This is a genomic window from Peribacillus loiseleuriae, assembly GCF_001183985.1.
Lineage (GTDB): Bacteria > Bacillota > Bacilli > Bacillales > DSM-1321 > Peribacillus > Peribacillus loiseleuriae.
The window spans coordinates 4,303,292-4,360,962 of sequence record NZ_LFZW01000001.1 but is presented as its reverse complement, the minus strand read 5'-3'; the positions used below and the strand labels follow the sequence as shown (position 1 = coordinate 4,360,962).

The window sequence follows — 57,671 nt, the reverse complement described above, 5'->3', positions numbered from 1 at the left end:
ATTGAAAAAGGGAAGGTGCATATGGACATTCAAGTTCCGCTGCCTCGTCCTCGTAATCGTTCCAGTGCTGCCTTTGCTGAATTGGAAGAAAAAGTTCTGGCAGAAGTTTTAGGTAAGAAGGTGGGTAAACAAGATTCCGTACAATTAAAAAGAGTCGCCAATGAATAAAGAATGAATAAAGGAGGGAATTTTTATGGTTGAATTTATTACAATGGCTCCGACTTCAGGAGACGGACAGTATGTTGGCAATTCAAATGTTAATTCGCAAAGAATAGACAATTGGACAGGAACGGATGAAAGTGCAGAACGTCTCCCTACATTGGAATATATAAAAGCGATAGCTCAGGCAGCTGAAAAAGGCGGCTTTTCATCATTACTGCTGCCCACTGGGGGAAATTGCCTTGATTCTTTAGTCGTTGCCTCCAACCTTATTGCACATACAGAACGTTTAAAATTTTTGTTTGCTATTCGCCCAGGTTTTACAGCACCGGCCACATTTGCGAAACAGTTTGCGACCGTTGATTATTGGTCAGGCGGAAGAGCTTTAATAAATATCGTAACAGGGGGTTCCCCTAAAGATTTAGCTAGTGATGGTGATTTCTTAGATCATGACACAAGATATAGACGTACAAGAGAATTCATCCAAGTCTTGAAAAAATTATTTACCGAAGATTACTTTAATTACGAAGGTGAATTTTATCAGTTGGAGAATGCCTCACTATTCCCAAAACCGGCACAAACACCACAAATATATTTTGGAGGAGCATCAGAAATCGGCAAACAAGTTGCAGCTGAAGAGTCCGATGTCTATATGATGTGGGGAGAAACATATGAAAATACGAAGGATCGGATTGATGAAATAAAGGAATTAACAAAAAGAAAACAGCGAGACTTAAGTTACAGTGTATCCTTTCAAGTTGTTCTCGGTAACACAGAAGAAGAAGCGTGGGAAAACGCAAATAAACTGATTAGCAAAGTAGCGCCTAAAGTTTTGAAACATAAAAACGAACAAAGTGTGAGCGGAGATTCTGAAGGCGTTAAACGGCTTCATCAATTGATGAAAAGCGGAAAAGAAAATCAATTCAAAATTGGTCCGAATTTGTGGGCGGGGTTAACTCAAGTTCTTTCTGGTAATTCGATTGCACTAGTTGGGACCCCTGACCAAGTAGCGGATCGAATCGTCGAATTTGTTGATCTTGGCTTTGATAAAGTTCTTTTAAGAGGATTTCCTCATCTTGAAACGATTGAACAAGTGGGAGAATTAGTCATACCGAGAGTACATGCAAGATTAGCTCAAAAACAGCCAATATAATATAAAACTGTTCAAAAGAGAAAAGTAAAAAATTGATAGAATCCTAACGTATGATTGGAGAATTTAAATGGAATATATAAAAAAAGGGAAAAAACCTTATTTGTTCATCAGCCTTATTATCGCCATGCTGTTATTAACGGCATGCGGAAAAGCTACTGGATCAAATGTAACGAGTAAGGAACTTCGAATTGGGTACCAAAAGAACGGTACTTCTTTATTGTTGAAAAATAAAGGATTACTGGAAAAGGATTTGAAGGAGTCTGGTTATAAAGTGGAATGGTCTGAATTTAACACAGGATCTTCTATTTTAGAAGCATTAAATGCGGGAAGTATCGACATTGCAGGTGCAGGGGATATCCCTTCGATCTTTGCCCTTTCTAAAGGCAGTGATTTCAAATATATTGCCAGTGAACCTTCTTCTCCTAAGACGGAGGGGATTTTGGTTAGTAAGGACTCTTCGATTAAATCGTTAAAGGATCTAAAAGGAAAAAAGATTGCTTTTAATAAAGCTTCAATTGCTCAGTATTTGTTAAATCAAGCTCTAGCATCTGTTGAACTAACTCTTAATGATATTGAGCCGATGTATCTTAATCCACCTGATGCTAGTATTGCATTTGAACAAGGTCAAGTAGATGCTTGGGTCGTATGGGATCCTTATATGACCGTCTCTGAAAGTAAAGGCAATGTTATTTTACAAGATGCCCAAGGGATCGTTCCTTTGAGATCGTTTTATTTTAGCAGTTCAAAGCTAGCTGAAAAACATCCAGAAATCATTAAGAAAATCGTCCATCATATTGCGGATACAGGAAAAGGGATTAATGAAAACCCGCTAGAAGCAGCTACATTATTGGAAAAAGAAACGAATATTCCCGCAGAAACGTGGGAAAAGGTGCTCGGAAGAAAAGAATCTGATGTCCATTTTATGGAGCAAGAAGCCGTTAACGATTTACAGGCTGAAGCCGATGACTTATTGAAACTAAAATTAATCGATCAAGGAGTTAAAATTGCAGATCATGTATGGTATCCGGATAAGAAGGAATGAAGTAAGCCTTACGTGGGAAGGAGTAGAAAATGAAAAAGAATAATTGGGCAAAATCGTATGATAAAGCGACTCCTTGGATCTTACCATTCTTATTATTAGTACTATGGCAATGGCTATCAACTACCGGTTGGATATCTTCAAAAGTATTGCCGTCGCCCATTGAAGTAATAGAAGCAGGAATACAACTTACTGCAAACGGAGAGCTTGTAGGAAATATTAGCGTAAGCTTTACACGTGCATTTGTTGGCTTTATGATCGGCGGAGGAATTGGCTTGTTTTTAGGGCTTTTAAATGGGATTTTTCCGGTTGCGGAAAGGTATTTAGATGCGACGATTCAGATGTTTCGAAACATTCCACACTTGGCTTTAATACCGATTGTCATTCTATGGTTTGGAGTTGGCGAAGAGGCTAAGATTTTCCTAGTGATGATTGGTGTGTTTTTCCCAATTTATATTAATACCTATCATGGGATTCGCTCTGTTGATAGAGGGTTAATTGAGATGGGGAGAGTGTACAGTCTTTCAAAGTGGAAATTATTTTCAAAGATTATTTTTCCAGGAGCATTACCTTCTATTTTGGTAGGTCTGCGCTATGCCTTAGGGGTTATGTGGTTAACTTTAATTGTTGCTGAAACGGTTGCTGCAAGTTCTGGAATTGGTTATATGGCCATGAATGCCCGCGAATTTATGCAATTAGATATTGTGGTGTTAGCCATTGTTTTGTATGCATTGCTTGGTAAACTTGCCGATTCATTGGCTAAACTACTTGAAAAGTATTTGCTTAAATGGAATCCAGTTTATCAGAAGAAATAAATAAGATGAAGGCATCACAAGTAAAGGAGAGTTGGAGATGGGGCAGAAAATAAAATTAGGCGTATTCCTTATGGGATCTGGCCATCATATTGCATCATGGAGGCATCCCCATGTTCAAGCGGATGCCAGTGAGGATTTCCGACATTATCAAGAAATTGCTAAGATTGCAGAAAAAGGAAAGTTGGATATGCTTTTCTTAAGTGATGGGCTATCCTTTAACGGTCTATCCCATCCAGCTGAACTTGTTAGATTCGAACCCCTTACTTTGTTAGCAGCGCTATCTGTGGTTACAACCCATATTGGTCTAGCTGCAACTGCCACAACGACCTATAATGAACCGTTTCATATAGCACGGAAATTTGCTTCTCTAGATCATATAAACGGCGGACGTTCTGCATGGAATGTTGTAACCTCTTATTATCAAACAGAAGCAAGCAACTTTAATCAGCAAAGTCATTTAAGCCATGGTCTTCGTTATGATCGGGCGAAAGAATTTGTCGAGGTCGTTAAAGGACTCTGGGATAGTTGGGAAGAAGACGCGCTTGTCAGAGACAAGGCATTTGGTGTCTACTTTAATCCGGATAAATTACACACTCTCCATCATCAAGGTAGTTATTTTTCTGTAAAGGGACCATTAAATGCTTCTCGATCTCCTCAAGGACGACCGATTATCATCCAGGCAGGGTCATCCGAAGAAGGAATGAACTTAGCGGCACAGACAGCTGATGTTATATTTACAGCTCAACAAACATTAGAAGAGGCACAAGCTTTTTATAAAACGGTAAAAGAAAAAGTAATCGAATACGGTAGATCACCAGACGATGTAAAAATAATGCCGGGTCTATCCCCTTTTGTCGGGCACACAGAACAGGAAGCAAGAGAAAAATATCAGAAGCTTCAGGAACTTATCGTCCCCGAAGTTGGGCTAGATCTTCTATCTGAATACTTGGGTGGATTTGATCTTTCTGGTTATCCGTTAGATCAGCCATTGCCAGAAAATATCCCAGAAACGAATGGAAATCGGAGCCGGCGAGAACTGCTCATCAATCTAGCAAGAAGAGAGAACCTTACGATTAAGGAACTCTATTTGCATGTTGCAGGTTCTAGAGGCCATCGGATCATATTTGGCGACCCGGAAGGAATCGCCGATCAGTTAGAGGAGTGGGTTGTGAATAAAGGAGCTGATGGTTTTAATCTTATGCTCCCAAGTTTTCCGGCAAGCCTCAATGATTTTGTAGAGTTAGTCGTCCCCGTATTACAGCATAGAGGTTTGTTTAGAACAGAGTATGAAGGTAAAACATTACGAGAAAATTTGGGTTTGCCTGAACCTGAAGCCCAATTTGATAAAAGGCAGATCAGAGTATAGTTATGGCGTTCATATGCTGCTGGCTATTAACGTTATAGAAGCTCTGATTCTCATTGTAGAGGATGGTGAATACAATTGAATTAAGTGTGGATGTAAAATAAAGTTTGATAATTTATAACAAAGTCTGGTTGTTAATAATAATGATTGATAATTTTGAATAGAGTTTGATCAAATCCTGTATTGATAATACAGGTTTTTTCATTCTTAAAAAAACGTGGGCTAATATTTGAACTTGACCAGCAAAAATCATTGGAAGAACAAATGCTCGCTATTTTAAAGGATTCTAAAAAAATGAATCGCTGGGAGCAGTCCATCCAACTTTATCAAAAGGAAATAGAGTTGGAAGTACCGAAAGAAATGGTGGAAGTCATGACTTGGATCCTGGACCAAAAAACGAACAATATTCCGTCACACTCATTTGAACCGTCTACTATATTTCAAGTAGCAAGGGCATAATAGTACAAAAAAGGAGGACGAACTGTGGGTAATATTACAACTTATATTGACCAGTTCGGATACATTGTATTATTTATTGCGCTCATGCTAGAAATGATTGCCTTTCCGTTACCTGGTGAAGTCTTTATGGGGTACAGTGGGTTTCTTGTATACCAAGGTCATTTAAGCTGGATGCTTAGCATATTAATTGCTGGAATTGGAGCCTCCATTGGAATGAGCCTTGCTTATTGGATAGGTTATAAGTTAGGAACTCCTTTTGTCGAGAAACACGGACATCGGTTTCATATGGGGCCGGAGCGAATCGAGAAAACATCCCGATGGTTTAGTAAGCATGGTAATAAGTTATTGATTATTGCCTATTTCATTCCTGGGGTCAGACATATTACTGGGTATTTTTCAGGAATTACCCAGATACCCTTTCGTACGTATGCACTGTTTGCGTATAGCGGGGCGTTCCTGTGGGTTACGGTGTTTATCACTCTAGGCAAGATATTGGGTCCACAATGGGAGCAGTTTCATAGTTCAGTTAAAAAGTACCTCATTATAGGAAGTATTGTGATTGCTGTTATATTAGCAACAATTTATATATACAAAAAGTATAAAGTAGAGATTAAAGATACAGCGATTAAGATAATAAATCTGACTTTGAATGTATTCCATTCTCGGAAACAAGTGGGTCTTCTTATATCAATTACAGCTATCTTAACATTGGGACTCATTATTCTTATGATTGGTATGATACAGGATTTTCTGGGGAATGAATTTCAGGATTTTAACGAGGTTGTAGATTTATTAATACCTTTAACTTTTAATAAAGACTGGACGAAAGTCATGCTACTATTCTCATTAATGGGATCTAGACAGGTTCTTTTAATGCTTATTATCCTCACTCTATTTTGGATTTTATGGAGAGGTAGAGATAAAATCTTTGAGTTATTATCCCTTGCGATTGTAGTAGGTGGCGGTGAAGTGTACGAGGAAAGTTTAAGGGGAATTTTTCATGAACTCTCACCACTTGATCATTCGTTTACGGATCAGCTATTTTACTCTTTTCCAAGTGAACAATCATTAATGACTTTTGTGATTTACGGGTTTGTTTTTTTTATTTTAGTACGTACTACAGGAAAAGTTTGGATTCATACATTTGTTCCTATAGCTGGACTCGTTATTTTATTTCTCACTGCGACCAGTCGTTTATTTTTGGAAGTTCAACTCCCTAGTGATGTTGCGGCCGGTTACGTGTTCGGTGGAGTATGGTTAGGGCTTAATATTCTTCTGCTGGAGATTTTTCGATTAATGAGAAGCGTGGGTAAAGGAGCTCATTAAACTAAAAGAATCACTCAAAAAAATGGGTTAAGGGATTACTGGCATCGATTCATCATACCCTTAATTTTTAAGTTCAGTTTCGATGGTATCCCTGCTTTTTGTGAAATATCATTCGTTTAATATGTAGATGTTTGTAGGGTCCTTTTTTCTGAGAAACTTGCTTAAATATCATAATTAATAAAATCAAATCTCATTTTCATTAAATTTAATGTGATTTTAAGTGGATTTCAGCTTGTAGGTTTATCCGACATTAACGGGCAGCCATCCATGATGCAACGCTTCACCTACAAGGATGAAAATGGTTATTCTCATGGGAGCAAAATCCCACTGATTGAAGTTTCACTTTAGGGATATAAAGTGCTGTATTTAGGAAAAAGTATCATTTACCCAGTTAACTTAGATTGAGAGAAAGTAGTTTGGAGGATGAACTATGAATATTTTTAAAATATCCATTAAGGGAGTAGAAATCCTAATTCAGAAAGGAATATTGAGGCTAGTTGATTTTGGGAACGACACAACCATTGAAGTTGCGTTGAACGTTCATCTAACCGTAGTGAACTTTATAAATACAATGAGTTATTCACAAGAAAGAGTTACACTATTTTCCAAATAAAATACTGAAATAAATGGTAATTTTGATATACACATAGGGAAATCCAGCATTTTTTTAGTAAGTAATCCAAAAGAGATAGAAGGAATTGATCATTTGTCTTCTATTTCGTATGGAAAAGGATCCTTTACAATGGAACAGGGACAAGGGATTACATTAGATGAAGAATGGAACACTAAACAAAAGTCAATACTCATAAATTTTTTAGAATCCTTGCTAGATGAAATTCAAGATGAAGGAAATCGTATGTTTATCCATTCACTTCAAGAGAAACTTAAAAAGGGGGAAACACTGAACATCTTTGATCAATTTATCAAAAATGAGGTTAGTTACTTAGTCGAAGAAGTACTGGCCAAAAAATAAAGGAAGATTATGCAGGTAGATCATTTTAATGGTTGTTTACGTATTTGAATATTTCTATTCAATGGAAATAGATGGCCAGCTATGAAACTAGTGAAAAAAATAAATATTATCTTTTTTTTCGATGAGAATTTGAACGTATGTTTGTTTATAAATTAGAAATCATTCTTTTTCAACTTCATTTTATATCAGCTTAATACAGCCTTCAGTCGATTTAGCATAAATCTTTTTTCCATGTACTAAAGCGTGTGGCCTATTTTACGAGGGTTATATTTATCCATACTGTAATCCAAATTTTATTTTTTGAATATTCCGACCTTTTTAGCAGCAATAACACATTGTAAACTAGATTGTTATATTATTCATTGAAATGGGCAATATAATTGGAGAATTTGGGACAATCGATTGTGTGCAGGTGGACTTCATTCGTGATGAGCTTATTTCAACTCCAATTTTTTAGTGGAGTTCTTAAGTAATTTTAATCGTATTTTCATTAAATTTTCATGTGAATATTGTATGATGAATTTCCTTACAGAATATGAAAAGCAGGGAGTTTGACGACATTATTTACCGGTTCTAAGTAAAAAAGGAGATGAATCCATTGGCAAAAATCCCATCTAATTCTAATGAAGCCCTGGCTTCCCATTCTAGAGGCCAACAAATGTTGAGCAAAGTTCCAGAAGTCACGATATACTTCTGGATTATCAAAATTATGGCAACCACAGTGGGGGAGACGGCTGCAGACTTTCTAAATTTTAACCTGCACTGGGGATTGACAAACACGACATTTATCATGGCTGTTCTCTTTCTGATCACGCTATTTTTTCAGTTCAGGGCGAAGAAATATGTGCCAGGGATCTACTGGCTTACAGTCGTGCTTATAAGCGTTGTCGGCACACTCGTCACAGACAATCTTGTGGATAACTATGGGGTCGCACTGATGACGACCACTATCATCTTCGGCCTCGCGATGCTAGCAACTTTTGCTGCTTGGTACGCGAGTGAAAAGACTTTGTCCATTCACTCTATCTATACGACCAAGAGGGAAGCGTTCTACTGGTTAGCCATCCTGTTTACCTTCGCTTTGGGGACTGCAGCCGGTGACTTCATTGCAGAGGGGCTCAATTTAGGGTACTTGAATTCAGCGCTAATGTTCGCTGCAATAATCGGGGTAGTGACCATTGCTTACTACGTTTTTAAGATGAATGCAGTGCTGGCCTTCTGGATTGCCTACATCTTAACCCGTCCTTTTGGCGCCTCTCTTGGCGACTACCTATCACAATCTCGCCATGCGGGTGGTCTTGGTCTGGGTACGATGGGAACTAGCGCAATCTTCCTCGTAGTCATCCTCGTTATGGTCATCTACTTGACCAAGACGAAAATCGATGAGAACTCGCGCTTGAGATCAGAAGACTAAAGAACAAGCTGATATTTTTGAAACGGTAAATAATAGGAAAAGTCTTTATAAGGAGTTGATTCAAACAAGGATCAGCCCTTTTTTTATGCGGGTCCAACATGGGTGTAGTCTATAAGGTGTAGATCTCAATCTATGAAGGCATAAATATTAGGTTTCATGCAAGTTTGTCCATGGTGACTCAGAATCTGAAGTGGCCGATCGGAAAACCACAAGCCTGAGGTACACAAACTTCATAAAAGAATAATGATCATTAAATAAGTTTGCATACAAAACGAATTTGGCGTTAATACGTCACCATTTATCCCGCATTAACGGGCAGTTAGACCCCCACCTCAAGGTACAAGTGTAAATGTGTAAATCTAGGTGGGGGATAACTGCTCGTAAAAGCCCGATTGGTGAGATACAGTGAAACTTACCTTTGTGATCTTCAAAGGTATAGTTGAACCAATTGGGTTCGCAGTATGGCCTTATCTACGTGGTAGCGGAGATTTTAGCGATACTAGAACGGGACTAACAATCAGTGGGGGATGAAGAAAACCCCCACTGATTGAAATTTCACTTTATCATGAATTTTGTCATGTAATTAAATACCTAACAAGATGCCTCATTATATCTTTATTAAAAATTCTTAAGATTTTCCCACTGTATATTCAAATTTTCTGGACACAATATACTTTGACGGGCATATAAAGAGAGGGATTTAAATGAACGCCTTTCGTTTCATTCAACAATATATCAAACATCCGCGTTTCGTGGGAGCTATGATTCCAAGTTCTAAACAACTGGCAAAACAGATGGTAGCACCTATCTGCTTTGAAGAAGCAACATGTATCATTGAGTATGGACCGGGAACGGGTGTATTTACAGAAGAGATCATAAAGAAGAAACATCCAGAAACCATCCTTTTAGTTATTGAGGTAAACGAATCATTTTATAAGATACTAAAAGAAAAATATAAACAAATGGACAAGGTGTATATTGTTCATGGATCTGCAGAAGATGTGGCACAAATCAAGGAACAGTATGCGATCTCTAAAGTGGACTATGTAGTATCAGGACTACCATTTACAAGCCTCCCCCTCATGATATCCCGCAATATTTTAAAACAGACGAATAAAGTCTTAAGGGAAGAAGGTAAATTTATCACGTTTCAATATTCAAAAATGAAACAAAACTTCTTTCGTACCTTTTTTGGTAACATTCAAATTAAAAAGGTATATTGGAATGTTCCACCGGCTTATGTATTTACTTGCAGTTTCTAGTGTATATAGAAGATTGCCGAACTAACGATTCTTTTTTTAAAAACTACATTAAGACAAGACTATCTAAAAAGGGTCTGCCCTCATATTCTATAGCTCGTTTAATATGTCATAGATAAACGGTTATAGTAAATGTGGGTCTGACCCTTTCATTATGGGCGAGCCTCTCGGTCATAACAAACAGATTTTTTAGAATTTAATTGACATTTTAAATATTAAGTTATATAGTAGAGAAAATAAAAATTATATATGGATATTTCTTATCAAGAGATGTGGAGGGACTTGGCCCTATGAAACCTCGGCAACAGGTTTTTACTTTTGTAAAAATACTGTGCTAAATCCAACGAACGAAAGTTTGAAAGATAAGAAGAAGCCTTTGCTAGATAACTAATAGAAGTATATTCTTTTAATTTGTCTAAGTAAGCCTCTTCTGTCTAATGATGGAAGAGGCTTTTTCGTATTACAGCTTTGAAAAGGAACAACATGGGGGAGAGTAGATGATTGAATTTCAAAATGTAAAAAAGAGGTATGAGTCGAAGAAACAAACGGTCGAAGCGTTGAAAGGGATCGATCTAATCGTGGAAAAAGGCGATATTTTCGGTGTTGTTGGTTATAGCGGTGCTGGGAAAAGTACATTGATTCGGTTAGTCAATTTACTAGAACGTCCATCAGAAGGGGAAATTTTGGTAAATGGTAAGGCGTTGACCTCTTTAAAGCCGAAAGATTTACGAGCGGAGAAGAAGAAAATCGGCATGATTTTCCAACATTTTAATTTACTGAACTCAAAGACCGTTTTTGATAATGTAGCGATGCCGCTCATCTTATCAGGTACACCTGTTAAAGAAATTCAGACACGAGTTAATGAACTATTGGAATTTGTGGGTCTTTTAGGAAAGGCGAAAAATTATCCAGAGCAACTGTCTGGTGGTCAAAAGCAGCGAATCGGCATTGCACGTGCTTTAGCAACCAATCCTTCGATTCTATTATGCGATGAAGCAACATCAGCGCTCGATCCACAAACGACAAGTGCTGTTTTACAGCTATTAAAGAAAGTGAACCAGGAATATAACATCACCATCTTGCTAATTACCCACGAAATGTCGGTCATTCGCGAAATTTGTAATAAGGTGGCGGTCATGGAAGGTGGCAGGATTGTTGAACAAGGTCCTGTGTTTGACGTATTTGCTAAACCGCAGACGGAGATTGCCCAAAATTTTGTCCGAACAGTAATCCATGATGAAATTCCCAAAAGTTTTAAAAGCCAGGCGGCAGGAAATCCGATTATCTGGAAAATTAATTTTATTGGAGCAAATTCAGGCAAGCCATTATTATCTACAGTTGCCAAACAATTTGATGTCGATTTAAATGTGTTGTCAGCCAATATTTCGGAAATCCAGGAAACACCTTTTGGTAATTTGATTATTGAAGTGACAGGAGAAGAAAGCGAGATTAAGAAAGCATACGATTATATTCAAGCTGAAAATATTCTTGTACAGGAGGTGAGAATACATGAATAACACATTATGGGGCATGGAAATTACGGCTGAGCAGCTGTTAACTGGTTTTGGTGATACGCTTTATATGGTTGCCTTATCCCTATTATTTTCAGTTGTGATTGGACTTCCGCTGGGAATCTTACTTGTCATAACTAGGAACGGTCATATCTTGGAGAATAAGTGGGTATTCAATGTTTTGAACCCCGTTATTAATATTTTACGGTCTGTTCCATTTATTATTTTACTAGTTGCACTTATTCCGTTTACTAGATTCGTAGTCGGTACAGCGATTGGCACAAATGCAGCAATCGTTCCCTTAATTTTTTATGCAGCGCCTTATATCGCTCGCCTTGTGGAAAATTCACTCTTGGAAGTAGATAAAGGAATTATTGAAGCGGCAGAAGCAATGGGAGCGACGACATGGCAGATTATTTTTCGCTTTTTAATTCCAGAAGGACTTAGCTCGTTGGTTCTTACGTTTACAACAGCAACAATCGGTCTTGTCGGCGCTTCAGCAATGGCCGGAGCAGTTGGAGCAGGGGGAGTGGGTGATCTTGCTTTAAGTTATGGCTATCAACGCTTCGATACGATGACCATGATTGTCACGGTTGCAGCCCTTGTCGTTATCGTTCAATTACTACAATCAACTGGAAATATCGTGTCAAAAAAAATCAGAAGAAGATAATTGGGGGAAAAACAAAATGAAGAAATTATTAATTGCAATCTTAATACTGGCACTTGCTGTCTTGTCAGCATGTGGAAAAAATGAAGTAAAAGGCAATGCAGATGGTGAAAAAACAGTGAAAGTCGGCGTTAGTAGTGGGGATACAAGAACATGGGATTATATCGTTGGTATCGCTAAAGAAGAAGGGTTGAAGATTGAGCTCGTTAAATTTAATGATTATATCCAGCCGAATCTAGCATTAGCTGAAGGGGAGATTGATGCAAATTCCTTTCAAACGGTTTCTTATTTTGACGAATTTATTAAAAAGCAAAAGTTGGATTTAGAAGCAATCGGTGCGACGGTTATTGCTCCAATGGGGTTGTATTCAAAAAAATATAAGAAGCTTGAGGAACTGCCAGAAGGTGCAACAATTGCTGTACCAAATGAAGGAACGAACTTTGGACGTGCCTTATTACTTTTACAAGAAGCGGGTTTGATTACGTTAGTTGAGGATTTTGATGGAAACGGTGCATTAAATAAAATTGCAACCAATCCGAAGAATTTGAAGTTTGAAGCAGTGGCAGCTGGCAATACACCGCGATTCTTAGATGATGTGGAAGCGTCTGTTATTAATAATAACTTTGCCGTGGAGGCAGGCTTAAAATTAGAGGATTCTTTATTCCATGAAAATGCTACAGCTAAACCATATATTAATATTATTGCTGTGAAAAAAGGGAATGCAGACCGTCCGGAATTACAGAAATTAGTGGAGCTTTATCAATCCAAAAAGGTAGAACAATTCATAGATGATACGTTTAAAGGAAGCCAGATTCCGGCATACGTTTCAGTAGACGAGCTGGTTAATTATAAAGATGCTTGGACGAAACCTGCTGCTAAATAAACTGATACAAAATAAAGTCGAAGCCAAATAGAGATAACGAAACTTTATCTGGCTTCTTTCTAATTAGAAGGGGGCAAGAAACTGTGACTATTGTTAAGGAAGTTCACTTGCAAATCATTGAAGAAGATCTTGAATTACGAGCAAATAAGTATGTTGAAACAAGTCAAAAAATTCATGCGAATCCTGAAATCGGCAACCAAGAATATTTTGCTTCTAATACGCTAACGGCTTTACTAGTTGAAGCGGGCTTTGATGTGGAACGTGATATTGCTGGCCATGAGACGGGTTTTATCGCGAGAAAAAGGTCATCAAAAGAAGGCCCAACAATCGCTTTTCTAGCCGAGTATGATGCATTGCCAGGGCTCGGCCATGCTTGCGGTCATAATATTATTGGTACAACAAGTGTCGCAGCCGGAATTTCACTTGCAAAGGTTCTCGAGGAGACAGGTGGGGAAGTGATTGTATTTGGTACCCCGGCAGAAGAAGGCGGGCCAAATGGAAGTGCAAAAGGAAGCTATGTCAAACAAGGATTGTTTGATGGCGTCGATGCAGCCATCATTATTCATCCGTCAGGACAAACAGGTGTGACGAACCCATTTCTTGCTGTCGATCCGCTTGAATTTCATTTTTACGGAAAAGCAGCCCATGCAGCGGCTTCACCGGATCAAGGAATCAATGCGCTCGATAGCGTCATTCAATTGTTTAATGGCATTGGGGCTCTCAGGCAGCAATTGCCCTCCGATGTAAAAATTCATGGCATTATTACAAACGGTGGCGATGCCCCCAATATTATCCCTGAATATGCATCAGCCCGCTTCTTTATTCGAGCTGAAACATGGAAAAAGTGCAAGAACGTATCTGAAAAAATTCAAAATATCGCTAAAGGTGCAGCCCTTTCTACTGGTAGCACCGTCAAAATTGAACGATTTCAAAATGAAATTTTTAATTTTATCATCAATCCGGTTTTAGATGACTTATTGGCAGAAGAGTTAACCCAATTGGGAGAGACGGTAATTCCTCGAAAAACAACTGGGTATGGCTCAACAGACGCTGGAAATGTCAGCCATGTTGTGCCGACTGCTCATCCGTTTATTAAAATTGGCCCGGATGATCTAATTGCTCACACCAATGAATTCCGTGAATGTGCGAAGTCAGATCAGGGGAATCATGCCATCCTTACCGGTGCTAAAGCCTTGGCATTTGCTGGGTATAAGTTACTTACTGATCAAGAATTACTGAACAAAGTAAAAATTGCTTTTCTTGAAGCAAAGCAACAAGAGCAAGCATAAATCTGAAACGGAAAGGAAGCTCAACTTTATAAGATAATAGTTGTTTTTTTAAATTCGAACTTGATTAATGGGTTTAATCGGAATAATATAAATACAAGTAGACTTTTTATTTGCGTTTACTACTAGACCACCAGAGACTTTGCTCCTTAGCTGCATATATGCAAGGAGTCAAAGTCTTTTATCATTTCAGGCGTGAAGACTCCCACTTCAAATTTTGTATGAAATTAAGTGGTGGATAGTTCACGTGTAGAGGATAGCTGGATATTCAATCGCTGTTTGCATAGATAAACGGGTATATGTACTAAAAAGCTAGAATATGAGGATTTTAGGAAATTATATGCCTAGAAAAGAACAGACGATTTAGATAGTAATGCAAAAAGGGAAGGGGTAATATGGACAATTTACCCAACCTCACTTCACCAAAAATGATGAATCCGCATTGGCTTTTCTAAACGCTATAAGAGTATGGCATCTTTTTTGTCTGTACTTCGGGGAAAGGAGCTTAGAAAATGAACATTGACCACATTGAATCTTTCATGTATGTTGTCCATTTCAGTAGTATTCATAAAGCAGCAGAGGCGTTGTTTTTGTCACAGCCAACGGTTACAGCACGGATTAAAACATTGGAGCGAGAATTAGACATCGAATTATTTGAACGACAAGGGCGAGGGATTGTGTTGACGGAAAAAGGGAAAGAATTCGTTCCGTTCGCCGAGCAGATTATCCATACATTGCAACAAGGGAAGAAGAAATTGAAAAAAGAAACGGATCAGGATGAGGTCGTTATTGGCGCTAATCTTATTACGTCCCAATATTTTATTCCATTTGCACTGCCACTCTGGAAAAAGGCTAATCCCGATATTCGCTTTAAATTCATTTCAGCGTCTAATGATGCCTTGATGGATCAGCTGCTCCGGAAACAAATTGATGTGGCGTTTATGAAAGAAATCGCACACAATGCGCTACAGCAAGAACCCCTTCTTGATAATTCCGTAAGACTCGTTGTAAAACCGGGCCATCCGCTTCAATCGGCTTCGAAATTGTCCGTACAGCAATTAGCAGGTGAACCAATGGTATTTTTTGAATGTGGTGCGTTTAACTGGAACCTTGTTCATAAAATGTTTGAAGTAGCGAATATTGAACCGCGCATCGAATTTCAGGTCGGTCATCTTGAAGTAGCAAAATCACTGATTCAATCTGGCAGTGGGATTGGTTTTTTACCTTACTTATGTATTAAAAGGGAGCTGGAGTCCGGTCAACTTGTAGAAATTAATGTTGATCACTTGCTGATGCTAAAACAACATATTCACGGAACATACTATGGGGCGGACATTCCTTTTTTGTGGGAAGACATTCTTTTATCTATCAAAAAGTTCAAAGAGAACGAATCTAAACGAGTACTTCAACCAGATTGATAGATTTTTTGAATGAATCGAATAAATCTTTCTATCACTGGAAGTATTGCCTTTTGGCTGTTTGGGGTGGTAGGATATAGTTCAGAATTGAAATTGATTATTCGTACCGGAAAAGTATGGATTGGAAATAGGAGGAAAGTGCATATGGGGTATCAGCTTGGTTTGCTAGATCAAAGTCCAATCCAAAAAGGAGCATCACCGTTTGAAGCACTCCAGCAAACTGTACATCTCGCTCAAAAAGCGGAAGAATGGGGCTACTCGCGTTTTTGGGTATCGGAGCATCATCACACGGAACAGTTGGCAGGTTCATCACCGGAAGTATTAATCTCCTATCTTCTTGCTCGAACAAATGCGATCCGTATTGGGTCAGGAGGAGTTATGCTTCAGCATTACAGCTCGTATAAAGTAGCTGAAAACTTTCATGTCCTTTCTACACTAGCTCCAGGACGGGTAGATCTCGGAATCGGAAAAGGACCAGGCGGCCTGCCGTTATCGTCAAAAGCACTTCAGTTTGGAACCGTGAATGATGGTGAAGATTTTGAAGAACGGCTCTCTTTTTTGAACCAATTGCTTGAAAATTCAGTCGACGAAAACCATTCACTTTCTGGCATTCAAGCTTTACCGGTTCCGCCGGAAAAACCGGAAAATTATTTGCTTGGTGCAAGTGTAGAGAGCGCTAAATTAGCCGCTAAATATGGTTGGAATTTTGTGTTTGCTCGCTTCATTAACAGCGACATTTCCGTTCTTGAAGAAGCTGCCAATGCGTTTCATGCTAGAAACGAACGAGGGCGTCTTCTAGTATCGGTTGCAGTTATAGCTGCCCCTTCCAAGCAAGAAGCCGAACAGCTTGCTTTGGATCACAAACTGTTTAAAGTTCATCTCAAAAGCGGCCGCACGGTAACCGTTCAGTCGGCAAAACAAGCGGAGACGTTTGGTAGTCAAGCAGGTGAGCCATATGAAGTGTCTGAACAAGAGGCTAACATCATTGCCGGAACACCGGTATTTATTAAAGAAGAGTTAGCACATCTTCATAACACATATCAAGTGGATGAGTTTATTTTGCATTCACCGGTTCAAACAAAAGAAGAACGATTCCGGACGTTTCAATTATTAAGTCCGACATATTCTGAAGAGAAAAAGAATGAAGAAGAGTATATTTTGTAACAAAGCTGTTTGATAGCCCGAAAGCTCATTTAAGAAATCAAGAATTTAAAGTTAGAGGAGGAATTTATTATGTCAAAATCATTAAATGTAGTTGTATGGTCAAAAGAAGGATGTCACTATTGTGCAGAGGTCAAACAATTTTTAGAAGAAAAACAGGTGGATTATCAAACCATTGATGTGACAAATCACGATGAACGACGCGATATTTTAGAAGCTAAATATGGTATTCGTCATGTACCTGTAGTTGAAATTGGTCAGAACGGTATGTATGAAGGGGTTACAGAAATTGGAATTAGTCATCTTGAAAAGGTGCTTGCTCCATATTTACAAACTAACTAATTTTTTTATAAATAAAACATACTAATTTCATATGAATAATCATAATTAGTGAGAGGGGAAATGAAAATGTCCGAACAAAGAAAATTGAAATTGGGAACGATCATACATGGCGTTGGTGGCAATATTTCAGGATGGAGACATCCAGAAGTTCAAGGAGATGCGAGTGTAAATTTTGAATTTTATAAGTATCAAGCACAAAAGTCAGAAGAAGCGAAATTTGATTTTGTTTTTATAGCAGATGGATTGCATATTAATGAGCAATCGATTCCCCATTTCTTAAATCGTTTTGAACCCATTTCTATTCTATCGGCTCTTGCTGCTGTTACTTCACGAATTGGTCTTGCCGGAACCCTGTCTACATCATATAGCGAACCGTTCAATGTTGCACGTCAGTTTTCTTCACTTGATCATATTAGTAAGGGACGTGCGGGATGGAATGTCGTAACATCTCCTCTTGAGAAAACGGCATTAAACTTCAGTAAATCGATTGAAGAACACCCATATCACGCAAAACGTTACAAAATCGCTGCTGAATATATTCAAGTCACGAAAGGCTTATGGGATTCATGGGAAGATGATGCATTTGTCAGAGACAAAGAAACCGGTGTATTTTTTGATCCTGAAAAGCTCCATCAACTGGATCATAAAGGAGAATTCTTCTCTGTGGAAGGCCCGCTTAATATTGCTCGTTCACAACAAGGGCGCCCAATCATTTTTCAAGCAGGTTCTTCAGAAGATGGTAAAAATCTTGCAGCAAAAGAAGCGGATGCTATATTTACACACCATCCTTCATTAGAAGAGGCTAAAGAATTTTATCAAGATGTTAAAAGCAGGGCTACTGCTTTCGGACGGAATCCAGATGAGATTCTAATTTTGCCAGGGATCGGACCGATCGTCGGTAAAACGGAGGAAGAAGCGGAACAAAAATACCAAGAAATTGCGAACTTGATGACAATCGATAAAGCACTTGCCTATTTGGGAAGATATTTTGAACATCACGATTTCTCTCAATATCCATTAGATGAACCGTTCCCGGAATTGGGTGCATTAGGACAAAATAGCTTTAAAAGTGGTACAGATCGAATTAAACAAGAGGCGAAAGAGCAGAATCTGACACTTCGTCAAGTTGCACTAAGGGAAGCGACACCGCGTACTCCGTTTATTGGAACTCCGTCCAAAGTAGCAGATCTTATTCAAGAGTGGTTTGAGGCCTGCGGGGCGGATGGATTTATTATCTCTTCTAGCATTCCAAGCAATCTGACAGATTTTACTGATCATGTTGTGCCTATTCTGCAAAAACGAGGACTGTTCCGGACGGAATATGAGGCCGATACATTACGAGGTAATCTCGGTTTGCCATTCCCGATCAATAGGTATGTACAAGAATCAGTAAAAAAATGATGGGGGTGGATTTAAGTGAAGAAATGGCCTAATTGGACAAAAACATTAACGGTTGCCACAGCTTTTTTGCTTCTTTTAGCGGGATGTTCCAATGGAGCAAGCACGAGTAACAGTGAAGATACAAGCGGGAAGGAATCAACAGGTGGTGAGCTAACATATGCGTTGGCTACATCACCGGATACATTGGATCCACATCGAAGTGGACTCGCGGTGTCTGTCCGCGCATTTAGAACGATTTTTGATAGTCTCGTTGTGCAAACAGCTGATAATACGATTCAGCCTTGGCTTGCGACAGAATGGACGGTTTCAGAAGATGGAAAAAGTTATACCTTCAAATTACGTGAAGATGTAACCTTCCACGATGGGACACCATTTAATGCGGAAGCAGTGAAGTATAACTATGACCGAATTATAGATCCGGAAACGAAAGCAGCAAACGCGTTGGCACTTATTCGTCCGTATAAATCGTCAGAAGTCATTGATGAATACACGATCAAAATTAATCTTGAAACACCTTCTGCTGCTTTTCTGAGCAATTTGAGCCAGGCATTGCTTGGAATAGTATCACCAACAGCAGCAAAGAAGGATGGAGATCAGTTCGGCAAACATCCAGTAGGTACGGGACCTTATAAGTTTGTCAGCTGGATAGAAAATGCAGATATTCAAGTCGAAAAAAATAATGATTACAAATGGGCACCTTCCATTGTAGAAAATGATGGAGCTCCATATCTAGATAAAATTACATTTAAAATCATTCCAGAAGAAGCAACGCGAATCGGCAGTGTACAAAGCGGCCAGGTCCTTGCAGCGGAAACAGTCCCACCACAAAATATTGTGTCTTTAAAAGATGATCCCAAAACTCAATTGCTTCAAGTAAATACACTCGGCTTACCGTATACACTCTTTTTTAATCAAAGAAATAAACCATGGAATGATGTAAACGTTCGAAAAGCAGTCCAGCTTGCGATCGATGTTGATGCGATTGTTAAAACATTGTATATGGGGACTTACGAACGAGCGTGGTCGCCTCTTTCACCGGGCATGTTAGGATACGATGAATCACTTGAAAATAGTGTAAAGCCGGACCTAGATGAAGCAAATAAACGACTAGATGAACTCGGCTATAAAAAAGGCTCGGATGGCATTCGCGAAAAAGATGGTAAAAAACTTACTTTGAATTATGTCGATGGTTCTCCTAACCGTGAAAAAAGGAATGATATAGCCGTTATCATTCAGCAACAGTTAAAAGAGATCGGAATCGCAGTGGACATTAATATTACAAAAGATACAGCTACGGTTATCTATCAGAATGCGGATTACGATTTGTATGGAAACAGTCAAGTAAATAGTGATCCAAATTCGCTGCTTGATATATACCATACATCAGATCCGGAAAAGGAAGCCGCGCGAAGAATGTTAGGTGGAGGCTCTGATCCAGAATTAGATAAATTGCTAGAGCAAGGTACAATCGAACATGAGCCGGCAAAACGTGAAGAAATTTATAAAAAAGCGCAACAAATCATCATTGAAAAAGCAGTAATTATCCCAATTTACGTATTTCCATATACGGTAGCAGCATCTAAAAAGGTAAATGGCATAACATTCGATTCATTAGGCTATCCGCTATTCAATGATGTACGTATTGGACAATAAGAGAATGGAAAGGAGCTGGTATGTATGACATTAATCAGCAAAGCGCTGGTGAGAATTGCAAATTCATTCGTATCGGTTTTAGGCTCCTTAATCCTTGTATTTTGTATCATCTATTTGCTTCCGGGGGATCCTGTACTTTCAATGATAGATCCATCTGTCGCAACACCTGAAATGATCGAAAATTTGCGTAGGGAATTAGGGCTAGATCAACCGTTTTATGTGCAATTTGTTGAATACTTCACTGCCATTTTACATGGAGACTTTGGTCAATCCTTAATCAATAGTGATCCAGTCTTACCTAAAATTTTAATGCATTTTTCGGCTACACTTATTTTGACACTGACAAGTACCATTTTTTCGATAGTGATTGGGGTAACATTAGGTGTTCTATCCGCCATTTATCGTAATAAATGGATTGATATTTTGGCTCGTTTAGTTGGGTTGTTTGGTATTTCGATGCCAACATTTTGGTCTGGAATTTTACTTATACTGATTTTTTCTGTGAATTTGAACTGGCTTCCCGCGATGGGATCTGATGACTGGAAAACCCTTATCTTGCCTTCTCTTGCTCTTGGTTTTGTTGGTGCGGGTTTAATAATCCGAATGGTACGAACCAGTATGCTAGAAGTGGTGAATGAGCAGTTTATCGTTACTCTTCGTGCCAAAGGGCTGTCGGAACGGGTGGTCATGTATCGTCATGCACTCCGAAATGCGCTCATTCCAGCCATTACGATTATTGGCATGAATATTGGCGAGATGATGGCTGGCACAGTCGTAATTGAAACGGTCTTTTCGAGACAGGGAATTGGGCGAATTATTGCGGATGCGATTATGGCAAAAGATTTACCTGTTATTCAAGGGGTGATATTTTTCAGTGCGATTGTCTACGTCATTATTAATCTTTTAGTTGATTTATCGTACTCAGTCATCGATCCAAGGGTACGAAGATCTCATTAAATCCTTGAAAGTGCGCGTTTATCCCGCATTAACGGGTAGTAAACCCCCACTGATTGAAGTTTTACTTTATAAAGGAGTGGCATTGGATGAAAGAGGCAATTAATTCCAAAACTATATGGAGCGCCCCGAAATGGAATTTAATCAAGCTTAAAATAAACTTGTCGGCTTCGAATTTATTCGTTTATGTAGCAGGAATGATTGTGCTGTTTATCGTGGCGTGCGCGCTATTTCCGCAATGGATCGCACCATATTCGCCTACGCATATGCATACAGAATTTATTTTAAGTCCTCCTAGTGCATTGCACTTACTAGGGACAGATTATTTTGGCAGAGATGTGCTTAGTCTTGTTGTGTATGGAAGCCGAGATTCTTTAATTATTGGCGTTGTGTCCGTTTTGATTGGAGGGGGGATTGGCGGAGGACTGGGCGCGTTAGCCGGTTATGTTGGAGGTGTGGTGGATATGATCTTCATGCGCTTTACTGACATATTGATGACGATTCCGGGTATCCTGCTCGCCTTAGCCATTGCGGCTGCTCTTGGACCGAGTTTAATGAACGTTGTCTTAGCGGTTGCGGTCTCTTCTATTCCGGGATATACGCGGGTAATGCGGGGACAAATGATGAGTATAAAAAAACGGCAATTTGTGGTGGCATCCCGTTCCATCGGTACTCCCAATTGGCGCATTCTAATCTGGCATATCCTGCCGAATTCTTGGTCCCCATTACTTGTCATGGCAACGATTGGCCTAGGTACTTCCATATTGGTTGGTTCAGGTTTAAGCTTTCTTGGATTAGGTGTGATTAAGGAAATTCCGGACTGGGGAGCATTGCTCGCTCAAGGAAGAGGCTATTTAACAACAGGATGGTGGATTTCGACATTTCCTGGTCTCGCTATTACACTTTTTGTCCTTTCCGTAAATATAATTGGTGACAAACTTCGGGATATGTATGACCCGAAAACGAAGTAGATTGATGAAGTGAATCTAGCATCAGTAAGGGGGCTCTTCATCCCTCGCTGAAGGTTCGTTACATTGGGATAAAAGGAGGGATGCAGATGTCACAATTGCTAGACATACAGCAGCTGAAAGTCGACTTTACAACAAAAGACGGCTATTTAACAGCTATACGGGATGTTTCTTTTCAAATTAAAGCTGGGGAAACGGTCTGCATTGTTGGAGAATCTGGAAGTGGAAAAACGGTCGCATCCAAATCAATTATGCGATTGATTGATTACGAAAATGGGAAAATAGCAGATGGGGATATTAGACTGAATGATGTTGACTTGACGCAACTATCTCAAAGAGAGTTACGTGCCATACGTGGTAAAAAGATGGCGATGATTTTTCAAGAACCGATGGCGGCTTTCGATCCCGTGTTTACGATAGGCAACCAAATTATTGAAACGATCCTAGCGCACAAACAATCGAGCACGGAAAAAGCCAGAAAACGTGCCATTTATTTACTACAGCGGGTCGGCATATCGGACGCAGAATTACGGTTAAAGCAATATCCGAATGAGTTATCTGGAGGCATGCTACAACGTGCAATGATTGCGATGGCACTTGCTTTGGGACCTGATTTACTTATTGCGGATGAGCCAACAACCGCACTAGATGTTACGATTCAATCCCAGATCTTGCAATTACTTCAAGAATTAAAAACAGAGTTTGGCATGTCGATCTTATTGATTACCCATGATATGGGAATTGCAGCTGAGGTGGCAGACCGAATTATTGTGATGTATGCAGGTGGCATTGTTGAACAGGCAACGACATTACAACTATTTGAGTCGCCACATCATCCATATACACATGGACTGCTTCAGTCTGTTACAACAATCGACAGTGATCGGAGTAAAAAGCTTTTTTCAATTGAAGGCTCGATTCCAGGGTTATCGGATTTGCCATCCGGATGCCGGTTCCATCCTCGCTGCCCGTATGCGACAGAGCGCTGCTTAAATGAAGCACCTCCCTTATTGGATGTAAATAATCGGAAGTCGGCTTGCTGGTATTCAGAAGAATTAGTAAAGAATGATAGCTGGAAGAAGCCTACTTTGCAGACTACATCTGACCTACAGCGTCCTCGGAAAAAAGAGCAGCCTCGTGAAAAGTTGTTTACGATTCAAGAACTTAGTAAATTTTATCCACTAGGTAATCGTACATTTTCAGGAACTTCATCCTTCGTTAGAGCGGTGGACAACGTGTCTTTTACAATTGAAAAAGGGGAAACATTTGGTCTTGTAGGTGAATCTGGAAGTGGGAAATCGACATTAGGACGTGTTCTTTTACAGTTAGAGAAAGCGTCCGGTGGGAAAGTCTTATTTCAGGATCAAGATCTTTCGAAGTTAAGTAATAAAGAATTGCGAGAGACGCGAAAGCATATGCAAATGATTTATCAGGATCCATATGGTTCTGTCAATCCACGTTGGAAAGTTGGCGACATTATTGGTGAACCACTGCAAGTCCATCAATCGCTAACTAAAAAGGAAAAACGGATTAGAGTGCAAGAGCTCCTAGAGGCTGTTGGATTAAATAAAAACAGCTCGGAGCGCTATCCACATGAGTTTTCAGGCGGTCAGCGGCAGCGGGTTGCGATTGCAAGGGCAATTGCGCTCAATCCTCAATTTATTTTAGCGGATGAAGCTGTTTCTGCACTAGACGTATCTGTTCAGGCACAAATTGTAAACTTGATGCAGGAGTTACAAAATGACCTTGATTTAACCTATTTATTTATTGCGCACGGCTTAAATATTGTCCGTCATATTTCAGATCGTATTGGGGTTATGTATTTAGGTCAGTTGGTTGAAATTGCTCCGAGTGAAGAGTTATTTAAACATCCTGCTCATCATTATACGAGGGGGCTTATAGGTTCAATCCCGATTGCTGATCCAAGGCATCAAAGAGAGATAATTTCTATACATGGGGAAATTCCATCCCCTGCAAACCCTCCGTCAGGCTGCCGTTTTCATACGCGTTGTCCTGCAGCAACGGCTCGTTGTCGGGAAGAACAGCCCTTATTCCGTGAAATAGATAGTGGGCATTGGGCAGCCTGTCATCATCCTGCGTAATCAAGATACAGAGACAAATGGAAAATAGCAGAGCTATTCCATTTAAAAAGTGACTAAAAATAGATTATGATGGAATAGTTAGTAAATTATTTATGGAAATGAGGTTATGTAATGAGTTTAACTGTTAATCCTGTTGAGAATCTCACAACTGAAGTTGAAGAGCACCGTAAAGCAGAACATTCTGTTAGTCCCTTATTCTTAAATCGTTGGTCACCAAGATCATATTCTGAACGTAAAGTTTCAGATGAGGATTTGACAAGTATTCTTGAGGCAGCACGTTGGGCACCATCCGCCTTTAACGATCAGCCTTGGCGTTTTTTTGTAGCGAAAACGGAATCACAATTGAAAGCCTTTCATGAATTTTTATCACCATTCAATCGCATCTGGGCAGAAAAGGCTCCGGTACTTATATTGATTGCATCAATGAAAAATAGAGACAACGGCGATCCAAATGGATCTCATGCATTCGATGCAGGTGCAGCTTGGGGAAATTTAGCAATCCAAGCAACAATGCTTGGATTGAGCACACATGCAATGACAGGGTTTGATAAAGAAAAAGCTCGGCAATTGTTAAATGTTCCAGAAGAATTAGATATTCAAGCCGTCATTTCAGTAGGCTATCGTGGCGAAAAAGAAGCGCTTGATGAGAAATTACAAGAACGTGAAAACCCTAGTAGTAGAAAGCCGTTACAAGAGGTTATTTTTGAAGGAACTAAAAATGCATGACTGGAAGATGTTTTCAAAATAAAGACTATCATTGTCGGATAAAATAAGCTACTTGGTGTATAGATTTATTAAAGTATGTACACGCAATAGGTGGAGGAGAGTGTCTCAAAAGGGTCAGAACCCAATGAGTCGCCCTCCTCATTTTCATTCATATCGAATGTCATTGGATATTTTTTAAAAATGGTTTGGTTTAATATATGGATGAAATTGTTGTTTCAAATCTGGAAGAATTACCACTTGGAAAAGATTTATCTCGCATGAACGGGTAAGGAAGTAAAATGACTATTTCATTTATAAATGTGTTATTTCAGGGTGACGAATCAAAGTTGAGTTCACTAGCTGCAGAAGCAGTATATAAACAAAGCCCAGAAAGTTATTGGGCATTTCATAAAGAGCTATTTAAAGCACACCCTAGTGAAAACCACGATGTATTGTGGATAACAAATGAGAGAATTTTGGAAATAGCAAATACTATTCCTGACATTGATGTACAACAATTACAAGGAGAAACAAACGGGGCTGGAAGAAGTAGAGAAAGACTCAAATTTAGTAAAAGAGTTTAAAGTACAATTTATACCTAGTATCATGGTGAATGGTACGATGTTAGAAGATTCTTTTGACTATGAAAAAATTAAAATCCTTATAGACCAAGAGTTAGAGGAGAGTGAATGATGAAAGAAGCAGCAAAAGGTTTAATTAATAAACAGTTATTTCTTATTACGGTAAGAAAGGGCTAATGTTATTTCGGATTATCACCTAAACAGAGATTTTTAATATGATAAATATTTGGAATCTATGGTTAGTGTGTTCATTTTAAAGTATACTCTGTCGGTCGCCGTGCTAGACATTCCAATCGTGTTCTGGCTCCTTCGCTTGTGCTGGGAAGAACAAGTACAAGTGAAAGGATAGTCGTAATGTCCCCGTGTTTGCTCTCTGCAAATTACTAGTGCTGCAAAACCCACCTCGGCAATGGTCTGAAGTGGATTTTTAGCAGTTCAATATTTTTCACTTATCTGGTTTTGGATCCACACGATCAACATCACGTTTCGAAAGAAAGTATGTCAGGACGCCTGATAAGATTGCCCCTCCTGCGATAATCAGTATACGCGTTTGAAGTTGTATCGCTGAATAATCTTTTCCAAGTTTCCAAGTCGCTAAGATCGTAACACCAATCATAACCAGTATAACGATGTTGAATCGTTTCATAATGCCACCTCTTTTATCCAGTATTGTATCACATTCCTCCTTGTCCGTAGCTACCTTCGATGTCGGTTATTTTGCCAGTGGCGCTGACGGGGTAACTGAATAACGGTCCCCCTCAACGCTACTGACATTTGATTGAGTCAGCTTAATATCAGATATACTATTGATTTTATAACTATCCCATTTTTAGCTTTAATTCTAATTATAGCCTTTTCCTTGTTCAACTATCGAGCGCGATTCTTCAATAAAGAAGGTCGCTTTTTTCTTATTCAGTAACCTGCACTTCGTTTGAACCTTAGTTCGGACTGTCGATTGATCGAAGCGTTTGCTGCGATCTTAGCGACAGTAGAACGGGACTAACAATCAGTGGGGGATGAAGAAAACCCCCACTGATTGAAGTTTCACTTTATTCTTATATCTTACATTTCACCTCAAAGGGTGCGAAATGTGAGTTCTTAGGAGTCTGCAATGTAGGCTCTTTTGTTTTTGCCGTAAAGAAATAGAGTGACAATTCTTCAATTTAATTGAAATGAACCGATAAATAGACTAGTGATAAATTAGGTGAACATTCGTTCATTCAAATATTTTGTAAAAGTATCGACTTCAGATTCTTGTAAATAGATACTATTTCCAGACAACATTACAAAAAATGAGTAGAAAGAGGCTATGCAATGCGTAATTTTTTTAGGAATTTCAAGACTAGGTTATTCTTTTTCTTTGCTGTTATTTTAATCATTCCAGCTTTAATTGTAGGATCATTAGCTTATTTATCGGCTAGCAAGGCACTTCAAGGAGATATTATGAACAGTGCTGCTGAGAATATTAATCTATTGGATTCAATCATAGATAGTACGATTAATCCCAAAATACATGATGCTCAAACTTTTTCAGAATCTATTACTTCAAGATTTTTTGAGGGAGCAAGCAGTCAGAAATTAAGAGAAAAATTTACTCAATATGCTAACTTGCATCCGGAAGTTATAAGCATCTATATTGGGGCAAATGATGGATTGTTTGTTCAGGAACCACAAGTAACTACGGCCTCGGATTATGATCCCAGAAAAAGAGATTGGTATAAAGATGCCATAGAACGTAAAGGGGAAGTTCTTATTACCGAGCCATATATGGATGCTGGCACAAATGATCCGATAGTAACCGTTGCCAAGGTGCTAAAAGATGGTTCCGGCGTCGTGGCAATTGACTTAAAGATAAACTATTTACAAAAGGTAACGAATGAAATCAAAATCGGGAAAGAAGGGTATGCTTTTCTGCTAGATGGGAATAAGCATTATATTGCACACCCTACGAAAGAAAGTGGATCAGAAACAAAAGAAAGTTTCTTTGATACCATGTATAAAAGTGAAACGGGTACTTTTGAATATCAATTCGACGGTCAGGCAAAAAAAATGGCCTTTACCACCAATAAAGTGACAGGATGGAAACTGGGCGGTACTATACTTGCATCAGAGGTGGATGATTCAGCTTCTCCAATTTTTAAATCTACCTTAACCGTTTTAATAATCGCCATCATTATTGGGGCGGTAGTTGTTTATTTTATCGTACAATCGATTATCAGACCAATTAAAACATTAAAGGAAAGCGTGATAACTGTAAGTAAAGGGGATTTAACGGAGCAGATTAAAATAAAGTCCAATGATGAAATAGGGCAATTAGGAAATGCATTTAATGAAATGCAGGAAAGCCTTCGAACCCTCATACAAAAAGTCGAGCTTAGCTCAGAACAGCTTGCTGCATCTGCAGAAGAATTAACGGCAAATGCGGAACAAACGGGGATAGCTACCGAACAAGTCGCCATTTCGATTCAAGAAGTCTCAAGCAGTGCAGAGAAACAAACAAATGGCGTGGATAGAAATGCTGAATCCTTAAATGAGCTCACGCAAGGAATAGCGAATATTGCCGAAAGTTCATCCAACGTTGCCGAGCTGTCCTTACAAACAACCATGCAAGCAGAGGAAGGTGGGAAAGCTGTTCAAAATACCAAGGAACAAATGAAATCGATTCATCAATCGGTTATGGAATCAAATGCAATGATACAATCCCTGTATGAACGCTCTCAAGAAATTTCGTCCATTTTGGATGTCATTACAGAAATTGCCGATCAGACAAATCTCCTTTCTTTAAATGCAGCCATTGAATCGGCGAGAGCCGGGGAACATGGCAAAGGATTTGCAGTAGTAGCTGATGAAGTGAAGAAGCTTGCTAATCAATCTCAAAGCTCTGCGAAACAAATATCTGACTTAATCCAAGATATTCAAATGGATACATTGGATTCGGTTCACAAGATGGCTCAGGTTACAAATGATGTAGGAAATGGATTAACTATATCAGACGAAGCTTTTGAGAAATTCGAAGTCATTTTAAATAGTATGAAAGAAATAACGCCCTATATGGAGGAAGTTTCCTCTACGGCAGAGCAGATGTCTGCCGGAGTCCAAGAGGTTAGCTCAATAGCGAATGAACTTGCTTTCTTAGCAAAAGGAAATGCGGAAACTTCAGAAGAAGTGGCCGCCTCAACAGAGGAACAGTTGGCTTCTATGGAAGAGATTTCTGCATCTGCGAAGTCACTATCTTATATGGCTGAGGAGTTAAAAGCATTAATTGCAGTGTTTAAGTATTAAATGAATCCCCCTACTATGAGAAGCTGAAAGATCTTTTATGGCCAAGAACACATAGGAAGGGGGCTTCTCAAAAGTAAAAGGGTCAGACCCCATAGCCATCAAGCTAACAAGTCGGGAAGAGAAACCTTCCCGGCTTGTTAGCTATTGTATATTTTTTTATTGATAAAAGGGCACGAATTGTGATGTTTTTGTTAGACGCTATCAGATCAATTTAGAAGAAATCAGAAAAAAATGGAGGTCGATTCGGAATAAGCGCTTCAAGCTGTTCAATGCACGCTTCACTGCCTGCAATTAGCCCTGCTAAAACGAGCTCACGAGGGCGTTGATAGCCAAATAATACGGCTGTTAACGTATTAATAGATAAATGAATCCCAGCATCAGTATCATGAGCATTCAGGATTTGCCCCGCATGTAGCTGGACCGACTTTTGATTGTCTAACAGCAAGTCGTCCTCGATATGTAGGATCAAGCCTTGATCAATATGATTCCACTGGAAATCGTATTGGGCTAAAAAGGCATCTAAATCAACAATTCGAGCCATGAAATAAGGGGTTAGCTCGGCTTTGATTCGGGGTTCTTTTAGCATAAAATGCAGCGGGTCTCTTTCAAAAATGGTCATTTCAACTTGCTCGACCATAGAATCATGCTGGCAAATAAAGTTCCAAAGACTGATTCTGGCATTGCTAGTTAGTGCGATAAATTCAGTTACATTCATTTTCCTATTATGGACACTGTACATGAAATATCCGCTAGCATTTCCGTTATCATCATAATAAATCGCGATGAACTGATTACCATATGCACTATTTTGCCACCATGACCTTTCCCTAACAAGCATGCCGTTAAATTGCTCTGCATATTGTTCATAGACTCTTTCTATTTCAGCAGAATGATCCTCTTTCGTCAGTCGTTTTACTGTACCGTTAGGGTGATTTTTCATAATAAGGTCTGATTTATTCAATATGTATTTCATTCGGTTACTGAACAGTTCCCAGCCAAATTTTCGATAAAAGGGAACGGAAAAAGGGTGAAGTAAGGAAACGCTCATGCCTTGATCCTTGATTTGGAATAAGGCTTCTTTTAACAATTCTTTTACGAAACCTTTGCGACGATATTCTGGATAAGTAGCCACACCGGCAATCCCACCCATTTTCAGCTGATTGTTCCCTAGATAAATCGAAAGGGGGAGAAGATGGAATTTAGCAGCAAGCTGATCATTTTCGTTAATCCCATAAACTTGATGATGTTGTTTCATCGTTTCGATCCGTTCCTCTATCTGATCCTCCGCTATTTGAAATTGAAAGGCATACTCTGAAAGCTTCATGGCTTCTTTCAATTGGTTTTCGTTTAATTTGAAAACTGTCACGTTTAAAAACCCCTTTATTTTATTTTCTATAACTTCAGAATAACATGAACAGTTTAAGTCTAAAAATAATATCCTTTCACTTACTAAAATAATGGATTGAATAAACGATATAAGTAAAGGAGCTAGATTCTTTTTAGTCCTTTTTGTATGAAGGACATGGGGACTGGGCTTTGCGACTTACTAAAATAGTCAATCTACTTATCAGCTATACTTCGTTTATCGGAAAGCATCCAAAATTCTGAATCCGCACCGCCACCATTGTGATTAGGCGGGTGTAGCGTGCTTAATGATAGATCCTTCATAGTAACTGGTGGCGTTTTAACGTCATTCGGTTTTTTTTACAGCTGATGAGATACTCAAAAAAGGAGAACAACGATGAAAATTAAAAGCAAATTAATTCTTATTCTAATCATACTAGTGTTATCGATTCTAACAGTTGGGGGAATCTCTAGTACGATTACGAATAGAACAGTAGCGAAAAATGAAGATATTAGAAATAAAATGGAGATGCAAAAGACAATCATATCTATTCAATATCGGATAGCAGGCCTGTCAAATGATGAGCGGGCATTTTTGCTGTCGGGGGAGAATGATTATTATGAAGGTATGAAGGTGAAAGCAGAAGATATCGAGAAGAAAATAAAAAAGTTAAAGGGTTTGGATACGGATCAAAAGTATCAGCAATCAATAGAGAATTTAGCAAAAAATTTCACTCAATACTGGACGCTGAATCAGAAAGTCATCCAGTCTTATGCGAATCATGCGCAAGCAGCAAAAGAAACCCATTTTGGAGAAGAAAGAACACTAAGGAAAAACACATTAGACCCATCCATTAATCAATATGTCGATCAATTAGAAACAGAAGTTGCTTATTTAACAGAAGAAAATGATCACACTTCACAGTTTAGTAAAATGATTATTTTAGTGATAACAATCCTTTCATGCTTAGTGGGGTCTACACTTGGAATCATCCTATTATTTTCTATTATAAAACCATTAACGATCTTAAATGAACAGATGCGAGACATTGCTCAAGGTGAAGCAGACTTAACGAAAGTGATCAGGATTAAAAATAATGATGAGTTCGGTGAGTTTGCCGCAACATTTAATCAATTTATTACTTCACTTCGCGAAATCATCCAACACATTGGCAGGTCTTCTGAGCAGGTGGCCACTTCATCATATGAGTTCACTGCCAATGCTGAAGAATCCAAAGCTACTTCAGAAATCATTTCGACTGCGATGCAGGAAATATCAGATAGCAGCAATCATCAATCAAGTATGACTGAAAAAGGTTTGGACTCTGTTAAATCAGCCTTGTTAGGAATTGAAATGATTAGTTCGAATACGAGTACGGTAGCAGAGGCATCATTAAGGATGAAAAAACAAGCAGAAAATGGTTCTCGATCTGTAAGGCTGGTAGCAGAACAAATGGAAAATATTCACCAATCAGTCGACTTAGCAGGTGAAGGGGTTCATTCACTTTCAAATCGTGCACTGGAAATTAACAATTTCACTTCGATCATTAATGACATTGCCAATCAAACGAACCTACTTGCGTTAAATGCTGCTATTGAATCTGCCAGAGCAGGTGAGTCTGGTAAGGGATTTGCAGTGGTCGCTCAGGAGGTACGAAAACTAGCTGAACAATCCAATGACTCAGCGAATCAAATTAATGACGTTGTTCAAAGCATTCAGCAGGAAACTAGAGTAACTGTTGATAATATTAAGACCGTTAAACAAAATGTTTTATCAGGCTTGGAATTATCCACCGAAGCTGAAAGCCAATTTAAAGAGATCATCGACTTCATTGATCAAGTCTCTTCGCAAATTCAAGAAATTGCATCGGCCTCACAACAATTGAGTGCTGGATTTGGAATTGTTTCTCGTTCAATTGAAGAAATTTCTAATACAACAAAGGAATCCGCTGGTCATACAGATGAAATTGCAAAAGCGACAGAAGAACAGTTAGCGGCGATGGAGGAAATCTTATCTGCCGCATTATCCCTATCCTCTTTATCTGAAGAACTTGAAGAGTTGACATCAAGATTTAAAGTATAATCCAATGGAACATTCAATTTGTTCATCATTTTTTTTAAAATCTGTTGACTCTAACGTTACGTGATACCTTATAGTCAAGATCAGAGGGAGGGAAAAACAGACGATGAAAATAAAAGAGGTAGCTGATTTAGTTGGAATTAGTGTGCGCACACTCCATCATTATGATGAAATGGGGTTATTATCCCCTGATGCGATAACAGAATCGGGTTATCGATTGTATTCCAATGATAATCTTCTCACGCTGCAGCAAATTTTGTTTTTCAAAGAGCTCGACTTCCCTTTAAAGAAAATTAAAGAAATTATCAGCAGTCCCTCATTTAAACGAGAAGAGGCACTTGCCATGCATCGAAAACTGCTGCTTGAGAAGCGTAGTCGGCTGGATGCGATGATTAGGACAATTGATAAAACCATTTCTTATACAAAAGGAGAAATTCAAATGTCGAATCAAGAAAAATTCGCGGGCTTTGACTTTAGTCAAAATCCGTATGAGCAAGAAGCGCGTGAACGTTGGGGCGATGAATCCGTTGATCAATCCAAGACAAAACTAGGCAAAATGTCAAAAGCTGAACAAGCAGAATGGGGTAAAAAAATGAACGAAATCTACCGCAATCTTGCTTCACTTAGACATGAATCACCTGCATCACCGGAGTCACAAGCAGCTGTTAAAGAGTGGTATAACATTCTAAATAAAATGGGGAACTACTCTCTTGAAGCTTTCAAAGGACTTGGCCAAATGTATGTCGACGATGAGCGGTTCACAAAAAATATCGACCAATTTGGCGAAGGCTTAGCTATATTTATGCGTGATGCAATGGCTGTCTATGCAGACACGAATAAATAATAAAATGAAGGGGATGCCAAAAGGGTCAGACCTCACACTCTAAATACGGTTTATTGTGTCTTAAATCCGTTATATAAACTATATATAAGGGACGTGGGGTCTGTGTTATGGGACACCACCTTTTAATCTACACATAAAAGAAATTATTTGATATTCCTTATGTAATTATCCTGGTTCAATAGGCTGTAATCCCCCCTAAAAGAAGCTTCATTTTATTCATTGTGTAAATTCCTTTTCTTACCGATGATAATCATTGGTGAGAAGGTCCAAAATATAAAGGATGGTGAAAGTCATCAAATTGGTTGTGTAGGGGGAAAAAAATGGCGACGAGACAATCAGTAGAAAATTGCCTGCAGCAATGTGAAGAGGTTCTTCGGATTGCATCTGACGAGTACACACAAGGTGCCAAGCAAGAGCATTATAATGATGAGTCGTATATAGAAGCTCAAGGTTTACTACAGACTGCTGCTAATGAGATTGAAACTCTTGTTGCTAGTGGAAATCTTCAGCAAAGAGAGCAATTGAAACTCATGAGAAACCAAATTCAACAAATGCAACACAATATGATTGTGTTGAATCGCTAAAATATGAGACAAGGCTGACTCAAAACGAAAGAGGTCCGACCCACAATAAGTAGTGGCAGTCAGACCTCTTTCTGAGTCTTTTTTTACTGTGGTTCATGAAGATCCCAGGCTAATTTTAATGAATCGACAATATAATCGGCAACTTCGCAAGCCTCAAGATTGTCTGTTTCTACCTTGGAATTGTGCAGCGAATAGATTGGTTTCCTAGAATAGAAAAGCTCTTCAATTTCTTCAATTGAACGCCCTTGCAATACTGGACGACTATCGATGATCAGGCTGATTCTTTCCTTCCACGATTCCCAAGATAAGTCTAGATAAATCACAATACAATGTTCTAAACAAACTTTTCGTATCTCTTCTTGTAAAAAAGCCCCTCCACCTACAGAGATGATTTTCAGGCTTTGTTTACTGAATGCGCTGATTACATTTTTCTCTTTTTCACGAAATGCTTTTTCGCCAATATTTTGGAAAATTTCAGAAGTTGCCATGTTGTATTCTTTTTCAATTTCTTGATCTATATCAATAAAATCCCGATACAATTTCTTAGCAACCATTTCACCGATCGTTGTTTTACCAACGCCCATAAACCCAATCAACACAATGCTTTTTTCTCTAAGTCTACTATTGTTAAGATTCATTCCACTGCCCTCATTTCAACTCTTCCTTTTTTAGATCATTGTTCGACAAAACTACATGTCACTATTGTAAAGGATTTGTTTAATGGATAACACTGTATTTTGAGAATCTTGAATAATTTTAATTTGACCCACTCTTAACGGACAGTAAGACCCCCATCTCAAGATTCTGAGTATGCAAAAGAAGATAGGTGGGGGATGAGGAAACCCCCCGCTGATGGAAGTTTCACTTTATTGCAAGGAGGTAAGTAAGTGCCAATAAATTGAAGAAAGAAGGAGCAACTTAGCCGAATTAACAGTCAATTATGTAAATGTACATCCACCTAAAAAAGTATTGCGCGCCCCGAAGAAAACCTCTAAACTAGGGTAGTTGTTGAAATATATATAGAAATCAGGTGCATAATGATGCCGCGTGCTTTATGGGTTTTAATTATTGGAATGACCCTGAATGTGACTGCTTCTTCGTTTTTATGGCCTTTAAATACAATCTATCTTCATGATCATTTAGGAAAAACGCTATCGATGGCAGGGCTTATCTTGCTTGCGAATGCCCTTGCAAGTGTTGTCGGCAATCTTTGTGGTGGTGGACTGTTTGATAAGATTGGCGGGTACCGGACTGCGATGGCTGGCGTGATTATAACATTATTGTCTTCGATTGGAATGGCTTGGAATCATGAATTTCTGCCATACGTGATCTTTTTAACGATTTCAGGATTTGGGACAGGTATCGTGTTTCCAGCTATTTTCGCAATGGCTGGTACCGTTTGGAAGGAAGGCGGTAGAAAATCATTTAATGCTGTCTATGTTGCCCAAAACTTTGGTGTTGCAGTAGGTTCAGCTCTTGGCGGTGTAATTGCTTCTTATTCTTTTGAATATGTCTTTATTGCCAATACTGTGATGTACGTATTATTTTTCCTAGTTGCATGGATTGGTTTTAGAGGGATTCAAGGGGATGCAGCGTCACAAACGTCCATCCTTCACGAAAAACAATCGAAAACCACTTCTAATAAAATGCTCATTCCGTTGCTTGTTTTATGTCTTGGCTATTTCTTGTGTTGGATTGGCTATGTTCAATGGCAGTCCACAATTGCAGCATATACACAGGAAATAGGGATTTCACTCAAGCAGTACAGTTTGCTGTGGACAGTCAACGGTGCGTTTATTGTACTTGCGCAGCCGCTCTTGGCACTTGTTATTAAATGGTTTGCGAAAACATTGAAAGTACAGCTAATTGTCGGCATGATCATTTTCATTCTTTCGTTTGCAGTGGCAGCTAGGTCAAGCAGCTTTGCTGGATTTATGACGGCTATGGTGATATTAACAATTGGTGAAATGTTCGTTTGGCCAGCGGTTCCTGCTGTAGCAGGTGAGATTGCGACAAAAGGGAAAGTGGGTCTTTATCAAGGGATTGTCAACAGTACGGCTACAGGTGGTCGAATGATTGGACCGCTGCTAGGAGGATTCCTCGTTGATACGAAAGGAATGGATATGATGTTTGCTGTATTAACCATATTTGTCGTATTAGGGATTGGAACTGTCTTCGTGTTTGATAAAATGCAAAAAAAAGTAAATGAAGGAAAAGGCGCAATTGTTCCCCTGAAATAAGGAACATTTTCCATATGACATGCATATATAAAGAAAAACATGATCATAATAGGAATGAGCGCTTGCTTTTCCTATAGAAATTCACTAGAATGACTATATAACTAAATATTCTAATATAGACAGTGATGAGGAGTAGTACCGATTAGAACCTGTGTAGAGAGTTGACGGATGGTGCAAGTCAACCAGGAGTGATCGCGAACTCGCCTTTTGAGTTTCAGGCATGAAGGATTAGTAATGCCTGACGTTCATCCACGTTACGGATTTGGAGCGGGGCGATGGTTACAAGTCGCCAATTTGGGTGGTACCGCGGGTCGATTAGATACATAATCCTCTCGTCCCTTTTTATAGGGATGAGGGTTTTTTTTATGGACTTTTATTATGAAATTGAGGACCGATGAGGTTTTTTTAAAAATGAGGAGGAAACACAATGAGTTTTAAACATAGGTCGATTGAGAAGAAGTGGCAAAAGTATTGGGAAGAAAATAAAACGTTTAAAACGGGTGAAGAAACCGGCAAACGGAAATTTTACTCGCTTGATATGTTCCCGTATCCATCTGGGGCAGGTCTTCATGTTGGTCACCCAGAAGGCTACACAGCGAGCGATATTTTAGCACGGATGAAACGGATGCAAGGCTATAATGTGCTTCATCCAATCGGTTGGGATGCATTTGGTCTCCCGGCAGAGCAGTATGCACTTGATACAGGGAATGACCCGGCAGAATTCACGGAGCATAACATCAACACATTCCGCCGCCAAATTAAGGCATTAGGTTTTTCTTACGATTGGGATCGTGAAATTAATACAACAGACCCAGACTATTATAAATGGACACAATGGATTTTTACGAAGCTTTTTGAAAAAGGATTGGCGTACATTGACGAAGTAGCGGTAAACTGGTGTCCGGCGCTTGGCACGGTATTGGCGAATGAAGAAGTCATTGACGGATTAAGTGAACGTGGAGGACATCCAGTTGAACGCCGCCCGATGAGGCAATGGGTCTTAAAAATCACAGCCTATGCAGACCGATTACTTGACGATCTTGAAACGGTCGATTGGCCAGAAAATATTAAAGATATGCAGCGCAACTGGATCGGCCGTTCCAAAGGAGCTGAAGTGACATTTAATATTGACGGTCATGATGATACGTTTACAGTCTTCACGACTCGTCCGGATACTCTTTTCGGTGCAACCTATGCAGTCTTATCACCGGAGCATCCGTTTGTTGATACGATTACTACGCCTGAGCAAAAAGCTGCAGTTGAACAATATATCTCAGAAGTGAAAAATAAAACCGACCTTGAACGTACTGAGTTAGCAAAGGACAAAACAGGTGCCTTTACAGGTGCTTATGCAATTAACCCCGTTAATGGTGAAAAAATGCCAATCTGGATTGCAGATTATGTATTAATGAGCTATGGAACAGGTGCTATTATGGCAGTACCGGCTCATGATGAGCGTGACTATGAATTCGCAGTTAAATTCGACTTGCCAATTAAAGAAGTCGTAGCGGGTGGGAACGTGACGAAAGAACCGTACACAGGTGATGGTCCGCATGTGAATTCTGAATTCCTAAACGGCTTGAATAAAGAAGACGGTATTTCCACGATGATTAAGTGGTTGGAGGATAAAGAAATCGGTACGAAGAAAGTAACATTCCGTCTTCGTGACTGGTTATTTAGCCGTCAACGTTACTGGGGAGAACCGATTCCGATCATCCATTGGGAAGATGGTACAACTGAAGCGGTAAAAGAATCTGAGCTTCCGGTTCTTTTACCGAAAACGACAGACATTAAGCCATCCGGTACAGGTGAATCACCACTTGCAAACATCCATGATTGGGTGAATGTAACCGATGAAAATGGCAGAAAAGGTCGTCGTGAAACAAACACGATGCCACAATGGGCAGGTAGCAGCTGGTACTTCCTACGTTATATCGATCCAAACAATACAGAAGCGATTGCTGATCCAGAAAAATTAAAAGAATGGATGCCAGTCGATATGTATATTGGTGGAGCCGAGCATGCGGTCCTTCACTTATTATACGCTCGTTTCTGGCATAAATTCTTGTACGACATTGGTGTTGTTCCAACATCTGAACCGTTCCAAAACCTTTTCAACCAAGGAATGATTCTTGGAGAAAATAACGAAAAAATGAGTAAATCAAAAGGAAACGTAGTAAACCCAGATGATATCGTCGATAGCCACGGTGCTGATACACTCCGTCTATATGAAATGTTTATGGGACCTTTGGAATCATCGATTGCTTGGTCTGAGAATGGACTTGATGGCGCCCGTCGTTTCCTTGATCGTATTTGGCGTTTGCTTGTTAATGATGACGACACAATCACCGACAAAATTGTCGATACAGATGACAGCGGTAAGCTTGAGAAAGTGTATCATCAAACGGTGAAGAAAGTTACGGAAAACTACGAGGATTTGAAATTCAACACAGCTATTTCACAATTAATGGTCTTCATTAATGATGCATACAAAGCGGACACACTTCCGAGACCATATATTGATGGCTTCGTGAAAATGTTATCACCGGTTGCACCACATATCGCTGAAGAGCTTTGGGAAAGACTAGGGCATACAGAAACAATCACATACGGCACATGGCCCGCTTATGACGAAGCAAAAATGATTGATAACGAAGTCGAAATCGTGATCCAAATTAACGGCAAAGTAAAAGCAAAACTAATGGTGCCAACAGACACAACGAAAGAAAAACTAGAAGAAATCGCCATGGGCGAAGACGCAATTAAAGAACAAATCGATGGAAAAACTGTACGTAAAGTCATTGCGGTACCGGGTAAACTTGTTAATATCGTTGCGAATTAAGTAAAAACTGACTCACTTTCAGACCGTAATTAGTCTGGGTGAGTCGTTTTTTTTGTTTTTTATATGATTAAATCATCAGTGCTGGTTTTTCTTAAGGGGGCATAAAAAACATCCATGAGCATCTGCTCTAAAACTAAAACGATGAAAAAAGTTCAGGTTCTCACATTGTATCACCTTATGAAGGTGGTGGTGGGAAGCGGATTTTGCGAAGCCCCGCCCCTTTTTCACAGAAAAAAGTATCCCGTAATAGAAGTGAACGGAATGCTTTCTAAAGGAATGTTTTAAGCGTTTTTTCATAAAGTGATAACCTTGGATTTAAAGTGTGAAGGTTATCATCTGGTAGCTAATTAAGAATGAAGATATAAATAAGATGAGATTTTTATCTTATAGTGCGTATCGGTTTCATAAAATTGACAAGACTATTCAATCGGCATCCAAACCTCAATCACATCTTCTGTTGCTCCTACTGGATAAATATACTTCTCAAAGTTGGGTGAAAATCTAAATTGGATATCTGATCTCTCATGCAAAGCTTGGAATGTGGGTTTGATTCCTGGAATGCCGCCCTCCACTGTAGCAACGATATAGCGTCCCGCCTCTATTTTCACTTTTTCCCTATCAGAACCTTCTGCTAAATCTTGGATGCCTGCAATATAGTGGAGTTTCCCTTCACGATCAAAATCTACGCAGACACCATAAAACGTTTCAACAGAAATGTTCTCGGTCGTTAATGTCGCATTCAACTTGTCCCATATTTGTGGGATTTCAGCCGTAGAACCCACGTATTTATAGCCTGTCACCCAAAACTCTTCAATCGTTTCAAACCTTGTTTTCATCACGATTTCCTCCATATTTCTCATGTAACTTTCCAGTCTCTATGTTATACTTCACATTTTAACACAGAACACATCCATGAGTATCTGACCTAAAGCCCAGCGATAAAAAAGGTTCAGGTTCTCAAATTGTATCACCTTATGAAGGTGGTGGTGCGGAGCTAATTTTGCGAAGCCCCGCTCCTTTTCTACAAAAAATGTCTAATTCATTTATCAAAAATTCGTCACGATTCTTAAGGTGAATCTTGGTAAGTTCCTTTACCTATCTATGTTTCAGTTAATAATTCATGATTCATTAAGAAATACTAATGATCAAAGGTATTACAACGATTGGAATTATTTTTCAACCATACAAACCTTTTGAGCGCAAGGAGGATATCAATGAGTAAAGGGAAGGTATTGATCGTCGAAGATGAAAGTAAAATTGCCCGTCTCATTCAATTAGAACTTGAGTATGAAGGATATGAAACAGGAACAGCGCGTACAGGGTTAGAAGGGTTCAATATGTTTCAACAAGAGAAATGGGACCTTCTTTTATTAGATGTGATGTTACCTGAATTAAATGGACTCGAAGTGTTAAGGCGTATTCGTTCAACGGATGACCAAATGCCCATTATTCTATTAACGGCACGTGATGCACTGCCCGATAAAGTAAGTGGATTAGATTTAGGTGCCAATGATTACATTACAAAGCCATTTGAAATTGAAGAATTACTTGCGCGTATTCGCGTATGGCTACGTCTTCCATCAGCATCACCAGAAGACATGACTTCGTCCTCTCTTAAAATTGGCGATTTAACGATAGACCCAAAGACGCGTGAAGTGCGACGAGAGAATCAATCAATTGAGTTGACGCCTAAAGAATATGATTTACTAATGTATTTAATGGAAAATCAGAATCAAGTTTTAACATTTGATCAATTGTTAACGAATGTATGGGGATTTGATTATTTCGGTGATTCCAATGTTGTCTATGTATACATTCGGTATTTACGAAAGAAGATTGACACACCATTTCTAACTCCTTATATTCACACAGTTCGTGGTGTTGGATATATGCTAAAGGAATAATATATGAAGTTACAAACGAAAATTGTTTTTACATCAACCCTTTTAATTTTTATTCTTTTGGTCGTTGCTAATAGCTCGGTTTATTTTATTTTTAAAAAAACGATGACTGATAACGCCATTGAACGGCTTCAAGTAGAAAGTAAAAATATTGTAGAGGGATTAAAACCAGCAAGTAATCCAGCGAGTAATCCAGCCACTTTATTACGAGCGTATTTACCTCCTAATGGAATGGTTCGTATACTTCCTCCAAAAGGTAAACCGTTGCTTATCGTTATTAGAGACCAAACTGAACTGAATACTCTGCCATATTCGTACAAGTCATTTGAACAAACGACCGTAGAAAACTTTGGTAATCATTTATACGCCGTTTCACACTCACCGATTATTTGGACAAATGGCGATGTCGTGTCACTTGAAGTGACGGAGCCATTAGAAGATGTTGAGGATTCTTTACAAATTTTAAAATTCATTTTATTTGTCGCTTCCCTTGTTATTTTAATCCCAACTATCTTGGGTGGTCGTGTATTAAGTCAAGTCATCTTACGGCCGATTAAATCACTTATTCAGACAATGGAAGAGATTCAGGCATCACGGACTTTCAAAAAAATCAAACGTGATACAAAGTCAAATGACGAACTAGATAAAATGGCGAATACATTTAACAATATGATGGATTTATTGGAGGAAAATTATAAAAAACAGGAGCAATTCGTATCAGATGCCTCCCATGAATTAAAAACGCCACTTACTGTTGTAGAAAGTTATGCCAATATGTTAAAGCGTTGGGGAATGAAGCGCCCTGATATTTTGGAAGAAGCAATCGAAGCCATTCATTCCGAGGCCATTCGAATGAAGCAGCTAACGGAACAAATGTTACTCCTTGCTAAAGGCGATGAACAATGGGAGATGCATATAGAGGAAGTGGATATAAGTTTAGTCTGCAGTGATACAGCAAAGCATCTACAGTTTGCCTTTAAGAGAACGATTTCGATTGATGTACAAACAAATAATCCGATCATTCGTGCAGATGAAAAAAAGGTCAAACAGTTACTCTATATTTTAGTAGATAATGCAATTAAATATAGCGAAAAATCCATTGACATTACGATTACTCGCCGTGCTTCTTCCTTATTCATCGCTATTAGGGATTATGGTATTGGGATTCCGAAAGAAAATCTAGCACATGTATATGAACGATTTTTTCGAGTAGATAAAGCAAGGACGAGAGAAACAGGCGGAACAGGATTGGGATTGCCTATTGCAACAAGAATTGTCGCTGCTCATAACGGGAAGATTCATATGGATAGTGAAGAAGGACAAGGTACAACAGTCACAATTGAATTACCACTTTAAATTTTTTAAGGGGATTCTCAGACTTCTCTAAGAATGCTATGCTACACTATGTTTCAATAACATGTGGAGGTGAAAGAATGAAGAAGATCGCATTGATAATATCCTTCATTCTAATCATTGGTTTAGGTGGCTGGTACGGTGTTAAAGAAGCATTTACTACTCCGAGTTCTATCCTTCCAGAAGAGAATGTCAGTCAGATGATCCAACAGAAATATGGAGGAACAATTGAGAATATTAGTGTTTTTCAAGAAAAGGATAAGCTCAATTATTCCGTTAAATTGCTAAAAGATCAGATTCCATATCAGGTAATTGTCAATGGACAGACAGGTGAAGTACTTGCAATGGTAAAACAATCGACTTCACAAATTCCTACAGAGCAAACGCCTGTAGCACAAGAACCTGCAACACCAAAAATAAATCAGCAGGCACCAATAGCTAAATCAAATAAAAACAATCAAACAAGTCCTTTTTCAAGCGATGCGGTTCAAATTACAATGGATCAAGCGATAGAGATCGCTTTAAATAAATTTCATGGAACGATTCATGAAGTCGAATTAGGGGAAGAAGATGGCCAGCTTGTTTACGAAGTTGAAATCAAGCAATCGGAGAACAAGAAAGCAGAAGTTATAATTAATCCTTACTCTGGGAAAATTGAGTCCATTTCAGTTGATACGCACAATGATAAGGATAAGGATGATTAAAAGTGTAGCGTTTTGCTACACTTTTTTTGCGATAAAGAAAAATACTCTTTCTGTTAAATTCTTTTGTTTTAAGGGTCTGCAGATGGTATGGTTTCTCAATCTATAACTTCATTGATTTTATATAAAGATGTTCTTCAGTAGCAGTATGGCAACTATTAGACCATTGATAATAAAAACTATGAATGATAGATGGGGGATAACTGCACGTAAAAGCCCGATTGGTGAGATACAGTGAAACTTGCCGATAAATGAGCAGAGGTTTAGTAGAAAGGGACGAACAATCAGTGGAGATGAAGAAACCCCCACTGATTGAAGTTTCACTTTATAAAAAAAATTCTTTTCTAAGGGAATTCTAAGATTCTTTTTCATAATCTTTAAACTTGAGACGTTATGATATAACTATCAAACAAGCAGGAGGCTGTAAACGATGAAATTAGCAGCAATAGTATTAACAGGAGTTTTAGTTGTTGGTGGATTAGGAGTGGGTGCTTATGCAATGGCAGCAAACCAACCGTCGACTAAAACTATGAATATAATATCCAAAACAATTAGTGTTGATAGAGCAAAAGAGATAGCTTTAGGCGTATCTAAAGGTGGTCAAGTAACGAAAATTCACTTAGATCAAGATCACGGAATTAAACAATACGAAGTAGAGATTGTGAATCAAGATACAGAATATGACGTGGATATTGATGCATCGACAGGCAACATATTAAAAGTTGAACAAGATGTTCGGGATCAAGGCGATATGGATGATGAAGACATCAGCACACTCAAGAATGTATCGCCAACCATATCAGTAGAAAATGCAAAGAAAACAGCGTTAGCAAATGTGAAAGGGACTGTAACCAAAACAAAATTGGATAACGATCACAACCGCTTAGTTTACGAAATTAAACTAATGACAGACAACGGCAGTGAAGCAGAAGTGAAAGTAGATGCAACAACTGGAAAAGTGGTCAAAGTTGAAATTGAAGGTGAAGATAGTAGCGCACTCCAAAATGTATCGCCAACAGTGTCAGTAGAAAATGCAAAAAAAGTAGCATTAGCAAGAGTGAAAGGAACGATAACTAAAACCGAATTAGATAGCGATCACAATCGCTTAGTTTATGAATTCAAATTAATAACCGATCAAGGCCGTGAAGCAGAAGTGAAAGTGGATGCAACGACTGGAAAAGTTTTGAAAGTTGAATTGGATGATTAATCGATTGATATGTTAAATGAGGAAAACAATTTGGAGGAATGGTAAAGAGTGAGTATATTGTGAGGCTCCCCCAACTAGAAGAAATATGAGGGCTAGCCAACAGAATAGATATGAATTTCTCCAAAAAGAGGTTGTCCCATAACGAAAGGGTCAGACCCCAACATCTACTATATATCGTTTATATGGATGTAAATATGACCTAATAAACGATGTATAGAGTGTGAGGTTAGACCCTTTTGGGACAAACTATTTTAGATAAATGAATGTAGGGATAGAATTCTTTTTTACTATAATTTAGGTAAAACTTTCCTTGCTCCTAAGAACATCCAAGTAGTGAGAACGAAAGGCATTGTCAGTGCTGGTAGACCATAAGGTAATAGCCATGTCGTTACGCCAGCAGTAACTGGGACAGTCACACAAGCTGCAATGATTCCTGATATAGGAGCAAAAGAATGACGATCTTCACGAAAGACAAGTGCTACAGCTATACAAGTTAAGATCGCATTATATCCATATAGACCCATGAATATTAAGGAGTGTTCTCCACCTAATCCGTATGATGTAAGCAATGCAACTCCGTTTCCTAAAATGGCAAATAAGCCAAACTTCCAACCAGCCCAGAAAACAGCAATAAATAAAAGAGCACCGCAATATGGATTATCTAGGAAAAAGATTTGTCCAATACCGGTAAAAGTCCCTTCCAACCAATTTGTTGCCCCTGCTATATTAAGTTCCCAGTTTGCTAAATCTTGTGGCACCAATCCAGTCGTTAATTGGAACGCTTCTAATCGATAAGAAACAAGTAGCGTAAACCAAGTCACTACGATAAAGGGAAATGTAAGAATTGGAATTGCTATGTTTTTCATAACATGCATTAAAGCAGCTGTTAAAATGGCCGCTACGGCAGCTCCAACTAATGCAATGACGAACCGTGAAGGCCCCGTTAAAAACAATGTTAATGCAATTCCAGTTAGCACAGAATTATAGCCAAACAAACCTTGATTCACACTATCCTCATCGGCTCCTCCCAATTTGCCAATCAGAGTACCAATAATGGAGGATATTAGAGCAATTACCCCCAAATAATACGAATAAATTGTAAGGGATAGTAGAATGATTAATCCAGTAATGACATTCTCAATCAAGATAACTTGAGAAATTCCTTTCAGTGATGCCGAAATTAGGGAAAGAAACGTTCCCTCTGTTAATGTAGCATTGTTGTTCTTTTGCATAATGCTCACCTCTCGCTGGAATTTTTGATCGTTTTAAATCCACTTGAATCTTTTTCATAAACTTTAAGAAAAACCATTCTCCTCTGACACATAACATGTTTCTGTCATGTATCAATATCGATTCAAAGAGAGGGCTAATGTAAAAAAGTACGAACCTACATAAAAACGATTGATAAATCTCATTTTAAAAATTTTTTTCTGAGATTTTATCATTATATCAGAAAAATAATCTAACAATCTTCCATTTGAAAAATTTTCGAGTTAAAAAATCTTCCATTTTTCTTCAATCCCTCCTAACCAAAGTCCATGATTTTTCATATGAATAATCAATAAAAGCGCAAGCGTCTAAGAATGACTAAGTTCCTTACTTGTCTAGTATTTATTCGCCTGTTCTTCCCTCTCAGTCTAATGAGTGATTGCTAGTGTGAGAAATTAAAAATACATAAAAAAAATATATGAAACTTGATATATATATAAATTATGATATATGATTGCATCAAGGGAATCAAACATTTATCGACAACGAACGACAAAATAATCAGATAATTTCCGAATGTTTTACTTTTTTTAACGAAAAATGTATGGTATTTGGTTTTTTATTACATTTGAAAATATAGTAAAAGATGGAAAATCTAAGGGTTTCAACAATGAGAACACAGAATTATCGGACAACACTATTAAGGATGTTCGATTCCCTTTTTTTGCATCAGAACAAAAGTGGGTCTTTATTAAGGGGAGCTTTGCCCTAGGAGGAGTCACTACATACTATCAAGGAGGTTTTACTATGAAATTATTACCACGTGAGATAGACAAGCTCATGATTGTGGTGGCAGGAGATCTTGCCAAGAAACGAAAAGATAGAGGATTAAAATTAAATCATCCTGAATCCGTAGCCCTTATCACATATGAAGTGTTAGAAGGAGCGAGAGATGGAAAAACGGTTGCTCAATTGATGGAATATGGCGCAACGATTTTGTCACGCGAAGATGTGATGGAAGGCATCCCGGAGATGATTCACGATATTCAAGTAGAAGCGACTTTTCCAGATGGAACAAAACTGGTGACAGTTCATAATCCGATTAGATAAAAAGGGAGGCATCATTACATGGTACCAGGACAATACATTTTAAAAGAAGAAGAAATTATAATCAATGAAGGTAAAACGTTAAACAAACTTTCAGTCATCAACACAGGCGATCGTCCAGTCCAAATTGGATCTCACTTTCATTTTTATGAAGTGAATGAAGCCCTTCAATTCAATCGAGAAGAAGCATTTGGAAAACGTTTGAACATTCCGGCAGGTGCAGCGGTTCGTTTTGAACCTGGCGATGAAAAAGAAGTAGAATTGCTTTCTTTTGCTGGAGAACAACGCGTATATGGATTTAACAATAAAGTTGATGGATCTGTTGAGGGAGGATGCAAGTAATGAGTTACAAAATGTCAAGACAGCAATATTCACAAATGTACGGTCCGACTACAGGGGACTCAATTCGTTTAGCAGATACAGATATCTTGATTCAAATTGAGAAAGATTATACAACATATGGGGAAGAAGTCGTGTTTGGCGGCGGAAAAGTAATTCGTGACGGGATGGGACAACATCCACTTGCCACTCGAAAAGATGATAACGTTCCAGATGTCGTAATTACAAATGCGGTAATCTTGGACTATACAGGGATCGTTAAAGCAGACATTGCCATTCGTGACGGGAAAATCGCTGGAATCGGAAAAGCGGGAAATCCTTTAGTACAGGATAATGTGGATATCGTCATTGGTGCTTCTACAGAAATCATCGCTGGAGAAGGTTTGATTGTTACAGCTGGTGCGATCGATACTCATGTTCACTTTATTAATCCAACGCAAATTGAAACGGCATTATCTTCTGGTACGACGACATTAATTGGTGGCGGAACAGGTCCGGCGGCAGGGTCAAAAGCGACAACTGTTACTCCAGGAGAATGGAATATGCACCGTATGCTTCTTGCAGCGGAAGGAATGCCAATTAACGTTGGGTTCACAGGTAAAGGACAAGCAGCATCGGAAGAGCCTCTTATTGAGCAAGTTCGCGCTGGCGCAATTGGCTTAAAAGTGCACGAAGACTGGGGAGCAACAGCTTCAGCCCTTGACTATGCATTACGCGTAGCCGATAAATATGATATTCAAGTAGCGGTTCATGCAGATACGTTGAATGAAGGTGGCTTCATGGAAACGACGATGGCTGCCATTAAAGATCGAGTGATTCATATGTACCATACGGAAGGTGCAGGTGGCGGACATGCTCCAGATTTAATCAAATCAGCAGGCTATGAAAATGTTCTTCCATCTTCTACAAATCCGACTTTACCATATACAGTTAATACGGTTGACGAGCATTTAGATATGTTAATGGTTTGCCATCATTTAAATCCATCAATTCCTGAAGATCTTGCATTTGCTGATTCACGGATTAGAAAAGAAACGATTGCAGCAGAGGATATTCTTCATGACATGGGGATCATTAGTATGGTCAGCTCAGATGCACAAGCGATGGGACGAATTGGCGAGGTTGTTTTACGTACATGGCAAGTAGCAGACAAAATGAAAAAACAACGCGGAATCTTGGAAGGCGATAGTGAGTTTTCTGATAACAACCGTGCCAAACGTTATGTGGCTAAATATACGATCAATCCTGCCATTACACACGGAATCTCTGAATATGTTGGTTCAATTGAAGTCGGAAAAATTGCCGATCTAGTTCTTTGGTCCCCAGCATTTTTCGGTGTGAAGCCTGAAATGATCCTGAAAAATGGCTTTGCTGTAGAGAGCTTAATGGGAGATGCGAATGCATCCATTCCAACACCGGAACCGGTGATTTACCGTCCGATGTATGCACAGGTTGGAAAAGCATTAGCGAAAAGCTCGATCACATTCATTTCTCAAGCAGCATTTGATGATAAAGTGCATGAGAAACTTGGCTTGGAAAAAATGGTTCTTCCAGTTCACGGTATCCGAAATTTAACGAAAAAAGATATGAAACATAATTCTGAAACGCCTACTATCACTGTTGACCCACAAACATATGAGGTAACCGTAAACGGTGAACTTATTACTTGTGAACCAGTTGACACTGTACCGATGGGGCAACGATATTTCCTATTCTGAGGTGAAAGCATTGATTATCGAAAAAATTGTGACCAATATTGAACAAATGGCAAAAGAAGATTTAGACAAGCGCCATAAAGAAAAGGTCTATCTTGAAAGTGCTCATTTAGTGAAAAGAATTCAAAGAGTGACAACAGATCATGGCACGGAAATTGGGATTCGTTTAAAAGACCCTCGTGATCTTGTTGCGGGTGATGTTTTATTTATGGATGATAAAAACATGATTATCATCGACGTCTTATCGGATGACTTAATCATTATTAGCCCACGTTCATTGCAAGAAATGGGAACAATTGCTCATCAACTAGGGAATCGTCACTTACCTGCCCAATTTGAAGAGGATGAGATGCTCGTACAATACGATTATCTTGTAGAAGAATTGCTACAAGAACTGCAAATTCCTTTCAGACGGGAAGACCGGAAAGTGAAACAGGCATTTCGTCATATTGGACATAGCCATGAATCCTAATATTCTTTCTTTATTTCAATTATGCGATTCAAACCTTCCAACCGGTGGTTTTAGTCATTCGTATGGTTTGGAGACTTATATTCAAGAAGGTCAAGTACATGATCAAGCAACGTTTGCAAAATGGCTTCGTGTCTACTTGAATGAGCAGCTCATCTATTCTGATGGGCTTGCTTCTCACCTCGTATATGAGGCTCTAGAGAATAATGACTTCCAAAAAATATGGAAGTTAGACCGAATGCTGACCGTTCAAAGTTTGCCGCGTGAAACGAGGGAAGGTACCCAAAGAATGGGTGAACGTATGTTAAGTCTTGTGGAAGCTTTATATGATGTGCCTGTACTAGCCGAATATAGAAAGCGGATTAAGGAGAAGAAATCCTTTGGGCATTCTAGCATTGTCTTTACGATAATCGGTCATCATCTTGGTGTTCCCAAGTCTACGACTACTCTCTATTATTTATATTCTGCTATTTCAAGCCTGATTCAAAATGCGGTTCGGGCCATTCCCTTAGGCCAGACTGCAGGTCAGAAAACGATTCAAGAGTTTCAACAAGAGTTAGTGAGGGCAACTGAGAAAATTCAGGATCTAGATGAAGCGGATTTTGGTATTACGTCACCAGGTTTAGAATTAGCTCAAATGAAACATGAACGTGTAAATATTCGTATTTTCATGTCTTAATTATTGACAAAAGGAAGTGTATTTTAATGGAACCCATTAAAATTGGTGTAGGCGGACCTGTTGGAGCAGGGAAAACGATGTTAGTGGAAAAGCTGACTCGACATTTAGATGGTGAAATTAGCATGGCGGTTGTGACGAATGACATCTATACAAAAGAAGATGCTAAATTCTTAATGAATAATGGAGTCCTGCCACAAGATCGGATCATTGGCGTTGAAACAGGCGGATGTCCGCATACAGCGATTCGTGAAGATGCATCGATGAACTTTGCAGCAATCGATGAATTAAAAGAGAAACATCCAGATGTTGAACTTATTTTTGTTGAAAGTGGCGGCGATAATCTTGCAGCGACGTTCAGCCCTGAACTGGTTGATTTCTCTATTTATATTATTGATGTGGCTCAAGGGGAAAAAATTCCGCGTAAAGGCGGACAAGGTATGATTAAATCTGATTTATTCATCATTAATAAAACAGATTTAGCGCCGTACGTTGGTGCAAGCCTTGATGTTATGGCGTCAGACACGAAGGTTAACCGTGGGGATAAACCGTTTGTTTTCACCAATTTAAAAGATAATTCTGGTCTTGACGAAGTGATCGATTGGATTAAGAAGAATGCACTTTTAAAAGGATTGGAATAAATGGAAAACTGGACAGGAACTTTGCGTTTAGATGTGGAAGAACGTCAAGGTAAGACCGTTGCTAAAAATGTGTATTTCCAAGGCGCATTGAAAGTCATGCGCCCGGTATACCATGATGATTCTGGGCAAGCCTGTTATTATATTTTAAATCCGGGCGGCGGCTATTTAGACGGTGATCGCTATAACTTGCAGTTTTCATTGAAAGAAAAAACCAAACTAACCTTGACCACACAATCAGCAACAAAGGTTTATAAAACGCCGAATCAACATGCCTATCAGGAAACAGAATTTATTCTGAAAAAAGGCAGTTATCTAGAATATATTCCGGATCCACTTATCATGTATCGCAATGCTCGATATAAACAAAAAAATGTGATTCGGATGGAGCAAGGTGCTACGCTCATTTATTCAGATATTATTACACCAGGATGGTCACCTGATGGCGAACAATTTAGCTATGATCAGCTTCAATTAATGAATGAAGTCTATATGGATGATGAGTTAGTGATGTATGATCATATTAAATTGAATCCAGCTGAACAAGATATGAAAGCAATCGGCTTTATGGAAGGGTATACGCATTTAGGTTCGATGATTGTGATTGGTGAACAAACGAATGCTGATCTCCTTGACCGATTATATAATTCGATGAGTCATGATGAAAACGAATATAGAATGGGACTATCTATGCTACCAGTCAAGGGATTTACGATTCGTGTGCTCGCGAACAAGACGCAAACAATTGAAAGACTATTTACGGAGTGCCATCAAATCATTAGTGAAGCTTGGTTTAACACGAAACCATCTTTTCTAAGGAAGTACTAATTTCTAGATTTCGGCAATCGTCAAGGTTGCCGAATTTTTATTATAAAGGCGTGTGAAACCAAGGTTTTACACGAATGAGCCCAAAATTTTTTTAACAACAATATTGTTTAACATAGCCATTATAAATAATGCTTGTTTACCTAGACGGGAAAACGATACTTTCTAAAAGAGTTATGGACTTGATCGTAATTCCATACGAATACTCATGAGTGAAGTTTGGTTCTGTTCAAGGTCTACGAACGATGAGTACAGTGAAAATGGTTGGGGAAGCGACAGTTTACAACTTTATATTTGGTGAAGGAACATTTGTTAGTTAGTTTTGGTAATTATTGAGATTTACATTGTGTAAGGCATGATACGTATGATGAGGACTCGAACAAGCAGATGGATAACAGCTATTATTCGTACTTTATTTAGTATATACTATATGTATAATATAGGGATTAAAGAAGACTTGTATAATCTCTGGATTTAATAAAAGGGACATTTGTATTATGCAACTTTAGGTTGCTCCTATTTTATGGATGGGGGATATTTATGAATACTCTTGGATATGCAATTCTTAGTGCACTCGGTAGAAAACCATGCTCAGGATATGAATTAGCACAATATTTGGATGCGGTATGGCCAGCGAAACATAGTCAAATTTATCCTCGTTTAACCAAAATGGAACAAAATGGGCTTCTTGTATTTGAAGAAGTTATCCAAACTGGCAAACCGGATAAAAAAATATTTTCGATTACAGATAAAGGTAGAGAAACGTTAGAAAAATGGGTCGCAGAATCTCCATCTGATCCAATTATGAGAGATGAGTTTCTGATTAAGGTAAATTCCATTTGGTTATCGGATGAGGAAAATGCGAAAAAGTTAATTCAGGATCGAATTTTGAATCTTGAACAAAAAGTTGCTTTTCGAACGGATACACTAACAGAGCTGGAACAAAAGCATCGGGGAGATACGATGTCTAAGCATTTTGGTCGCTATCTACTCTTTAATCGACGGAACATGATGGACAAAGAGGAGATTTCTTGGTGTCAATGGGTTTTAAATCTAATTGAGAAATCAAATTTTACTATGAGCAAACTAACGTTATGGATGATCGGTGCTGGCAACCTTAATCTAATCATTCAAAACATGATTTTTGTCAGTGAAATCTAAAATCTTCATGTAGGAAGCGTGCCAATCATTTATGTAATCGCCAACATACTACTAAATTTTGGACAGGCTTACACAGATGGACGAAGCTAAACTCTATCTCAATAATCCGGAGCAATGGTCAGACAATAGCGTATTTGAACCTTAGCCAAGCGCTTTATAATAGCCTTGGCTATTTGTAATTCGTTCATATTAGAAAAATTTTTAGACGATGCTACTTTTTTTGTTTTTGCCCTTATAAAGAGAGTGACAACATAAAAAGGGGCGAGAATAATGGAGAAATTAAATTTTGAAACGATTAAACATTATCAATCATTCGAGACGATTGAAGAAATGGATCAATCTGTTCGGGGATTTTTATACAAGCGAAAAGCTGAGTTATCAGAAGGCACCAACAAAGTCTTAACGTTCATTTGGCGACATTCGGTAAAAGTAATTGGCGTAAGTTTTACTAAATATGACTACATCGCAACAAATGTGCAATTAAGTCGCAGAACAGTCATACGAGCCGTTAAAAAGCTTGAACAGTTAGTTGAGCTTTGCAAGGAAGTCGAGCTAATGATATAGCAGCGATAAAGTGTCACGTTTTCTTCAATGATCTAGATGATTGATCATTTGCAAGCAAAACAGGTTAATATGTTCAGTTTTCGTCTATATTTCAGAGTAGGGACCAAATACTAAGATAATAGCTATCCATGGCCTATTGGGTTTGGACTCAGAATGAAAAGTGGATATGAAATTTTGCTTGGTCATAAAGTTGCGAATTGATCCGTTTTGAATTGCGGTTAATCGATCAATAATAAACCAATTTAAAAACCTATATTATTATATAAGAACCACTTGCTTTTTTTATTTAAAACTCGAAACAGCTTATATAATTGTTGTATAATATATGCTAGTAATGAGTCATAAACTTCTATTAGGGTGGTTCGTCAACAATAATCAGCGTAACGAACTCCTTATTGTTTTTTGTAAAAGTGTTGAAGAAATCGCTTATTTCATACGTATAATTTTGTATAGATTCAAAGTAGAAAGAGAGTGTTCATTATGGGCCGTAAATGGAACAATATTAAAGAAAAAAAAGCGTCAAAGGATGCAAATACGAGTCGTATATATGCAAAGTTCGGGCGTGAGATTTATGTAGTAGCCAAGCAAGGTGAGCCAGATCCAGAATCCAATCAGGCTTTAAAAGTAGTACTTGAGCGTGCAAAAACGTACAATGTGCCAAAAGCAATCATTGACCGTGCGATTGAAAAAGCCAAAGGTGGTTCAGAAGAAAACTATGACGAACTTCGTTATGAAGGCTTCGGACCTAACGGGTCTATGGTAATCGTCGATGCATTGACAAATAACGTGAACCGTACTGCATCAGATGTTCGTGCTGCATTTGGTAAAAATGGTGGAAATATGGGAGTTAGCGGATCTGTAGCTTATATGTTTGATGCCACAGCTGTATTCGGCCTTGAAGGGAAAACAGCAGATGAAGTGCTTGAACTATTAATGGAAGCAGATGTAGATGTACGTGACATCGTAGAAGAAGATGAATCAGTTATCATTTATGCTGAACCAGATCAATTTCATGCTGTACAAGAAGCATTCAAGAATGTTGGGATCACTGAATTCACAGTTGCCGAACTAACGATGCTTGCGCAAAATGACCTAACGCTCGAAGCAGACGCACAAGAGCAATTTGAAAAAATGATTGATGCATTAGAAGATTTAGAGGACGTTCAGCAAGTGTACCATAATGTAGATTTAGGTGAATGATTAATGAAAGCAGAGATTGTCCTATAACGAAAGGTTTAAGACCCTACATCTATTCAAGATCGTTTATATGAATGACATAATAAACGGTGTATAGAATGTGAGGTCAACCCTTTCTGGGACATTCTTTGCTTATTTAATTTGGATATACTGAAATGGATAGACCTTGTTTTCAATATACATATTGCAGAGTTCTAACACTTTGAATGTTAGCGTAGCTTTTACATGTTTCTTTAGAAAATCCCCAATTAGCCAATCAGAACCTACAACACTGCCACTAATCTCCCAAAAAGAAAACTTACTCTGAAATGAAAAATTTTACACATATTTTACCTCATTTTAATGTTACCAACTTGGTACCAAGTTAGGGTGAAACTAGGCAATCAAAATGAATGGGAGAGGATTAGAATGAAGGTTGAATTACATTGTCATACGAATATTTCAGATGGGTCTTGTTCGTTTGAAGAGGTATTGGAACTTGCGGCAAAGGAAAGAATCAGTCATTTAGCGATTACGAATCATGATACAACGTATGGTTTGCAGGAGATGGTGGAAAAGGGAAAAGAAACAGGGATAGAAATTATCCCTGGTATTGAAGTCTCAGGTTATGATTTTGCAAGAGGTAGACGTGTACATCTATTAGGCTATTATATGGACTATGGACATAAGGCACTTTTCGAGCTTTGCCAGCCATTGATCGAAAAGCGGCATGCAGCATCTGAAGAAATGGTTAAGCGGTTAATCCATGCTGGTTATGAGATAACTTGGAATCAGGTTTGTAAGTATAAGGGAGGAACCGGCGTTTATAAACAACATATTATGCTAGCATTGATGGAAGCAGGTTATACGGATTCAATCTTTGGTGATTTGTATAAGCGGCTTTTCAGTCGCGGGCAAAATGGCGAAGAGCCAGGGATTGCTTTCATTCCCATGGAGTATGTGGATGCATGTCTTGCTGTGAAAGCGATACGTGAGGCAGGTGGTGTGCCAGTCCTTGCTCATCCCGGACAATACGCTAGCTTTGAAATCATTCCAGACCTTGTAGCGGCTGGACTTGAAGGAGTTGAAGTTCTTCACCCACATCATAGTCGTGCGGAAGAAGAAATGGCGATTCAATATGCCCAAAAATATAATCTTATTATGACTGGCGGTTCAGATTTTCATGGGGACTATGGCGATAAACCTGTAGAGCTCGGCAGTAAAAGCCCTGGAGTGGAATGTTTGAATGCCCTGAAATCAAAGAAACATAGCATGGCAATTTACTAATGAAAAGAATTGCAGCATTCATGGAAAAATAACGTACTCTAAACCACTATTTATTCATTAATCTTAAAACGAAAAGGTCAGATTCCACACTATATATATCGTTTAATCGATATATATAGTGTGGAATCTGACTTTTTTTGGAATTTTCTATTTTCTTTACAAGAATGTAATGGTAGCTTCATAATCTCTCCTTACACTAACACTAATAAGAAAACTGTCATAGGTGTAAATAAAGGAGGAGTGTCTCATGACAGAAAAAGTCATTTTAGTGGATCATTTAATTTCTGAAATTAAAAAAGGCACGTTTCAATCTAATAAAAAATTACCTTCAGAGCATGTATTAGCTGATCAATTTAAAGTTCCAAGAATGGTTGTCAGAAAGGCATACGAACAGCTTCAAGATCTAGGTTATATCTATTCAAGGCAAGGGAAGGGCAGTTATGTTCAAGATAGCAAGAAACAAATTCCATTAATTCTTTCTGGAGACGTAAGTTTTACTGAGAAAATGAAAGAATTACACTTTCCTTTTCAAACGATTACGATTTTTTGCGAGGAAATTCCTTTTGATAAGAAGATTTTTCAAAACCTGAATGTAGGAAGTGATGAGAAGGTATTTAAAATTGGTAGGTTGAGACTAATCGACGAACTTCCTATTGCTCTTCATACTTCTTTTGTAGCACAGTCGATTTTTCCTGAGATTGAAAAGGATGGCCCGGGTATTACCTCTATGTTTCTATATTATAAGCAGCGTGGCTTTGTAGAATTTGGCTCCAATAGCAGCACACTAAATGTGATTTTCCCGACGCCAACTGAAAGAGAGATTTTACAGTGTTCCAACTTAGTGCCACTTTTGCAAGTAGAGTCAGAATGTGTGGATAAGAATAGCGGGCAAGTTCTTGAAAACACGGTCATTATTTATCGCAGTGATTATTTTACCTATGTGATCTAAAGCGTAGACACTTTTATTAAGTGGCTTTTACAAATTTTATACATAGATTTACTCTTTCTTAACGTACGTTCACTTGGCAACAAGATACATTGGAGATGTAGCAAGAAACTAAAACATTTGGAGGCCGGTTGAATGAAAAGAAAGGAAAGAACAGAGATTTTGATTCAAGGCTCTGACGCCATTGCGAGAGATTTTGCCAAGGAAATAGAAATGAAATATACAGTAACCGTCATTCAACAGCCTGAGAATGGTCTTGTCTTACTAAAGGCAAGAGAAACGGCTAAGAAGAGCTTATTTTATCTTGGAGAATTATTAGTGACAGAATGTAAAGTTCAAATCCACGATTCAATCGGAATCGGCATCGTGAAGGGACATCAGGAGGAGCTGGCTTACTGGCTAGCTGTCATTGATGCTGCTTATCAAGCGGATCTATTAGAAACGAGAGTGTGGTCACATATATTAGAAAAAGAGAAAGAGAATATACAGAAAAATCGTCAAGAGTTACAACAATCGATCTTAAGAACAAAAGTAAGTTTTGAAACGATGGACGTTCAATAAGGGGGGATAATGATGAAATTAGATGTAGTTCATGATCTGCAGGCTGTATATAGGAAACTAGTAGATGCGACTTCAAGACCTGGGACCGTCATGGACTTGCAGAGAGAAGTTCGTGCTTTGGATGTTCAAGCGAACTGTTTATCTGCAACGATACTATTTGCACTTACGGTCCTTGATCCAGAAGTCACGTTTAAAGTCATTACTAAGCAGGAAGAGACAGTGTCTAGATTGATTAATCAGCTTACTTATTCAAAATCTGTTGATGTATCAGACGCTGACTTTATCTTTATTTTAGAGGACGCGCTACATGAGGAAATGGAAGAAGCATTGAATCAAGCAAAGGTCGGAAACTTATCAAATCCGCATGAATCAGCCATGATTATTTTAGAAGTTTCAGATGTAACGAAAGGGAAGTCTATGAAACTTTCAGGACCTGGGATACAAGGAGAAACTATTCTAAATATGCAAAATGTTCCAAATTGGATGGCGATGAGAAATGAGAAAAACGTAGAGTTTCCTTTGGGAATTGATATGTATTTCTTGGATCACCAGCATCAATTACTAGCTATTCCGAGAACGACGCAAATTAAAGAAAATGGGTGGGAGATTAAATGGGATATGTAGCAGTAAGGGGCGGAACACAGGCCATTGAAGAATCCATCAAACGCTTAAAGTATGAGAGATTGAAAAAAGGGACAGTTTTAGATGTACATAAGATTGAAGATGGTATGAGAGGGTTAATAGATCAGGTCATGTCAGAAAGCAGTTTATATGATCAATCTTTGGCTGCAATAGCCATTAAACAAGCGGAGGGAAATCCAGAAGAGGCGGTATTTCTCTTACGAGCTTATCGATCCACTTTACCAAGAAAACATGTTTCACGAATGATGAGTTCCGAAGATATGCAAGTCGAGCGGAGGGTTTCTGCTAGCTTTAAAGATATACCTGGTGGACAGATTTTAGGTGCTACGACCGATTACACCCACAGGTTATTAGATTGGGAATTAGAGAAGGAAACGGAAGAAAGC

55 protein-coding genes, 1 riboswitch and 1 other annotated feature (2 of these 57 running past the window's edge) are annotated in these 57,671 nt (G+C 38.6%); of the genes, 50 read left to right on the top strand and 5 right to left on the bottom strand.

Features of this window, described 5'->3' with window-relative positions; translation table 11 throughout:
- The 25 genes from AC625_RS20120 to AC625_RS20000 all read left to right on the top strand — a co-directional run.
- A protein-coding gene (locus tag AC625_RS20120; RefSeq protein ID WP_049682915.1) for an ATP-binding cassette domain-containing protein crosses the window boundary here: on the top strand, window positions 1-168 show its 3' end. It extends 615 nt beyond the left edge of the window; only the last 168 of its 783 coding nucleotides appear in the window; its start codon lies beyond the left edge, outside the window; it ends in the stop codon at window positions 166-168.
- A 25-nt stretch (window positions 169-193) separates the two neighbouring features.
- On the top strand, window positions 194-1,312 hold the full coding sequence (locus AC625_RS20115; protein ID WP_049682914.1) for an LLM class flavin-dependent oxidoreductase: 1,119 nt from the start codon (window positions 194-196) through the stop codon (window positions 1,310-1,312).
- Between the two features lie 67 nt (window positions 1,313-1,379).
- On the top strand, window positions 1,380-2,354 hold the full coding sequence (locus AC625_RS20110; RefSeq protein WP_053178154.1) for a sulfonate ABC transporter substrate-binding protein: 975 nt from the start codon (window positions 1,380-1,382) through the stop codon (window positions 2,352-2,354).
- A gap of 29 nt (window positions 2,355-2,383) precedes the next feature.
- Window positions 2,384-3,166, top strand: coding sequence for an aliphatic sulfonate ABC transporter permease SsuC (gene ssuC, locus AC625_RS20105; RefSeq protein ID WP_049682913.1), 783 nt, complete (start codon window positions 2,384-2,386; stop codon window positions 3,164-3,166).
- A 37-nt stretch (window positions 3,167-3,203) separates the two neighbouring features.
- Window positions 3,204-4,532 carry an LLM class flavin-dependent oxidoreductase gene (locus AC625_RS20100; protein WP_049682912.1) on the top strand — a complete coding sequence of 443 codons (1,329 nt, stop codon included), beginning with the start codon at window positions 3,204-3,206 and terminating at the stop codon, window positions 4,530-4,532.
- 291 nt (window positions 4,533-4,823) lie between these two features.
- Complete coding sequence (locus tag AC625_RS27340) at window positions 4,824-4,988, top strand: hypothetical protein (protein WP_180320125.1); 165 nt, start codon at window positions 4,824-4,826, stop codon at window positions 4,986-4,988.
- Between the two features lie 24 nt (window positions 4,989-5,012).
- Window positions 5,013-6,314, top strand: coding sequence for a VTT domain-containing protein (locus AC625_RS20090; protein WP_245645051.1), 1,302 nt, complete (start codon window positions 5,013-5,015; stop codon window positions 6,312-6,314).
- Between the two features lie 430 nt (window positions 6,315-6,744).
- The gene (locus tag AC625_RS20085) at window positions 6,745-6,927 is read left to right on the top strand and encodes a hypothetical protein (RefSeq protein WP_049682910.1); all 183 of its coding nucleotides are present in this window, start codon (window positions 6,745-6,747) and stop codon (window positions 6,925-6,927) included.
- Between the two features lie 129 nt (window positions 6,928-7,056).
- Complete coding sequence (locus tag AC625_RS20080) at window positions 7,057-7,287, top strand: hypothetical protein (protein ID WP_156187591.1); 231 nt, start codon at window positions 7,057-7,059, stop codon at window positions 7,285-7,287.
- 589 nt (window positions 7,288-7,876) lie between these two features.
- On the top strand, window positions 7,877-8,701 hold the full coding sequence (locus AC625_RS20075) for a COG4705 family protein (RefSeq protein ID WP_049682908.1): 825 nt from the start codon (window positions 7,877-7,879) through the stop codon (window positions 8,699-8,701).
- Window positions 8,702-9,405: 704 nt separating this feature from the next.
- Window positions 9,406-9,963: a class I SAM-dependent methyltransferase gene (locus AC625_RS20070; protein WP_049682907.1), complete on the top strand. Its 558-nt coding sequence runs from the start codon at window positions 9,406-9,408 to the stop codon at window positions 9,961-9,963.
- A 254-nt stretch (window positions 9,964-10,217) separates the two neighbouring features.
- Window positions 10,218-10,329: riboswitch (SAM riboswitch) on the top strand.
- A 128-nt stretch (window positions 10,330-10,457) separates the two neighbouring features.
- A complete protein-coding gene (locus AC625_RS20065) occupies window positions 10,458-11,477 on the top strand; it encodes a methionine ABC transporter ATP-binding protein (RefSeq protein ID WP_049682906.1) in 1,020 nt (339 codons plus the stop codon).
- A 13-nt stretch (window positions 11,478-11,490) separates the two neighbouring features.
- Window positions 11,491-12,141: a methionine ABC transporter permease gene (locus tag AC625_RS20060; protein WP_049683840.1), complete on the top strand. Its 651-nt coding sequence runs from the start codon at window positions 11,491-11,493 to the stop codon at window positions 12,139-12,141.
- 16 nt (window positions 12,142-12,157) lie between these two features.
- Window positions 12,158-13,021 carry a MetQ/NlpA family ABC transporter substrate-binding protein gene (locus AC625_RS20055; protein WP_049682905.1) on the top strand — a complete coding sequence of 288 codons (864 nt, stop codon included), beginning with the start codon at window positions 12,158-12,160 and terminating at the stop codon, window positions 13,019-13,021.
- 83 nt (window positions 13,022-13,104) lie between these two features.
- On the top strand, window positions 13,105-14,310 hold the full coding sequence (locus AC625_RS20050) for a M20 family metallopeptidase (protein ID WP_049682904.1): 1,206 nt from the start codon (window positions 13,105-13,107) through the stop codon (window positions 14,308-14,310).
- Between the two features lie 509 nt (window positions 14,311-14,819).
- Window positions 14,820-15,725, top strand: a complete 906-nt coding sequence (locus tag AC625_RS20045) for a LysR family transcriptional regulator (RefSeq protein ID WP_049682903.1) — start codon at window positions 14,820-14,822, stop codon at window positions 15,723-15,725.
- A gap of 144 nt (window positions 15,726-15,869) precedes the next feature.
- A complete protein-coding gene (locus tag AC625_RS20040) occupies window positions 15,870-16,889 on the top strand; it encodes an LLM class flavin-dependent oxidoreductase (protein ID WP_049682902.1) in 1,020 nt (339 codons plus the stop codon).
- A gap of 69 nt (window positions 16,890-16,958) precedes the next feature.
- Window positions 16,959-17,228 (top strand): glutaredoxin family protein, encoded by a 270-nt coding sequence (locus AC625_RS20035; RefSeq protein WP_049682901.1) that lies wholly within the window; start codon window positions 16,959-16,961, stop codon window positions 17,226-17,228.
- Window positions 17,229-17,294: 66 nt separating this feature from the next.
- Window positions 17,295-18,629: an LLM class flavin-dependent oxidoreductase gene (locus AC625_RS20030; protein ID WP_049682900.1), complete on the top strand. Its 1,335-nt coding sequence runs from the start codon at window positions 17,295-17,297 to the stop codon at window positions 18,627-18,629.
- 15 nt (window positions 18,630-18,644) lie between these two features.
- The gene (locus AC625_RS20025; RefSeq protein ID WP_049682899.1) at window positions 18,645-20,282 is read left to right on the top strand and encodes an ABC transporter substrate-binding protein; all 1,638 of its coding nucleotides are present in this window, start codon (window positions 18,645-18,647) and stop codon (window positions 20,280-20,282) included.
- A gap of 24 nt (window positions 20,283-20,306) precedes the next feature.
- Window positions 20,307-21,239, top strand: a complete 933-nt coding sequence (locus AC625_RS20020; RefSeq protein WP_049682898.1) for an ABC transporter permease — start codon at window positions 20,307-20,309, stop codon at window positions 21,237-21,239.
- Window positions 21,240-21,325: 86 nt separating this feature from the next.
- The gene (locus AC625_RS20015) at window positions 21,326-22,207 is read left to right on the top strand and encodes an ABC transporter permease (RefSeq protein WP_053178152.1); all 882 of its coding nucleotides are present in this window, start codon (window positions 21,326-21,328) and stop codon (window positions 22,205-22,207) included.
- An 86-nt stretch (window positions 22,208-22,293) separates the two neighbouring features.
- Window positions 22,294-24,306 carry an ABC transporter ATP-binding protein gene (locus AC625_RS28265; RefSeq protein ID WP_049682897.1) on the top strand — a complete coding sequence of 671 codons (2,013 nt, stop codon included), beginning with the start codon at window positions 22,294-22,296 and terminating at the stop codon, window positions 24,304-24,306.
- Between the two features lie 111 nt (window positions 24,307-24,417).
- The gene (locus AC625_RS20005; RefSeq protein WP_049682896.1) at window positions 24,418-25,032 is read left to right on the top strand and encodes a nitroreductase family protein; all 615 of its coding nucleotides are present in this window, start codon (window positions 24,418-24,420) and stop codon (window positions 25,030-25,032) included.
- Between the two features lie 278 nt (window positions 25,033-25,310).
- Entirely contained in the window at window positions 25,311-25,595 is a 285-nt protein-coding gene (locus tag AC625_RS20000; protein ID WP_053178150.1) for a DsbA family protein, read from the top strand.
- A gap of 442 nt (window positions 25,596-26,037) precedes the next feature.
- On the opposite strand, the gene AC625_RS19995 is transcribed toward AC625_RS20000, so the two are convergent.
- Window positions 26,038-26,238 (bottom strand): hypothetical protein, encoded by a 201-nt coding sequence (locus AC625_RS19995; protein WP_049682895.1) that lies wholly within the window; start codon window positions 26,236-26,238, stop codon window positions 26,038-26,040.
- 668 nt (window positions 26,239-26,906) lie between these two features.
- Here AC625_RS19995 and AC625_RS19990 point away from each other — a divergent pair.
- Window positions 26,907-28,874: a methyl-accepting chemotaxis protein gene (locus AC625_RS19990; RefSeq protein WP_049682894.1), complete on the top strand. Its 1,968-nt coding sequence runs from the start codon at window positions 26,907-26,909 to the stop codon at window positions 28,872-28,874.
- Window positions 28,875-29,085: 211 nt separating this feature from the next.
- Here AC625_RS19990 and AC625_RS19985 read toward each other — a convergent pair whose 3' ends face one another.
- Window positions 29,086-30,240, bottom strand: a complete 1,155-nt coding sequence (locus tag AC625_RS19985; protein ID WP_049682893.1) for a GNAT family N-acetyltransferase — start codon at window positions 30,238-30,240, stop codon at window positions 29,086-29,088.
- 375 nt (window positions 30,241-30,615) lie between these two features.
- Between AC625_RS19985 and AC625_RS19980 the strand changes: the two genes are divergently transcribed.
- From AC625_RS19980 to AC625_RS19970, 3 genes are all read left to right on the top strand, one after another.
- Entirely contained in the window at window positions 30,616-32,301 is a 1,686-nt protein-coding gene (locus AC625_RS19980; protein WP_049682892.1) for a methyl-accepting chemotaxis protein, read from the top strand.
- Window positions 32,302-32,404: 103 nt separating this feature from the next.
- A complete protein-coding gene (locus AC625_RS19975) occupies window positions 32,405-33,142 on the top strand; it encodes a MerR family transcriptional regulator (protein ID WP_049682891.1) in 738 nt (245 codons plus the stop codon).
- Window positions 33,143-33,462: 320 nt separating this feature from the next.
- Window positions 33,463-33,726, top strand: coding sequence for a DUF2524 family protein (locus AC625_RS19970; RefSeq protein ID WP_049682890.1), 264 nt, complete (start codon window positions 33,463-33,465; stop codon window positions 33,724-33,726).
- Between the two features lie 83 nt (window positions 33,727-33,809).
- Here AC625_RS19970 and AC625_RS19965 read toward each other — a convergent pair whose 3' ends face one another.
- Entirely contained in the window at window positions 33,810-34,364 is a 555-nt protein-coding gene (locus AC625_RS19965) for a shikimate kinase (RefSeq protein ID WP_049682889.1), read from the bottom strand.
- 402 nt (window positions 34,365-34,766) lie between these two features.
- On the opposite strand from AC625_RS19965, the gene AC625_RS19960 reads away from it, so the two are divergent.
- On the top strand, window positions 34,767-35,966 hold the full coding sequence (locus AC625_RS19960; RefSeq protein ID WP_049682888.1) for an MDR family MFS transporter: 1,200 nt from the start codon (window positions 34,767-34,769) through the stop codon (window positions 35,964-35,966).
- 113 nt (window positions 35,967-36,079) lie between these two features.
- Window positions 36,080-36,309: a binding site (T-box leader), on the top strand.
- 84 nt (window positions 36,310-36,393) lie between these two features.
- Complete coding sequence (gene leuS, locus AC625_RS19955; RefSeq protein ID WP_049682887.1) at window positions 36,394-38,808, top strand: leucine--tRNA ligase; 2,415 nt, start codon at window positions 36,394-36,396, stop codon at window positions 38,806-38,808.
- 419 nt (window positions 38,809-39,227) lie between these two features.
- Here the strand turns inward: leuS and AC625_RS19950 are convergent, their stop codons facing one another.
- A complete protein-coding gene (locus AC625_RS19950) occupies window positions 39,228-39,644 on the bottom strand; it encodes a GyrI-like domain-containing protein (RefSeq protein WP_049682886.1) in 417 nt (138 codons plus the stop codon).
- A 378-nt stretch (window positions 39,645-40,022) separates the two neighbouring features.
- Between AC625_RS19950 and AC625_RS19945 the strand changes: the two genes are divergently transcribed.
- From AC625_RS19945 to AC625_RS19930, 4 genes are all read left to right on the top strand, one after another.
- Window positions 40,023-40,712, top strand: coding sequence for a response regulator transcription factor (locus AC625_RS19945; protein WP_049682885.1), 690 nt, complete (start codon window positions 40,023-40,025; stop codon window positions 40,710-40,712).
- A gap of 3 nt (window positions 40,713-40,715) precedes the next feature.
- Window positions 40,716-42,065 (top strand): sensor histidine kinase, encoded by a 1,350-nt coding sequence (locus AC625_RS19940; protein WP_049682884.1) that lies wholly within the window; start codon window positions 40,716-40,718, stop codon window positions 42,063-42,065.
- A gap of 77 nt (window positions 42,066-42,142) precedes the next feature.
- Complete coding sequence (locus AC625_RS19935) at window positions 42,143-42,766, top strand: PepSY domain-containing protein (protein WP_049682883.1); 624 nt, start codon at window positions 42,143-42,145, stop codon at window positions 42,764-42,766.
- Window positions 42,767-43,193: 427 nt separating this feature from the next.
- Complete coding sequence (locus AC625_RS19930) at window positions 43,194-43,970, top strand: PepSY domain-containing protein (protein ID WP_049682882.1); 777 nt, start codon at window positions 43,194-43,196, stop codon at window positions 43,968-43,970.
- A gap of 287 nt (window positions 43,971-44,257) precedes the next feature.
- Here the strand turns inward: AC625_RS19930 and AC625_RS19925 are convergent, their stop codons facing one another.
- Window positions 44,258-45,202 carry an urea transporter gene (locus AC625_RS19925; RefSeq protein ID WP_049682881.1) on the bottom strand — a complete coding sequence of 315 codons (945 nt, stop codon included), beginning with the start codon at window positions 45,200-45,202 and terminating at the stop codon, window positions 44,258-44,260.
- Window positions 45,203-45,986: 784 nt separating this feature from the next.
- Between AC625_RS19925 and AC625_RS19920 the strand changes: the two genes are divergently transcribed.
- The 15 genes from AC625_RS19920 to AC625_RS19850 form a co-directional block, all read left to right on the top strand.
- Window positions 45,987-46,289 (top strand): urease subunit gamma, encoded by a 303-nt coding sequence (locus tag AC625_RS19920; RefSeq protein WP_049682880.1) that lies wholly within the window; start codon window positions 45,987-45,989, stop codon window positions 46,287-46,289.
- A gap of 18 nt (window positions 46,290-46,307) precedes the next feature.
- Window positions 46,308-46,628, top strand: coding sequence for an urease subunit beta (gene ureB, locus AC625_RS19915; RefSeq protein ID WP_049682879.1), 321 nt, complete (start codon window positions 46,308-46,310; stop codon window positions 46,626-46,628).
- Window positions 46,628-48,343, top strand: coding sequence for an urease subunit alpha (gene ureC, locus AC625_RS19910; protein WP_049682878.1), 1,716 nt, complete (start codon window positions 46,628-46,630; stop codon window positions 48,341-48,343). Before ureB ends, ureC begins: the two co-directional genes overlap by 1 nt.
- 10 nt (window positions 48,344-48,353) lie before the next feature.
- A complete protein-coding gene (gene ureE / locus AC625_RS19905) occupies window positions 48,354-48,812 on the top strand; it encodes an urease accessory protein UreE (protein ID WP_049682877.1) in 459 nt (152 codons plus the stop codon).
- Window positions 48,802-49,488: an urease accessory protein UreF gene (locus AC625_RS19900; RefSeq protein ID WP_049682876.1), complete on the top strand. Its 687-nt coding sequence runs from the start codon at window positions 48,802-48,804 to the stop codon at window positions 49,486-49,488. The genes ureE and AC625_RS19900 overlap by 11 nt, the downstream gene beginning before the upstream one ends.
- A gap of 26 nt (window positions 49,489-49,514) precedes the next feature.
- Window positions 49,515-50,126: an urease accessory protein UreG gene (gene ureG, locus AC625_RS19895; RefSeq protein WP_049682875.1), complete on the top strand. Its 612-nt coding sequence runs from the start codon at window positions 49,515-49,517 to the stop codon at window positions 50,124-50,126.
- Window positions 50,127-50,951 carry an urease accessory protein UreD gene (locus tag AC625_RS19890; protein WP_049682874.1) on the top strand — a complete coding sequence of 275 codons (825 nt, stop codon included), beginning with the start codon at window positions 50,127-50,129 and terminating at the stop codon, window positions 50,949-50,951.
- A gap of 537 nt (window positions 50,952-51,488) precedes the next feature.
- The gene (locus AC625_RS19885; protein ID WP_049682873.1) at window positions 51,489-52,109 is read left to right on the top strand and encodes a PadR family transcriptional regulator; all 621 of its coding nucleotides are present in this window, start codon (window positions 51,489-51,491) and stop codon (window positions 52,107-52,109) included.
- A 270-nt stretch (window positions 52,110-52,379) separates the two neighbouring features.
- Window positions 52,380-52,673 (top strand): helix-turn-helix domain-containing protein, encoded by a 294-nt coding sequence (locus AC625_RS19880; RefSeq protein ID WP_049682872.1) that lies wholly within the window; start codon window positions 52,380-52,382, stop codon window positions 52,671-52,673.
- Window positions 52,674-53,153: 480 nt separating this feature from the next.
- Window positions 53,154-53,873, top strand: a complete 720-nt coding sequence (locus AC625_RS19875) for a YebC/PmpR family DNA-binding transcriptional regulator (RefSeq protein ID WP_049682871.1) — start codon at window positions 53,154-53,156, stop codon at window positions 53,871-53,873.
- Between the two features lie 405 nt (window positions 53,874-54,278).
- Window positions 54,279-55,136, top strand: a complete 858-nt coding sequence (locus AC625_RS19870; RefSeq protein WP_049682870.1) for a PHP domain-containing protein — start codon at window positions 54,279-54,281, stop codon at window positions 55,134-55,136.
- 247 nt (window positions 55,137-55,383) lie between these two features.
- Entirely contained in the window at window positions 55,384-56,085 is a 702-nt protein-coding gene (locus AC625_RS19865; RefSeq protein ID WP_049682869.1) for a GntR family transcriptional regulator, read from the top strand.
- A gap of 132 nt (window positions 56,086-56,217) precedes the next feature.
- A complete protein-coding gene (gene phnG / locus AC625_RS19860; RefSeq protein ID WP_049682868.1) occupies window positions 56,218-56,643 on the top strand; it encodes a phosphonate C-P lyase system protein PhnG in 426 nt (141 codons plus the stop codon).
- Window positions 56,644-56,655: 12 nt separating this feature from the next.
- Window positions 56,656-57,267: a phosphonate C-P lyase system protein PhnH gene (gene phnH / locus AC625_RS19855; protein WP_049682867.1), complete on the top strand. Its 612-nt coding sequence runs from the start codon at window positions 56,656-56,658 to the stop codon at window positions 57,265-57,267.
- Window positions 57,255-57,671, top strand: the 5' end (the start) of a protein-coding gene (locus tag AC625_RS19850) for a carbon-phosphorus lyase complex subunit PhnI (protein WP_049682866.1). 723 nt of this gene lie beyond the right edge of the window; only the first 417 of its 1,140 coding nucleotides appear in the window; the start codon lies at window positions 57,255-57,257; the stop codon falls past the right edge of the window. The genes phnH and AC625_RS19850 overlap by 13 nt, the downstream gene beginning before the upstream one ends.

Bases quoted from the DNA above. Each gene is read 5' to 3' on its own strand.
- AC625_RS20110 (WP_053178154.1), top strand. From the start codon at position 1,380: ATGGAATATATAAAAAAAGGGAAAAAACCTTATTTGTTCATCAGCCTT.
- AC625_RS19925 (WP_049682881.1), bottom strand. From the start codon at position 45,202: ATGCAAAAGAACAACAATGCTACATTAACAGAGGGAACGTTTCTTTCC.
- AC625_RS19875 (WP_049682871.1), top strand. From the start codon at position 53,154: ATGGGCCGTAAATGGAACAATATTAAAGAAAAAAAAGCGTCAAAGGAT.
- AC625_RS20045 (WP_049682903.1), top strand. From the start codon at position 14,820: ATGAACATTGACCACATTGAATCTTTCATGTATGTTGTCCATTTCAGT.
- ureG (WP_049682875.1), top strand. From the start codon at position 49,515: ATGGAACCCATTAAAATTGGTGTAGGCGGACCTGTTGGAGCAGGGAAA.
- AC625_RS20055 (WP_049682905.1), top strand. From the start codon at position 12,158: ATGAAGAAATTATTAATTGCAATCTTAATACTGGCACTTGCTGTCTTG.
- AC625_RS19890 (WP_049682874.1), top strand. From the start codon at position 50,127: ATGGAAAACTGGACAGGAACTTTGCGTTTAGATGTGGAAGAACGTCAA.
- AC625_RS20075 (WP_049682908.1), top strand. From the start codon at position 7,877: ATGAATCCATTGGCAAAAATCCCATCTAATTCTAATGAAGCCCTGGCT.
- AC625_RS20070 (WP_049682907.1), top strand. From the start codon at position 9,406: ATGAACGCCTTTCGTTTCATTCAACAATATATCAAACATCCGCGTTTC.
- AC625_RS19960 (WP_049682888.1), top strand. From the start codon at position 34,767: ATGCCGCGTGCTTTATGGGTTTTAATTATTGGAATGACCCTGAATGTG.
- AC625_RS20040 (WP_049682902.1), top strand. From the start codon at position 15,870: ATGGGGTATCAGCTTGGTTTGCTAGATCAAAGTCCAATCCAAAAAGGA.
- AC625_RS20080 (WP_156187591.1), top strand. From the start codon at position 7,057: ATGGAACAGGGACAAGGGATTACATTAGATGAAGAATGGAACACTAAA.
- AC625_RS20000 (WP_053178150.1), top strand. From the start codon at position 25,311: ATGACTATTTCATTTATAAATGTGTTATTTCAGGGTGACGAATCAAAG.
- AC625_RS19995 (WP_049682895.1), bottom strand. From the start codon at position 26,238: ATGAAACGATTCAACATCGTTATACTGGTTATGATTGGTGTTACGATC.
- AC625_RS19945 (WP_049682885.1), top strand. From the start codon at position 40,023: ATGAGTAAAGGGAAGGTATTGATCGTCGAAGATGAAAGTAAAATTGCC.
- AC625_RS19880 (WP_049682872.1), top strand. From the start codon at position 52,380: ATGGAGAAATTAAATTTTGAAACGATTAAACATTATCAATCATTCGAG.
- AC625_RS19930 (WP_049682882.1), top strand. From the start codon at position 43,194: ATGAAATTAGCAGCAATAGTATTAACAGGAGTTTTAGTTGTTGGTGGA.
- AC625_RS19975 (WP_049682891.1), top strand. From the start codon at position 32,405: ATGAAAATAAAAGAGGTAGCTGATTTAGTTGGAATTAGTGTGCGCACA.
- AC625_RS19935 (WP_049682883.1), top strand. From the start codon at position 42,143: ATGAAGAAGATCGCATTGATAATATCCTTCATTCTAATCATTGGTTTA.
- AC625_RS20100 (WP_049682912.1), top strand. From the start codon at position 3,204: ATGGGGCAGAAAATAAAATTAGGCGTATTCCTTATGGGATCTGGCCAT.
- AC625_RS20005 (WP_049682896.1), top strand. From the start codon at position 24,418: ATGAGTTTAACTGTTAATCCTGTTGAGAATCTCACAACTGAAGTTGAA.
- AC625_RS20065 (WP_049682906.1), top strand. From the start codon at position 10,458: ATGATTGAATTTCAAAATGTAAAAAAGAGGTATGAGTCGAAGAAACAA.
- AC625_RS20085 (WP_049682910.1), top strand. From the start codon at position 6,745: ATGAATATTTTTAAAATATCCATTAAGGGAGTAGAAATCCTAATTCAG.
- AC625_RS19965 (WP_049682889.1), bottom strand. From the start codon at position 34,364: ATGAATCTTAACAATAGTAGACTTAGAGAAAAAAGCATTGTGTTGATT.
- AC625_RS20115 (WP_049682914.1), top strand. From the start codon at position 194: ATGGTTGAATTTATTACAATGGCTCCGACTTCAGGAGACGGACAGTAT.
- ureB (WP_049682879.1), top strand. From the start codon at position 46,308: ATGGTACCAGGACAATACATTTTAAAAGAAGAAGAAATTATAATCAAT.
- AC625_RS19870 (WP_049682870.1), top strand. From the start codon at position 54,279: ATGAAGGTTGAATTACATTGTCATACGAATATTTCAGATGGGTCTTGT.
- AC625_RS19950 (WP_049682886.1), bottom strand. From the start codon at position 39,644: ATGAAAACAAGGTTTGAAACGATTGAAGAGTTTTGGGTGACAGGCTAT.
- AC625_RS19885 (WP_049682873.1), top strand. From the start codon at position 51,489: ATGAATACTCTTGGATATGCAATTCTTAGTGCACTCGGTAGAAAACCA.
- leuS (WP_049682887.1), top strand. From the start codon at position 36,394: ATGAGTTTTAAACATAGGTCGATTGAGAAGAAGTGGCAAAAGTATTGG.
- AC625_RS28265 (WP_049682897.1), top strand. From the start codon at position 22,294: ATGTCACAATTGCTAGACATACAGCAGCTGAAAGTCGACTTTACAACA.
- AC625_RS19980 (WP_049682892.1), top strand. From the start codon at position 30,616: ATGAAAATTAAAAGCAAATTAATTCTTATTCTAATCATACTAGTGTTA.
- AC625_RS19990 (WP_049682894.1), top strand. From the start codon at position 26,907: ATGCGTAATTTTTTTAGGAATTTCAAGACTAGGTTATTCTTTTTCTTT.
- ssuC (WP_049682913.1), top strand. From the start codon at position 2,384: ATGAAAAAGAATAATTGGGCAAAATCGTATGATAAAGCGACTCCTTGG.
- AC625_RS20015 (WP_053178152.1), top strand. From the start codon at position 21,326: ATGAAAGAGGCAATTAATTCCAAAACTATATGGAGCGCCCCGAAATGG.
- AC625_RS20020 (WP_049682898.1), top strand. From the start codon at position 20,307: ATGACATTAATCAGCAAAGCGCTGGTGAGAATTGCAAATTCATTCGTA.
- AC625_RS20035 (WP_049682901.1), top strand. From the start codon at position 16,959: ATGTCAAAATCATTAAATGTAGTTGTATGGTCAAAAGAAGGATGTCAC.
- AC625_RS19920 (WP_049682880.1), top strand. From the start codon at position 45,987: ATGAAATTATTACCACGTGAGATAGACAAGCTCATGATTGTGGTGGCA.
- AC625_RS19865 (WP_049682869.1), top strand. From the start codon at position 55,384: ATGACAGAAAAAGTCATTTTAGTGGATCATTTAATTTCTGAAATTAAA.
- AC625_RS27340 (WP_180320125.1), top strand. From the start codon at position 4,824: ATGAATCGCTGGGAGCAGTCCATCCAACTTTATCAAAAGGAAATAGAG.
- ureC (WP_049682878.1), top strand. From the start codon at position 46,628: ATGAGTTACAAAATGTCAAGACAGCAATATTCACAAATGTACGGTCCG.
- phnG (WP_049682868.1), top strand. From the start codon at position 56,218: ATGAAAAGAAAGGAAAGAACAGAGATTTTGATTCAAGGCTCTGACGCC.
- AC625_RS19970 (WP_049682890.1), top strand. From the start codon at position 33,463: ATGGCGACGAGACAATCAGTAGAAAATTGCCTGCAGCAATGTGAAGAG.
- phnH (WP_049682867.1), top strand. From the start codon at position 56,656: ATGAAATTAGATGTAGTTCATGATCTGCAGGCTGTATATAGGAAACTA.
- AC625_RS19940 (WP_049682884.1), top strand. From the start codon at position 40,716: ATGAAGTTACAAACGAAAATTGTTTTTACATCAACCCTTTTAATTTTT.
- AC625_RS20030 (WP_049682900.1), top strand. From the start codon at position 17,295: ATGTCCGAACAAAGAAAATTGAAATTGGGAACGATCATACATGGCGTT.
- AC625_RS20060 (WP_049683840.1), top strand. From the start codon at position 11,491: ATGGAAATTACGGCTGAGCAGCTGTTAACTGGTTTTGGTGATACGCTT.
- AC625_RS19900 (WP_049682876.1), top strand. From the start codon at position 48,802: ATGAATCCTAATATTCTTTCTTTATTTCAATTATGCGATTCAAACCTT.